Annotated in this window: 51 protein-coding genes and 1 pseudogene (1 of these 52 running past the window's edge); 27 read left to right on the forward strand and 25 right to left on the reverse strand. The window is 54.8% G+C overall.

All coding sequences use genetic code 11. The annotated features are described in order from the left end of the window. Positions 1–185: 185 nt before the first annotated feature. Positions 186–749, reverse strand: coding sequence for a hypothetical protein (locus BT114_RS07900; RefSeq protein WP_072325831.1), 564 nt, complete (start codon positions 747–749; stop codon positions 186–188). 90 nt (positions 750–839) lie between these two features. After that, entirely contained in the window at positions 840–1,049 is a 210-nt protein-coding gene (locus tag BT114_RS07905) for a hypothetical protein (RefSeq protein WP_072325832.1), read from the reverse strand. Positions 1,050–1,718: 669 nt separating this feature from the next. Here BT114_RS07905 and BT114_RS07910 point away from each other — a divergent pair. Then, positions 1,719–2,687: an integron integrase gene (locus BT114_RS07910; RefSeq protein ID WP_072326006.1), complete on the forward strand. Its 969-nt coding sequence runs from the start codon at positions 1,719–1,721 to the stop codon at positions 2,685–2,687. Positions 2,688–2,849: 162 nt separating this feature from the next. Here BT114_RS07910 and BT114_RS07915 read toward each other — a convergent pair whose 3' ends face one another. Next, positions 2,850–4,367: a fumarate hydratase gene (locus BT114_RS07915; protein WP_072326008.1), complete on the reverse strand. Its 1,518-nt coding sequence runs from the start codon at positions 4,365–4,367 to the stop codon at positions 2,850–2,852. Between BT114_RS07915 and BT114_RS14875 the strand changes: the two genes are divergently transcribed. The 8 genes from BT114_RS14875 to BT114_RS07950 all read left to right on the forward strand — a co-directional run bounded on the left by BT114_RS14875 (position 4,366) and on the right by BT114_RS07950 (position 12,104). Further along, positions 4,366–4,578 carry a hypothetical protein gene (locus BT114_RS14875; protein ID WP_143142794.1) on the forward strand — a complete coding sequence of 71 codons (213 nt, stop codon included), beginning with the start codon at positions 4,366–4,368 and terminating at the stop codon, positions 4,576–4,578. The genes BT114_RS07915 and BT114_RS14875 overlap by 2 nt on opposite strands. 20 nt (positions 4,579–4,598) lie before the next feature. Then, complete coding sequence (locus BT114_RS07920) at positions 4,599–5,918, forward strand: DEAD/DEAH box helicase (RefSeq protein WP_072325833.1); 1,320 nt, start codon at positions 4,599–4,601, stop codon at positions 5,916–5,918. 54 nt (positions 5,919–5,972) lie between these two features. After that, entirely contained in the window at positions 5,973–7,067 is a 1,095-nt protein-coding gene (locus BT114_RS07925; RefSeq protein ID WP_072325834.1) for an MlaE family ABC transporter permease, read from the forward strand. Positions 7,068–7,070: 3 nt separating this feature from the next. Then, positions 7,071–7,865 carry an ABC transporter ATP-binding protein gene (locus BT114_RS07930; protein WP_072325835.1) on the forward strand — a complete coding sequence of 265 codons (795 nt, stop codon included), beginning with the start codon at positions 7,071–7,073 and terminating at the stop codon, positions 7,863–7,865. After that, complete coding sequence (locus BT114_RS07935; RefSeq protein WP_072325836.1) at positions 7,862–8,713, forward strand: MlaD family protein; 852 nt, start codon at positions 7,862–7,864, stop codon at positions 8,711–8,713. Before BT114_RS07930 ends, BT114_RS07935 begins: the two co-directional genes overlap by 4 nt. Positions 8,714–8,719: 6 nt before the next feature. After that, positions 8,720–9,331, forward strand: coding sequence for an ABC-type transport auxiliary lipoprotein family protein (locus BT114_RS07940; protein ID WP_072325837.1), 612 nt, complete (start codon positions 8,720–8,722; stop codon positions 9,329–9,331). A 95-nt stretch (positions 9,332–9,426) separates the two neighbouring features. Beyond that, positions 9,427–11,019, forward strand: a complete 1,593-nt coding sequence (locus tag BT114_RS07945) for an ABC transporter permease (protein ID WP_072325838.1) — start codon at positions 9,427–9,429, stop codon at positions 11,017–11,019. Next, a complete protein-coding gene (locus tag BT114_RS07950) occupies positions 11,016–12,104 on the forward strand; it encodes an ABC transporter ATP-binding protein (protein ID WP_143142795.1) in 1,089 nt (362 codons plus the stop codon). The genes BT114_RS07945 and BT114_RS07950 overlap by 4 nt, the downstream gene beginning before the upstream one ends. Here the strand turns inward: BT114_RS07950 and BT114_RS07955 are convergent. Then, positions 12,071–12,661, reverse strand: a complete 591-nt coding sequence (locus BT114_RS07955) for an elongation factor P hydroxylase (RefSeq protein WP_084662068.1) — start codon at positions 12,659–12,661, stop codon at positions 12,071–12,073. The genes BT114_RS07950 and BT114_RS07955 overlap by 34 nt on opposite strands. Positions 12,662–12,781: 120 nt before the next feature. On the opposite strand from BT114_RS07955, the gene BT114_RS07960 reads away from it, so the two are divergent. From BT114_RS07960 to lexA, 3 genes are all read left to right on the forward strand, one after another. Beyond that, a complete protein-coding gene (locus BT114_RS07960; RefSeq protein WP_072325840.1) occupies positions 12,782–14,128 on the forward strand; it encodes an MATE family efflux transporter in 1,347 nt (448 codons plus the stop codon). A gap of 18 nt (positions 14,129–14,146) precedes the next feature. Beyond that, positions 14,147–14,869, forward strand: a complete 723-nt coding sequence (locus BT114_RS07965; RefSeq protein WP_072325841.1) for an SIMPL domain-containing protein — start codon at positions 14,147–14,149, stop codon at positions 14,867–14,869. A 119-nt stretch (positions 14,870–14,988) separates the two neighbouring features. Next, positions 14,989–15,648, forward strand: a complete 660-nt coding sequence (gene lexA, locus BT114_RS07970; protein WP_072325842.1) for a transcriptional repressor LexA — start codon at positions 14,989–14,991, stop codon at positions 15,646–15,648. Positions 15,649–15,653: 5 nt separating this feature from the next. Here the strand turns inward: lexA and BT114_RS07975 are convergent, their stop codons facing one another. From BT114_RS07975 to BT114_RS07985, 3 genes are all read right to left on the reverse strand, one after another. Continuing rightward, a complete protein-coding gene (locus tag BT114_RS07975; RefSeq protein WP_072325843.1) occupies positions 15,654–16,244 on the reverse strand; it encodes a DUF6586 family protein in 591 nt (196 codons plus the stop codon). Further along, positions 16,241–18,856: a type I DNA topoisomerase gene (gene topA / locus BT114_RS07980; RefSeq protein WP_072325844.1), complete on the reverse strand. Its 2,616-nt coding sequence runs from the start codon at positions 18,854–18,856 to the stop codon at positions 16,241–16,243. Before topA ends, BT114_RS07975 begins: the two co-directional genes overlap by 4 nt. 146 nt (positions 18,857–19,002) lie before the next feature. Then, positions 19,003–19,623: a hypothetical protein gene (locus BT114_RS07985; RefSeq protein ID WP_072325845.1), complete on the reverse strand. Its 621-nt coding sequence runs from the start codon at positions 19,621–19,623 to the stop codon at positions 19,003–19,005. A 136-nt stretch (positions 19,624–19,759) separates the two neighbouring features. Here BT114_RS07985 and BT114_RS07990 point away from each other — a divergent pair, with 136 nt between their 5' ends. Continuing rightward, positions 19,760–20,242, forward strand: coding sequence for a hypothetical protein (locus BT114_RS07990; RefSeq protein ID WP_072325846.1), 483 nt, complete (start codon positions 19,760–19,762; stop codon positions 20,240–20,242). Here the strand turns inward: BT114_RS07990 and nudC are convergent. The 4 genes from nudC to BT114_RS08010 are packed head-to-tail and all read right to left on the reverse strand — an operon-like array spanning position 20,232 to position 23,128. Next, positions 20,232–21,092: an NAD(+) diphosphatase gene (gene nudC / locus BT114_RS07995; protein ID WP_072325847.1), complete on the reverse strand. Its 861-nt coding sequence runs from the start codon at positions 21,090–21,092 to the stop codon at positions 20,232–20,234. The genes BT114_RS07990 and nudC overlap by 11 nt on opposite strands. Next, on the reverse strand, positions 21,070–21,855 hold the full coding sequence (dnaQ, locus tag BT114_RS08000; protein ID WP_072325848.1) for a DNA polymerase III subunit epsilon: 786 nt from the start codon (positions 21,853–21,855) through the stop codon (positions 21,070–21,072). The genes nudC and dnaQ overlap by 23 nt, the downstream gene beginning before the upstream one ends. A gap of 5 nt (positions 21,856–21,860) precedes the next feature. Then, positions 21,861–22,334 (reverse strand): ribonuclease HI, encoded by a 474-nt coding sequence (gene rnhA / locus BT114_RS08005; protein WP_072326012.1) that lies wholly within the window; start codon positions 22,332–22,334, stop codon positions 21,861–21,863. A gap of 2 nt (positions 22,335–22,336) precedes the next feature. Continuing rightward, positions 22,337–23,128 (reverse strand): class I SAM-dependent methyltransferase, encoded by a 792-nt coding sequence (locus BT114_RS08010; protein WP_072325849.1) that lies wholly within the window; start codon positions 23,126–23,128, stop codon positions 22,337–22,339. Between the two features lie 74 nt (positions 23,129–23,202). Between BT114_RS08010 and gloB the strand changes: the two genes are divergently transcribed. The 7 genes and pseudogenes from gloB (at position 23,203) to BT114_RS08045 (ending at position 32,459) form a co-directional block, all read left to right on the forward strand. Further along, positions 23,203–23,985: a hydroxyacylglutathione hydrolase gene (gene gloB / locus BT114_RS08015; protein WP_072325850.1), complete on the forward strand. Its 783-nt coding sequence runs from the start codon at positions 23,203–23,205 to the stop codon at positions 23,983–23,985. A gap of 228 nt (positions 23,986–24,213) precedes the next feature. Continuing rightward, the gene (locus BT114_RS08020; protein WP_245770411.1) at positions 24,214–25,830 is read left to right on the forward strand and encodes a lytic transglycosylase; all 1,617 of its coding nucleotides are present in this window, start codon (positions 24,214–24,216) and stop codon (positions 25,828–25,830) included. Between the two features lie 91 nt (positions 25,831–25,921). Continuing rightward, positions 25,922–27,739 (forward strand): extracellular solute-binding protein, encoded by a 1,818-nt coding sequence (locus tag BT114_RS08025; protein ID WP_084662019.1) that lies wholly within the window; start codon positions 25,922–25,924, stop codon positions 27,737–27,739. Positions 27,740–27,758: 19 nt separating this feature from the next. Beyond that, a pseudogene (locus tag BT114_RS08030) lies at positions 27,759–28,855 on the forward strand (microcin C ABC transporter permease YejB). Beyond that, the gene (locus BT114_RS08035; protein WP_072325851.1) at positions 28,855–29,907 is read left to right on the forward strand and encodes an ABC transporter permease; all 1,053 of its coding nucleotides are present in this window, start codon (positions 28,855–28,857) and stop codon (positions 29,905–29,907) included. Before BT114_RS08030 ends, BT114_RS08035 begins: the two are co-directional and overlap by 1 nt. Next, positions 29,904–31,508 (forward strand): ABC transporter ATP-binding protein, encoded by a 1,605-nt coding sequence (locus tag BT114_RS08040; protein ID WP_072325852.1) that lies wholly within the window; start codon positions 29,904–29,906, stop codon positions 31,506–31,508. The genes BT114_RS08035 and BT114_RS08040 overlap by 4 nt, the downstream gene beginning before the upstream one ends. Positions 31,509–31,526: 18 nt before the next feature. Beyond that, the gene (locus BT114_RS08045; RefSeq protein WP_072325853.1) at positions 31,527–32,459 is read left to right on the forward strand and encodes a sodium-dependent bicarbonate transport family permease; all 933 of its coding nucleotides are present in this window, start codon (positions 31,527–31,529) and stop codon (positions 32,457–32,459) included. Here the strand turns inward: BT114_RS08045 and BT114_RS08050 are convergent. From BT114_RS08050 to BT114_RS08100, 11 genes are all read right to left on the reverse strand, one after another. Continuing rightward, positions 32,456–35,551 carry an EAL domain-containing protein gene (locus BT114_RS08050; protein WP_072325854.1) on the reverse strand — a complete coding sequence of 1,032 codons (3,096 nt, stop codon included), beginning with the start codon at positions 35,549–35,551 and terminating at the stop codon, positions 32,456–32,458. The genes BT114_RS08045 and BT114_RS08050 overlap by 4 nt on opposite strands. A 93-nt stretch (positions 35,552–35,644) precedes the next feature. Next, complete coding sequence (locus BT114_RS08055) at positions 35,645–36,676, reverse strand: DUF2157 domain-containing protein (protein ID WP_072325855.1); 1,032 nt, start codon at positions 36,674–36,676, stop codon at positions 35,645–35,647. Positions 36,677–36,695: 19 nt separating this feature from the next. Further along, entirely contained in the window at positions 36,696–37,241 is a 546-nt protein-coding gene (locus BT114_RS08060; RefSeq protein ID WP_072325856.1) for a DUF924 family protein, read from the reverse strand. Between the two features lie 40 nt (positions 37,242–37,281). After that, positions 37,282–37,959 (reverse strand): DUF2238 domain-containing protein, encoded by a 678-nt coding sequence (locus BT114_RS08065; RefSeq protein ID WP_072325857.1) that lies wholly within the window; start codon positions 37,957–37,959, stop codon positions 37,282–37,284. A 41-nt stretch (positions 37,960–38,000) separates the two neighbouring features. After that, positions 38,001–38,573, reverse strand: coding sequence for a YqiA/YcfP family alpha/beta fold hydrolase (locus BT114_RS08070; protein WP_072325858.1), 573 nt, complete (start codon positions 38,571–38,573; stop codon positions 38,001–38,003). A 14-nt stretch (positions 38,574–38,587) separates the two neighbouring features. Beyond that, a complete protein-coding gene (locus BT114_RS08075; protein WP_072325859.1) occupies positions 38,588–39,343 on the reverse strand; it encodes an SDR family oxidoreductase in 756 nt (251 codons plus the stop codon). Continuing rightward, positions 39,343–39,960, reverse strand: coding sequence for a bifunctional phosphoserine phosphatase/homoserine phosphotransferase ThrH (gene thrH / locus BT114_RS08080; protein ID WP_072325860.1), 618 nt, complete (start codon positions 39,958–39,960; stop codon positions 39,343–39,345). Before thrH ends, BT114_RS08075 begins: the two co-directional genes overlap by 1 nt. Before the next feature lie 50 nt (positions 39,961–40,010). Next, positions 40,011–40,982, reverse strand: coding sequence for an HTH-type transcriptional regulator CysB (cysB, locus tag BT114_RS08085; RefSeq protein ID WP_072325861.1), 972 nt, complete (start codon positions 40,980–40,982; stop codon positions 40,011–40,013). An 84-nt stretch (positions 40,983–41,066) separates the two neighbouring features. Next, positions 41,067–43,055 carry an adenylate/guanylate cyclase domain-containing protein gene (locus BT114_RS08090; RefSeq protein WP_072325862.1) on the reverse strand — a complete coding sequence of 663 codons (1,989 nt, stop codon included), beginning with the start codon at positions 43,053–43,055 and terminating at the stop codon, positions 41,067–41,069. Next, a complete protein-coding gene (locus BT114_RS08095) occupies positions 43,055–43,822 on the reverse strand; it encodes a FecR family protein (protein ID WP_072325863.1) in 768 nt (255 codons plus the stop codon). The genes BT114_RS08090 and BT114_RS08095 overlap by 1 nt, the downstream gene beginning before the upstream one ends. 45 nt (positions 43,823–43,867) lie before the next feature. Continuing rightward, positions 43,868–46,447: a bifunctional diguanylate cyclase/phosphodiesterase gene (locus BT114_RS08100; RefSeq protein WP_072325864.1), complete on the reverse strand. Its 2,580-nt coding sequence runs from the start codon at positions 46,445–46,447 to the stop codon at positions 43,868–43,870. Positions 46,448–46,669: 222 nt separating this feature from the next. On the opposite strand from BT114_RS08100, the gene BT114_RS08105 reads away from it, so the two are divergent. Genes BT114_RS08105 through BT114_RS08115 form a run of 3 tightly spaced genes read left to right on the forward strand, consistent with a single transcriptional unit; the run spans position 46,670 to position 52,356 of the window. Beyond that, positions 46,670–49,567: a chemotaxis protein CheB gene (locus BT114_RS08105; RefSeq protein ID WP_072325865.1), complete on the forward strand. Its 2,898-nt coding sequence runs from the start codon at positions 46,670–46,672 to the stop codon at positions 49,565–49,567. Next, a complete protein-coding gene (locus BT114_RS08110) occupies positions 49,554–51,788 on the forward strand; it encodes a putative bifunctional diguanylate cyclase/phosphodiesterase (protein ID WP_072325866.1) in 2,235 nt (744 codons plus the stop codon). Before BT114_RS08105 ends, BT114_RS08110 begins: the two co-directional genes overlap by 14 nt. Beyond that, the gene (locus tag BT114_RS08115; RefSeq protein WP_072325867.1) at positions 51,769–52,356 is read left to right on the forward strand and encodes a hypothetical protein; all 588 of its coding nucleotides are present in this window, start codon (positions 51,769–51,771) and stop codon (positions 52,354–52,356) included. Before BT114_RS08110 ends, BT114_RS08115 begins: the two co-directional genes overlap by 20 nt. Positions 52,357–52,375: 19 nt before the next feature. Here the strand turns inward: BT114_RS08115 and BT114_RS14880 are convergent, their stop codons facing one another. After that, on the reverse strand, positions 52,376–53,080 hold the full coding sequence (locus BT114_RS14880) for a methyl-accepting chemotaxis protein (RefSeq protein WP_177247059.1): 705 nt from the start codon (positions 53,078–53,080) through the stop codon (positions 52,376–52,378). After that, a complete protein-coding gene (locus BT114_RS14885) occupies positions 53,043–53,606 on the reverse strand; it encodes a cache domain-containing protein (RefSeq protein WP_072325869.1) in 564 nt (187 codons plus the stop codon). The genes BT114_RS14880 and BT114_RS14885 overlap by 38 nt, the downstream gene beginning before the upstream one ends. A 179-nt stretch (positions 53,607–53,785) precedes the next feature. Here BT114_RS14885 and BT114_RS08130 point away from each other — a divergent pair, with 179 nt between their 5' ends. Then, positions 53,786–54,160, forward strand: a complete 375-nt coding sequence (locus tag BT114_RS08130; RefSeq protein ID WP_072325870.1) for a thiol-disulfide oxidoreductase DCC family protein — start codon at positions 53,786–53,788, stop codon at positions 54,158–54,160. 3 nt (positions 54,161–54,163) lie between these two features. Here BT114_RS08130 and BT114_RS08135 read toward each other — a convergent pair whose 3' ends face one another. After that, positions 54,164–55,813 (reverse strand): sensor domain-containing diguanylate cyclase, encoded by a 1,650-nt coding sequence (locus BT114_RS08135; RefSeq protein WP_084662027.1) that lies wholly within the window; start codon positions 55,811–55,813, stop codon positions 54,164–54,166. A 263-nt stretch (positions 55,814–56,076) separates the two neighbouring features. On the opposite strand from BT114_RS08135, the gene BT114_RS08140 reads away from it, so the two are divergent. The 3 genes from BT114_RS08140 to BT114_RS08150 form a co-directional block, all read left to right on the forward strand. Next, positions 56,077–56,976 (forward strand): LysR substrate-binding domain-containing protein, encoded by a 900-nt coding sequence (locus BT114_RS08140; RefSeq protein WP_218163479.1) that lies wholly within the window; start codon positions 56,077–56,079, stop codon positions 56,974–56,976. Between the two features lie 81 nt (positions 56,977–57,057). Continuing rightward, positions 57,058–57,363 (forward strand): DUF7352 domain-containing protein, encoded by a 306-nt coding sequence (locus BT114_RS08145; RefSeq protein WP_072325872.1) that lies wholly within the window; start codon positions 57,058–57,060, stop codon positions 57,361–57,363. A gap of 99 nt (positions 57,364–57,462) precedes the next feature. Beyond that, positions 57,463–57,671, forward strand: the beginning of a protein-coding gene (locus BT114_RS08150) for an L-threonylcarbamoyladenylate synthase (RefSeq protein WP_218163480.1). Its footprint extends 784 nt past the window's final position; the window shows 209 of its 993 coding nt (coding positions 1–209); it begins with the start codon at positions 57,463–57,465; its stop codon lies beyond the right edge, outside the window.

Raw genomic sequence — 57,671 nt, forward strand, 5'->3', positions numbered from 1 at the left:
CTGATCTTTTATCGTTTCCTCGAAATACATGGTGGTAGCCATATAGTTCTCTCCTTGTGTAACCCACAGTTACTGAACTGAAATTCTTCTAACGCTCCTGTTCTGGCGCGAAAGTATGTTGGCGTGGCTTTTGCGTTCTTTGCAAAAGGCATGACGACATACTTTTATCGCTCAGGAACGGTTTGTTAGGCGTTGTTTTTCTCATCATCGTCCGAAACCGCATAAAAGAGACTTAGAGCGACCGCATAGGTGACAAAAGGAATCGCCACATACCGATAAAACCAATGTAAATCAGAAGGAACGTAGTAACTCGCAAAACCGAAAAGAAAAGCAAGGAACAAACAGCCAACTAGTCCGTACGCCCAATCCGGATCGCCCTTGAACTTCTCGATAATTCCAACGAAGGACAGGATTATCCAAGGAACACTCATCAAAATTACTAACGCTATCCTATGCTGGTCGGAAGTGAGGCCAAAGCTCTCTCCAGGCTCGTTGAGCATAATGCTCTTCACGTTTGCCGCCATTTCTTGGGCGGAGGATCTTACGGTCTCATTTCTGGACTCGAGAAGTGGCTCCAATGAGGAAAGCAAATCTGCGGCTTTTTGATACTTATCCAGTCGGAATGTAGAAGTCGCCAATTCGTAGGAAACGATGCCAATAATTCCTACCGCAAGCGTGGCACAAATTACCGCCACTCGTTTTGCAGAGAGCTCGGAAATTGTCTTTTCTAGGAACTCAAGGATTTGCATGTGCTACGTGACCGCCTAACGCCGCGCTCTGCGGAAATTTAGGAGCGCCAGCGAGTAAATTTTCCGTAGCAGCGATTTGTTAGAAGAGCTTCACTCTACGAAGCCGTGGTAGAAACCGACAGAGTTGACCGCTTCAACAAATCTCTTAGCTGTTTTTCGATCCATTATTACTGTCTTTCCGTCAACAGTGATATAGATGCTGTCTTCTGGATAATAAGAGGAACGGCCAACTTCCAGCTCCATTTCCGTCCTTCCACCCTGATCTTTTATCGTTTCCTCGAAATACATGGTGGTAGCCATATAGTTCTCTCCTTGTGTAACCCACAGTTACTGAACTGAAATTCTTCTAACGCCGTGGACAGCGGTGGCCTTGGAGCGCAAGCGGAAAGGACATCCGGCCGCCAAAGGCGGCGAACTGCTGCACTTTGTTATTGCCAAAACCACCTAAAATAACCACTGCCGCCACACTGGCTGAACCACTGACCGATAGATGCACCAGCCTGGACAACAGCACCTGATTTTCTGACTGCGTTACCCGCAACAGCTCAACCGCTTGATGTTGGCAACGACCTAAAACAAAGCCCGATACTGCGGCGGCGACCTGAAAACTGTACCGAAGTCACCAGCCTCAACCGATGCAACCAAGCCCCGGCAATAACATTTTGTTAGTAGGCATGCTCAAAACGCTTCTGCTGCCTACTGTTTGCTTTTTGATCCAACTTACCGATTTTCCTGATTAAAGTCCATTGATCCACCCCAAGGGTTGGGATGTAAACCCGCATGCGTGTTTTGCACCTGGGTTCTGTCACTTTTTCTGCTGTTCATATTCGTAACCATCTGTTTTTGTTATGGCACAACATTGATCCTGGTGTGAAAACGAGCAAGCTCGATTTTCATTTGAGCATTTTCAGCTTCCAAGATAAAAGTAGACTGTATAAAAACACAGGCCGGATATTGCGAGGCATCAACATGACAGGAAGTCCTTTTCTTAACGCCATTCAGCAGGATCTGCGCCAGAAAGGTTATGCACTGAAAACTGAAAAAACCTATGTGCACTGGATCAAGCGGTTCATTTTGTTTCATCAGAAACGTCATCCTGAAACCATGGGCAGTGAGGAGGTCCGGCTGTTTCTTTCCAGTCTTGCCAATGACCGCCATGTAGCAGTGAATACGCAGAAGACTGCTTTGAATGCACTGGCTTTTCTATATAACCAGTTTCTGGATAAACCTTTGGGTGATCTGGATTTTAATCCAGCAAAAAAACCACGACGTTTGCCTGTAGTGCTGTCAATCACTGAGGTTCAGCGTATCTTGCAGCAGTTTGACACTCGTAATCGCACGCTGTTTTCATTGTTGTATGGCGGTGGACTGCGCATCAACGAGTGCCTGAGGTTACGAGTCAAGGATTTTGATTTTGATCACGGCTGTATTTCTGTTCATGATGGCAAGGGTGGTAAAAGCCGCAATACCTTGCTGCCCATGAGTTTAAAGCCCGCCATCCAGCAGTTGATTGAGGAAGCAGTGGCTCTGCAGGTATCAGATAATGCTCAGGGGATTGGTCCTTCATTGCCTTATGCGCTGGATCGCAAATACCCTTCGGCCTATCGGCAACCCGCCTGGATGTATGTTTTTCCTTCTGTGACCTGGTGCAACCACCCAATCACCGGCAAGGTGTGCCGTCATCATTTGCACGATTCGGTGCCACGCAAGGCATTAAAAGCTGCCGTGCAACGTGCTGGCATTTTCAACAAGCGGGTTTCCTGCCATACCTTTCGCCATTCGTTTGCCACGCATTTATTGCAGGCCGGCAGGGATATTCGTACGGTACAGGAGTTGTTGGGCCATTCAGATGTAAAAACGACGCAGATTTATACGCATGTGATCGGGCAGCATTTTGCGGGTACGGCCAGTCCACTGGATACGCTGGGGAGTTTCTGATTTTCAGGCACGCTACCGCCGAGGGATGGCGTTGGTGAGTGGCCGCATCCCTGAGGTGTTTGCAGCTTATTCCTTTAAGCCGTTCTGAAGCGGTTTCCATTGAATCAATCAGGGTAACCTCGTCCTTGAGGTTACCGGTTTTACATCGCTTTATTCAGCCATTCAAACAGCGGCAGCGTCTTTGGCGATGATGTCTTTCCACTGGGCCGGGCCGATGTTGTGGATGGAGTCACCACGAACGTCAACGGCGACGGTGACGGGCATGTCTTCCACGTCGAACTCGTAGATGGCTTCCATTCCCAGGTCTTCAAAGGCCAGCACTTTGGCGTGTTTGATGGCCTGGGCCACCAGGTAGGCAGCACCACCCACGGCCATCAGGTAGACGGCTTCGTTGTCACGAATGGCGTCGATGGCAATCGGGCCGCGTTCGGATTTACCGATCATGCCCAGCAGACCGGTTTTTTCCAGTACGGTGCGGGTGAATTTGTCCATGCGGGTGGCGGTGGTCGGGCCAGCCGGTCCCACCACTTCGTCACGCACCGGATCAACCGGGCCAACGTAGTAGATGAACTTGCCTTTCAGGTCCACCGGCAGTTCTTCACCCTTGTTGATCATGTCGACCATGCGCTTGTGGGCGGCATCACGACCGGTCAGCATTTTGCCAGACAGCAGCACCACATCACCGGGTTTGAGGTCTTTCACTTCTTCGCGGGTGACGCTGTTCAGGTTGATGCGTTTGACACCGGCACCCACTTCACGGGTGATTTCCGGCCAGTCTTCCAGTTTCGGGGCTTCCAGTGCGGCCGGGCCACTGCCATCCAGTACAAAGTGGGTGTGGCGGGTGGCGGCACAGTTGGGGATGATGGCAACCGGTTTGTTGGCGGCGTGGGTCGGGTAGTCTTTCACCTTCACGTCCAGCACGGTGGTCAGACCGCCCAGGCCCTGGGCACCAATGCCCAGTTTGTTGACCTTGTCGTACAGCTCCAGGCGCAGTTCTTCGGCACGGTTGCTGGCACCACGGGCTTGCAGCTCCTGAATGTCGATCGGCTCCAGCAGGGCTTCTTTGGCCAGCAGCATGGCTTTTTCAGCGGTGCCACCAATGCCGATGCCGAGCATGCCGGGCGGACACCAGCCAGCACCCATTTTCGGCAGTTGTTCCAGCACCCATTCCACCACGTCATCAGACGGGTTGAGCATGGCAAATTTGGATTTGGCTTCGGAGCCGCCACCCTTGGCTGCCACGTGAACATCAACGGTGTTGCCGGGCACCAGTTTGGTGTGGATGATGGCCGGGGTGTTGTCTTTGGTGTTGGCACGCTTGCCGTCCGGATCAGCCAGTACCGAGGCACGCAGTACGTTGTCCGGGTGCAGGTAGGCACGACGCACCCCTTCGTTGACCATGTCTTCCACGCTCATGGTGGCACCATCCCAGCGCACGTCCATACCGATGTCCAGGAACACGGTGACAATGCCAGTGTCCTGACAGATCGGACGATGCCCCTGGGCACACATGCGGGAGTTGATCAGGATCTGCGCCATGGCATCCTTGGCTGCCGGTGACTGCTCACGCTCGTAGGCCTTGTTCAGGGAGTCAATGAAGTCCTTGGGGTGGTAGTAGGAAATGAACTGCAGGGCATCAGCAACGCTCTGGATCAGGTCTTCCTGGCGGATGACGGTCATGAAGGAGGTCCTCTTTATCATCTGGATGTTATCGCGCGCCAGTATAGCATTGCCGCCCTGCCACACCAGCCGTGCAAAGGTCGAAGCCATAACGCCGGTTTATTCTGATATCGCTGCTGGCTGCTTTGCTGTAAGCTTGTGCATCCTGCCTGTTGTTACCGCACTTTTCAGCGGTTGCCTTGAGCGGTTTATCAGTTTTTTCTTTTTTTAATACCGAGATATTTTCGATCCATGAGTTTTTCCTCTTTGGGCCTGAGTGCCCCGATCCTTGCTGCACTGGATGCCCAGGGCTACACCAGCCCCACCCCGATTCAGGCCCAGGCCATTCCTGCCATCATGGCCGGCAAAGACATTATGGCCGCTGCCCAGACCGGCACCGGCAAAACTGCAGGTTTCACCCTGCCGATTCTGGAACGCCTGGCCAGGGGTGAACCGGCTAAAGCCAATCAGACCCGTGCACTGATTCTGACCCCGACCCGTGAGCTGGCCGCTCAGGTGGCAGAAAGTGTGGCCACCTATGGCAAGGGCATGCGCCTGTCTTCTGCCGTGGTGTTTGGTGGTGTCAGTATCAATCCGCAGATGATGAAGCTGCGCAAAGGCGTGGACATCCTGGTGGCCACACCGGGCCGCCTGCTGGATCTGTTCAACCAGAACGCCATCAACTTCAAGCAGCTGGAAGTGCTGGTGCTGGATGAAGCCGACCGCATGCTGGACATGGGTTTTATCCATGACATCAAGAAGATTCTGAAGCTGCTGCCGCCGAAACGTCAGAACCTGCTGTTTTCCGCCACTTTTTCCGATGAAATCCGCCATCTGGCGCGTGGTCTGGTGAACAATCCGGTGGAAGTGTCCGTCACGCCACCCAACTCCACCGCTGAACGGGTGGAGCAACAGGTGTTCAGTGTCGACAAGAAACAGAAGGCTGCCCTGCTGGTGCACCTGCTGAAAAAGCACCAGTGGTATCAGGTGCTGGTGTTCACCAAAACCAAGCATGGTGCCAATAAGCTGACTCAGTATCTGGAGAACGCCGGTTTTCAGGCCGCGGCCATTCACGGCAACAAGAGCCAGGGTGCCCGCACCAAGGCACTGGCGGGTTTTAAAGATGGCAGTGTGCAGATTCTGGTGGCAACAGACATCGCTGCACGCGGACTGGACATTGATCAGTTGCCGCAGGTGGTGAACTATGAGCTGCCGAATGTGGCCGAGGACTATGTACACCGCATCGGTCGTACCGGTCGTGCCGGTGCTTCCGGCCACGCGGTATCACTGGTCTGTGATGAGGAAGTCAAACTGCTGAAGGCCATTGAGCGCCTGACCAGGGTACGTCTGCCCATGGAGCAGGCGCAGGACTTCAAACCGGTGGCGCAGGGTGCTGATGTGACCAATGCACCGCGTGCACCGGGTGATGGTGGTCGTGCCAATCGTCCACCGGCCCGCCGCCCGCAACAGGCTGCTGCCGGTGATAACGAGGGTGCAGCTAAAAAGCGCTCACGCCCGAGACGTCGCCGTCCGTCCAATGCCAGCCAGAAACCGCAGATGGCACATAGCTGACACCAGACGACTGATCATGGATAATCCATCAGATCAAGGATCTTTGGAGTGTCCATGCAGAATCAGGGATCAGCACCGGAAATCATCCCGGCAGGTGAACAGCAGCAGGTGCGTGGCAACTGGACCACGGCCTGGCTGAAGCACTGGTTGCAACTGCAACCGGTGCTTGTTACTCAAGACCCTGCACAGCTGATCATTCAGGCTGATGCCATGGACAGCAACGGTGCGCTGACCTTTCTGCACCTGTTTGGCAACAACCCCGCTTACTGGCCCGCCGGGCTGACACCTTCCCAGCAGCAACTCCTGCAACTGGTCTTAAAACACCGCGAATCCCATATCCCTGAACCGGTGATGCTGAACTGGGTGGCGGATATCGGTTATCGCGTCAGTCGCCTGGGCCTTTATACCCGTCAGTTTCTGGAATTTCTGGGTCAGTTGGTAATGGCTTTGTTGTCACTGCTGCGCCACCCCCACCGTTTTCGCCTGCGCCTGTTTCTGGATGTGATTCAGAAGGATGGCCTGCATGCCGTGCCGATTGTGGCTCTGCTGTCTTTTCTGCTGGGGGCCGTGGTGGCCTGGCAGGGAGCCCTGCAGTTAAAAGCCTATGGCGCCAATATTTTCATTGTTGAGCTGGTGGCGTTAACCCACCTGCGTGAACTCGGCCCACTGATCACCGCGATTCTGGTGGCCGGTCGTTCCGGCTCGGCCTATGCCGCACAGCTGGCCACCATGAACATGAACCAGGAAATTCAGGCACTGCGCAGCCTGGGTCAGAACCCCTTTGACTGGCTGATTCTGCCGAAACTGCTGGGGTTACTGGTGGTGTTGCCGCTGCTGACGCTGCTGGCAGATCTCAGCGGCCTGGTGGGTGGCATGCTGGTGGCTCAGGCTCAGCTGGATATTTCCCCTTCACTCTTCTGGCAGCGCCTGGGTGATGAAATCAGCATCATTCATTTTGTGGTGGGCATGATCAAAGCCCCGGTGTTTGCACTGATCATTGTGAATGTCGGCTGCATGCAGGGCATGCTGGCCCGTGGTGGCGCGGAAGCCGTGGGGCTGCGCACCACCCGCAGTGTGGTGCAGGCCATTTTTCTGGTGATCATCACTGATGCCCTGTTTTCCATCCTTTTCAGCAATGCAGGCTGGTGACGCATGACAGAACTGCGACCACGCCCCCTGGTGCGCCTGCGCAATATCACAACCCGCTTTGCGGGTCAGTCGGTGCACGAATCCCTGAACCTGAGTGTCTACAAGGGTGAGCGTCTGGCACTGGTGGGCGCCAGTGGTTGCGGCAAGTCGGTGCTTTTGAATGAAATTGCCCTGCTGACTCAGCCTCAGCAAGGCCAGATACTGCTGTTCGGGCAGAACACCGCCCGCATGGATGGCAGGGGTTTGCTGCAACTCAGGCACCGCATGGGCATGATGTTTCAGCAGGGAGCACTGTTCAGCAGCCTGACCCTGCTGGAAAACGTGATGCTGCCATTGCGGGAGTATCAGCCGCTGCCCTTGCCGCTGTTAAAGGAACTGGCGATGCTGAAGTTGAAACTGGTGGGATTACCCACCAGTGCTGCGGCCAGACTGCCACAGGAAATCAGTGGCGGCATGTTAAAGCGGGCTGCAGTGGCTCGCGCTCTGGCGCTGGACCCATCCTTGTTATTGCTGGATGAACCCACCGCCGGACTTGATCCTGCCAGTGCCAGTGCCTTTGATGACATGCTGCTGGAACTTCATGCCACCATGGATCTGACGCTGATACTGGTGACCCATGACCTGGATTCACTCTGGCGAGTGACGGATCAGGTGGCATTTCTGGGGCAGAAACAGGTACTCTGTAAGGCACCGATTGAGGAGCTGGTCATGCAGGATCACCCGGACATACGCCACTATTTTGCCAACACCCGAGCCGCTGGTGCTCAGGGTCGTCGACAAGGAGGTCTGCCGGTATGAATCCGCGCATCAACTACACCCTGGTGGGTGCCTTTGTGCTGTTGCTGCTGGCTGCCGGGCTGATGTTCATCAGTTGGATGACGCAGGACTCCCGTAACTCCAACCGCCTGCCTTATGTCACCTATTTTTATGATTCGGTATCCGGCCTGAATGAACGTGCTCCGGTGAAATACCGTGGGGTACCGGTAGGTTATGTTGAGCGCATCAGTCTGGTGACGGAACCGGAAGAAAGGGTGCGGCTGGATTTAAGGCTCGACGCCGACACCCCGGTGCGGACTGATACCTACGCCACCCTGCAATATCAGGGCATCACCGGGCTGTTATTTGTTGAGCTGCAAAGCCTGGGTAATAGCGGTGCGCGCCTGTTGTCCACTGAAAGTGAACCGGTGATCATTCCCAGCCAGACCTCTCGCCTGGTTGAGCTGACTGAAAACCTGGATCAGGCGATTCTGGAATTTAATCAGTTGGCCCAGTCGGTGAATCAGCTCAGCCGTCAGCTGAACAATCTGGTGGATGATGACATGAAACATCAGCTGATCAACACCCTGTCGGCCATTGAACAGTTAAGTAATACCGCTGAACGCCGCTTGCAGGGCATTGATCCGGACTACTACCGCCAGCTGGCCGGGCGCTTCCCGGAGATTCTGGAGCGGGCTGAAACCAGTTTAAGCCGCCAGCTCGAACTGCTTGGTGAACAGCTCAACAGTCTCAGTGATGACACCCGCAGCAGTGCTCGCCAGTTGACACCACTGATGCGTCAGACCGAACAACTGCTGGAACAACTGCGACTGGAAAGCAACAGCTGGCTGCGTGGTAACCGCAGCCAACCCCCCGGCCCTGGAGAATGATCACCCATGAAGTACCTGCTTGTACCCTTGATGCTGCTACTCCTCACTGCCTGTGCTGCGCCACCCAAACCCAGCCCAGCCCCTGAGCAGTTACTGCTGAACAGCCTTGAGGGACGTAATGGCCTGAATACCCTGCCGGGAGATTACCGCCTGCATCTGGCCATTGAGCGCCCCATCGCCTCATCACCACTGCGCAGCCGGGAAATCTGGTATCGCGATGCGGATCATCGTCTGGCACCCTTCAGCCGACATATCTGGGCTGATAGCCTGGACAACCAGTTACAACAACTGCTGACCGAGTACCTGGGCCAGGAGTTATGGATTCAGGCAGCACTGCCTGACCAACCGGGTTACCGGGCCGATTATCGGCTGCGCTTGTTGATCAACCAATGGTATCTGGACACTCGCAGCCGCAAGCTGCAGATCAGCCTGCAACTGAATCTGCTGGATGCAGCAGGCAATAACCTGTTGCAGCAGCAATGGTCTGCTGAGCAGTCGGTCCGTGACATGTCTGCCGAAGGCATGGCACGTGCCAGTCACCGCTGGTTACAGGGCTGGGCAGCAGAAGTCAGTGAGCTGCTTTATGAACACCTGAAAAATCTTGATTTAGATCAATAATAGTCAACGCTCCTGAGTCTGATTTTCATTTACTGATGGCAATTGAATATGCTAGGTTAAAGGTGTTTTCTATTTGACTCGGTTGGCTGTTGCCCATGACTGCAAGTGCTGTTTCATACCTCTATCGTGTCTGGGGCCAGAGGCCACCTTTTTATATCCTCATTCCCTCGGTGATTGCAGCACTGGCCATGGTGCTGCCACTGTTTTATCTGGGACTGCGCGCCTTTCAGGCTGATCCGGCCATGCTGGTGGAACTGGTGTTCCGTCAGCGCAATCTGGACTTGCTGCTCAACACGCTGAAACTGACCCTCGGCGTACTGGTTTTAACCACTCTGATGGCCTTGCCCACCGCCTGGCTGGTGACACGCACCGATATCCGTTTTAAAAAAGCCATCACCCTGCTGGCGGTGGTGCCTCTGGCTGTTCCCGGTTATGTCATGGCTTATGCCCTGATGGGTCTGGGGGGGCACTTCGGCATCTTTGCACAGCTGTTTGGTTGGCAACTGCCGCGCATTCAGGGTTACACCGGTGCCGTGCTGGCACTGTCCTTCTACACCTTTTCTTACCTGTTTCTGAATTTGCGGGCAGCGCTGCTGGGGCTGGATCGCAGTCTGGAAGAAAGTGCCCAGTCACTGGGTTATTCGCCACGCGAGATTTTTTTCCGCATCCTGCTGCCACACCTGGCGCCTTCACTGATGGCGGGCTGGCTGGTGATCGGCCTGTACGTGATGGGAGACTTTGGTGCCGTGGCGCTGATGCGTTATGAAGCTTTCAGTTATGCCATTTACACCCAGTATTCCGGTGCCTTTGACCGGGTCTATGCTGCCTGGTTGTCATTGATGTTGCTGGCACTTGCGGCCAGCTTTGTGCTGATGGAAACCCTGGTGTTGAAGCGCAAGCGCCTAGCCAGTGTGGGCAGTGGTATTGCTCGTCCCCGTGCACCGGCGCGACTGGGTTGGTTGGCCGCACCAGCCTGGCTGTTCCTGGGAGTGGTGTTTCTGGTTTCAATCGGCCTGCCGGTGATGATTCTGGCCTACTGGTTATTACTGGCACCGCCAGACATCAGTTTCTTCCTGCAGGTACCGGCAACCTTCCTGCGCTCTGCCGCAGCCGCCTTCCCGGCAGCACTGGTGGCCGCAGCCTTTGCCCTGCCCATCTGTTACCTGCTGGTGCGTTATCCGTCACGCATTTCCACTGCAATTGAACGCTCCACCTACATCGGTTATGCCTTGCCACCACTGACGCTGGCACTGGCGATGGTGTTTTTCTCCCTGCACACCGCCTTTTTCCTTTATCAGACACTAGCGCTGCTGATTTTCACCTGGGCAATTGCCACCCTGGCACTGGCCATGGGCCCCATTCGCAGTGCACTGCTGCAAACACGCGCCAACCAGGAAGAAGCAGCCTTTTCACTGGGCCATGGTCCGATCAGCACCTTCTGGTATGTGGTTTTTCCGCGCCTGAAACGCGGTATTCTGGCCTCTCTGGCGCTGGTGTTTCTGTTCTGCATGAAGGAGCTCCCGATCACCTTCCTGCTGGCTCCCACCGGTTACACCACACTGGCCGTTACCGTATTCAGCCGCACATCCGAAGGTTTTATGGCTGAAGCTGCACCCTTTGCAGCCGCCATTGTCATTTTCTCGAGCCTTTCCGTCGGGATGGTTCTCAACCGTGAGGGCAAGCAATGAACTCCATGCCGCATCTAGCCAGCGCCTCCGATCTCAGCCACAAATCAACATCCGGCATCAATCCCCTGATGCGAGTGGAAGGCCTGTGTAAACGTTATCAACAAGGGGAAGCCCTGGCGGTGAATCAGGTTAGTTTCACACTCCAGCCCGGCGAAATTCTGGCCTTACTCGGCCCCAGCGGCTGCGGTAAAACCACCACCCTGCGCATGCTGGCTGGTTTTGAGCATCCTGAGTCAGGGCGTATTTTTCTGCATGGTCAGGATGTTACTGAGCTGCCGCCACAAAAGCGCCACATCGGTATTGTGTTTCAGGACTACGCCCTGTTCCCGCACATGAGCCTGCTGCGCAACGTTACTTTTGCCATGCGCCATGTTCCCACACATCAGCAGGAACAAAAGGCCATGGAGTGGCTGGAGCTGGTTGGTTTGGCTGCTTATGCCAAGCGCCATCCGCATGAATTGTCCGGTGGGCAACAGCAGCGGGTGGCATTGGCCCGTACCCTGGCTGCTGAACCGGAACTGGTACTACTGGATGAACCCTTTTCGAACCTGGATGCAGCCCTGCGTGAAAGCACCCGCAAAGAGATGCGTGCGCTGTTCAAAAAAGCCGGCACTTCAGTGATTCTGGTCACCCATGACCAGGCGGAAGCCATGACTTTTGCCGACAAGGTGGGAGTGATGCAGCAGGGCAAACTGATTCAACTGGATACACCGCAACAGGTTTACCAGCATCCGGCTACAGCCTTTGTGGCCAAGTTTCTGGGGCACACCAACCTGCTGCAAGGTCTGGCCCAGGGCAATCAAGCCCAAACCCCGCTGGGAGCCATTAATCTCAGCTCCAGCGTGGAAGGTGAAGTACACCTGTCATTGCGCCCGGAAGACCTGACCCTGAGCGCCAGTGATGATCCTGCGGCTGCCCGGGTGGTGGATCGTGAGTTCCGTGGCCACGATTACCTCTATGTGCTGGAACAGGATGGCCTGCAATACTGCGCCATCACCCCCAGCCACAACTATTTTGAAATCGGCAGCCACGTGGCCATTCAAAGCCTGCGTCAGGCTTCGGTATTACCTTCCAGCAACCACTGAATGCGTTGTTCCAGTGTCTGACGGGCTTCGGCCTGCCAGCACTCAAACGGGTTGTTCCATGCCTGGCAGATGGCATCAAACAACTGACGCGCCCGCCCTTGCAACGCCCCTTCATAAAGCATGGTTAGCGTCAGGCGATGCACACTGAGTTCAAAATCCGAGGTATCACCCGGATCACCCGACAGGTTGTCAGCACTGATATTAAAGCGGCGACCACTGGCCAGCGTGAAACACTGCTCATAAGCTTGCGGGCGCACCTCAACCTTTTCAAAACTGCGCTGCACTTCAGCGCTGCGACCATCCGGTTCATACCAGTAGCCGAAGTCTTCCAGCAGGCGTCGTTCCGGCCCGGCCACACACCAGTGAGCAATTTCATGCAGTGCACTGGTGAAAAAACCCCGTGCAAAAATGATCTGATGGTCATGACCGGTGATGGATGCCGGCAAGTACAGGGGTTCATCACCACCACGCACCAGTCGGGTCTGATAATCCGGGTAAAAAACCTGCTCGAACAGTTGGATGAGTTGTTCACACTGCTGGTATTCGTGGTCGCTCATGAGGCTCTGACATAAGGCTTGAAAAGATGGCATGGCATTTTACGCGTTTCTTTTCGACCAACCAGTCTATTTTTCTTAAAAAGCGGTAAGATAGGCTGTTTAATTGATCTGAGGCAGTTCATGTTTTTTGCGCGTTTTCGGCAGTACAACTACCCCCTGCTGATGCTGGCCTTACCCCTGCTGGGCGCTCATCTGGCACAGACTGGCATGAGCGTGGTCGACACCCTGATGGCCGGACGCCTCAGTGCCACCGATCTGGCTGCAGTCGCTGTCGGCTCCAGTGTATTCATGCCACTGATGCTGCTGATTTTTGGCACCCTGCTGGCCACCACACCGCTGGTTGCCCAGGCTGCCGGTGCCGGTCGTACCGACAACCTGTCCGGTACGGTGCATCAGGCCAGCTGGGTGGCACTGGTGATGCTGGTGCCCGGTGCCTTGATCCTGTTTTACAGCCGCCTGGTTTTTGATTTCATGGGGGTCAGTGATGAAGTTGCCAGCCTGGCTGCCGGTTACCTGCATGCGCTGATCTGGGGCTTGCCTGCACTGGCCTTTTTTCAGGTGCTGCGTTGCATGTGTGAAGGCCTGAATCATGCCCGTCCGGTATTGCTGATCAGTCTGGCTGGGCTGCTGCTGAACATTCCTGCCAACTATGTATTGATATACGGCAAGCTGGGCTTCCCGCAACTGGGTGCCATCGGCTGTGGTTACGCCACTGCACTGAGTTTCTGGTTCATGGCGCTGCTGCTGAGTGTGTATGTTCACTGGCATCATCGCTACCGCGCTTTTGGCATTTTTGCCCGACTGCAAACCCCGAAATGGCCGGATATTGCGCATATTCTCTGGGTTGGCTTGCCGATCGGCCTGTCGATTTTTGTTGAAGCCTCACTGTTCACCACCATTACGCTGTTTATTGGTGGTCTGGGTGAAATCACCGTGGCCGGGCATCAGGTGGCCATCAACTTCACCACCCTGCTGTTCATGGTGCCACTGAGCCTGGGCATGGCGCTGACGGTGAAGGTTGGCCATGCGGTGGGCGCCGGACAAGCGGAAGAAGCCCGTCGCATTGCCTTTTATGGCGTTGGTTTTTCTTTGCTGGTATCAATGCTGGCTGCGGCTTTCATGTGGTTTTCAGCGCCGGGTGTGGTGCGTCTGTATTCGGAAAACACCGAAGTGCAACTGCTGGCCGCTGCACTGATCCAGTTGGCAGTGCTGTATCAGATCTCGGATGCACTGCAGGTGAATGCTGCCGGAGCCCTGCGTGGCTACAAGGATACCCGCATCATCATGCTGATCACCCTTTTCTCCTACTGGTTGATTGGTCTGGGTGGCGGCTGGTGGTTAGCGATGGGATCGAACCCCTGGGGGCCTTTGGGTGTCCATGGTTTCTGGTACGGCCTGATCATGGGACTTACTTTTGCAGCTGTACTGCTGCTGTGGCGACTGCATCACACCAGTCGTCGTTTTTAAAAACACAAGGAGCTGTTGATGATGCACATCACTTTTCGCCGTTTATTCGTCCTGTTTGCCATGACCGGACTGTTGCTGGTCACGGGCCTGGCATCTGCCAACGGCTGGGCACCCACCCCGCATCTGGAAGTACACGGTGAATCACGCCTGACACTGGAAGCCGACCGGGTGGATATTCACGCCACTTTTTCAGTGGAACACCGGGATTCACGACTGGCCATGCAGGAGCTGGAGCAAAACTTCGGCAACCTGTTGCGTACCCTGCGCCGCCAGGTGCCTGAAGGTGCCCGCCTGGAAGCTGGCCAGATTCGCATTCATCCGCGTCAGACCCGTCGTAATGACACCTGGCAGATCACCGGTTATACCGCCAGCCGTGAGCTGAAACTGGTCAATCTGCCGGTGACAGAGGCAGGACAGTGGGTGGAGCGCATCACTGATGGCAAACCAACGCAGTTTGGCCCTCTGCATTATCACAGCAGCCAGGCAGCCGATAATCGCAACCCGGCGCTGGAAGCAGCCCTGCAGGATGCCCGTGACAAGGCTGAACTGATGGCCAGCAGTCTGGGCCAGAATCTGGGACGCGCCCTGCAAGTTCAGGAAATCAGCAGCCCTGGTGTACAACCACGCATGGCCATGATGGCCGCAGACAGCGTGCGGATGGAGTCGGTCACACCAGAACTGGAACCCGGTCTGGTGGAAACCTCTGCCCGTGTCAGGGTGATTTTTGAACTGCTGAACTGAGCGCTGCAAGTACCGGAAATTCAGGGGTTTACGTTTGGGGTTGTCGCAGCTAGAATACTGTACAGAAAACTAGTGCTGGTCAGTTAGCCAGCTGTACAGATCAACAAGGCGGACATGTCATGCAGAAACTCACCAAACGTCAGCAGCAGGTGCTGGAGATCGTGAAGGAATCCATGCGCGACAAGGGCATGCCACCCACCCGCGCTGAAATTGCCGATCGACTGGGCTTCAAATCCGCCAATGCGGCTGAAGAACACCTGAAGGCTCTGGCCAAAAAGGGTGTGCTGGAAATCATGCCCGGCACTTCCCGTGGCCTGCGCCTGCTGCAGTCAGCCGCCAATGAAGATGAAATCAGTAGCGCTGTTGAAAGTGAAGAAGAAGGCCTGCCGGTACTGGGCCAGGTGGCTGCCGGTAGCCCGGTGCTGGCCACCGAAAACATCGACTTCCACCTGAAAATCGACCCCAATGCGTTCCGCAGAAAAGCCGACTACCTGCTGCGGGTTAAAGGCCTGAGCATGAAAAACATCGGCATCATGGAAGGTGATCTGCTGGTGGTTCACCGCAGCAAGGATACCCCGAAGGATGGTGATCTGGTGGTGGCACGCATTCAGGATGAAGTCACGGTTAAACGCTTCCGCAAGGAAGGCCATCTGGTGTGGTTACTGCCGGAAAATGAAGACTTCGCCCCCATTAAAGTCGACCTGCGCGAAGAAAACCTGGAGATTGAGGGCTTTGCTGTGGGCCTGATCCGGGATGACTTCAGCGGTAAACTTCACTGATAACCTTAATCTTCGTAAAGCTGTTCTCTAAGCTGCCTGATTAATGCCTGCATGGCATTCAGGCAGTTTTTTATGCTTTCCAGCTGCTGCATTTCACGGCTCGGACCAGAGGCCTTGCTTGCATCAGTCTCTTCCAGCTGTGCCAGTGGAATCAAGGATTTGACGGGGGTCGCAGGAGAAGCTGCAGGGGTGGCTGGTGCTTCCGGCATCCACTCCCCGGCAGCTGGTGCTGCAGTGGGTGCAGGAATGCGGTTGACCTCAGCCAGCAGGGCTTTGAGTTGCCACAGGGGGTGTTGCGGGTTATTAAAGGCCGCTTCTAACTGATCCAGCTCCGGCAGCGCCTGCTCACGGGCAGCAGCCAAGGTGCGTAAATCAGCCGCCTGCTGTACCGCTCGTACGTCCAGGCGGTGAATGGCCGCCAGCTCTCGCAGAAAAGCCAGCCGGGCAGCTTCCAGCGCCAGTACCGCCGCTTCGATGCAGGCTTGTTGCCAGGCCAGTTGATTCAGTTCATCCGTTACCGGTTGTGCAGCAGCCTGCTGCATCAGGCGCGCCTGATGCAGCTTCTGATTCACACGTAAACGTTGAGCCTGGATCATTTTTTCTTGCTGGCTGCCTTGGTTTTATCTTCCACCACCCAGGCGGAACCATTCCAGAAAGCCCGGAAGCCGGTGGGTTTGCCGTCCTGTTCGGCCTGCACATACTGCTCTTTAGTTTTGCGCGAATAACGCACCACGGTGGGATTGCCATCACCATCGGCCAGCGGAGCATCCAGCAGGTAGTGGTATTTGGGATCTATTTCATCACGATGCGGTTGCAACTCGGCCACCATCGGCGGACGGGTTTCACGATTTTTCGGGAACTGGCTGGCAGCCAGGAACAGGCCACTGGCCCCATCCCGCAGCACATAGTGATCATCCACCTTCAGGCATTTGAGCTCCGGCATCTGCACCGGGTCCATTTTCGGTGGCGCGGCCTCACCGCTTCGCAGCAGTTTACGGGTGTTTTTGCACTCAGTATTGGTGCAGCCAAAATACTTGCCGAAACGTCCGGTTTTCAGCTGCATCTCACTGCCGCACTTGTCACACTCAATGGTCGGGCCTTCATAACCCTTCAGGCGGAAACTGCCCTCTTCCAGCTGATAACCATCACAATCCGGGCTGTTACCACAAACGTGCAGTTTGCGCTTTTCATCAACGATAAAACTTTCCATCGCGGTGCCGCATTTGTGGCAACGGCGCTTGGCACGCAGGGCATCCACTTCAGCTTCTTCATCAGCATCGTCAGCCACAAACTCATCACCTGGCACCAGGTTGATGGTGGTTTTGCAACGCTCTTTAGGTGGCAGCGCATAACCGGAACAGCCTAAAAAGGTTCCGGTGGAAGCAATGCGGATCTGCATGTGACGCCCACAGGTTGGACAGGGAATATCCGTGTCCACCGGCTGATTGGGGCGCATACCATCCTTGTCCTGAGCCTGATCCAGCTGGCCACGGAACTCACCGTAAAAACGGTCCAGCAGGGTCTGCCACTGCTCCTTGCCTTCCGCAACATTATCCAGCGAGTCTTCCATGCGTGCGGTGAAGCTGTAATCCAGCAGATCACGGAAAGACTCCACCAGCCGGTCAGTGACGATGTCACCCATCTTCTCGGCATAAAAACGGCGGTTTTCCAGTTTGACGTAACCCCGTTCCTGAATGGTGGAAATGATCGCTGCATAGGTCGATGGACGACCGATACCACGCTTTTCCAGCTCTTTAACCAGGGCCGCTTCAGTGAAACGCGCCGGTGGTTTGGTGAAGTGCTGGCGTGGGTCCAGCTGTTTCAGATCCAGTACTTCACCGACTTTCAGATCCGGCAACACCTGGTCCTCACCCTGTTTGCCAGCCACCGGCTGAATGCGGGTGAAACCATCAAACTGCAACACCCGGCCTTTTGCTTTTAATTCGTAATCACCGGCCTGCACCGTCAGCGTGGTGGACAGGTAACGTGCCGGCGGCATCTGACAGGCGACAAACTGACGCCAGATCAGCTCATACAGCCGCTGGGCATCACGCTCAACACTGCCCAGATCCTTGCCCTGCACCTGCACGTTGGAAGGACGGATCGCTTCGTGCGCTTCCTGAGCACCTTCCTTGCTGCTATAGACATTCGGGCTGTCAGGCAGGTATTGCGGGCCCAGCTCACTGCCGATCCAGTCACGGCAGGCCGCCACGGCATCCTGAGACAGGTTGGTGGAGTCGGTACGCATGTAGGTGATGTGACCGGCTTCATACAGGCGCTGTGCCAGGGTCATGGTTTTCTTGACTGAAAAACCCAGGCGGGTGCTGGCAGCCTGCTGCAAGGTGGATGTAATAAAAGGCGCAGAAGGGCGACTGCTGGTGGGTTTGTCTTCCCGATCAGCCACCCGGTAACTGGCCGGTTGCAGCTCAGCAAGAGCCTCATCGGTTTCTGCCTTGCTGCCGGGACGGAAGTTTTCACCGGCTTTTTTAGCCACCATACACGCCAGTTCAATGGCATTCTGATTCAGCAGATGGGCAGTGACATCCCAGTATTCTTCCGGCACAAAAGCACGAATTTCACGTTCGCGCTCAACGATCAGGCGCACTGCCACGGATTGGACACGACCGGCAGAAAGGCCACGTGCCACCTTGGACCAGAGCAGGGGTGAAACCATGTATCCCACCACCCGATCCAGAAAACGTCTGGCCTGCTGTGCATTCACCCGGTTCATGTCCAGCATGCCGGGGGATTTAAAGGCTTCAGTGATGGCTTTTTTGGTGATTTCGTTAAACACCACGCGACGGTAGCGGGAATCGTCACCGCCCAGGGTTTCGCGCAGGTGCCAGGCAATGGCTTCCCCTTCGCGATCCAAGTCCGTTGCGAGGTAGATCATGTCAGCTTCGCGGGCCAGCTTTTTCAGCTCGGCCACCACTTTTTCCTTACCCGGCAGTATCTCGTAACGGGCTGACCAGCCGTGTTCCGGATCCACACCCATGCGGGTGATCAGTGCATCTTCAGCCTTCTTCTTTTTATCGCTGGCGGCCGTTTTTCGTGCCCCCTTGGCAGCGGTGGTGGTTTTGCCACTGCCACTGACGGGCAAGTCCCGGATATGACCAACACTGGATTTGACGATAAAGTCACTACCCAGATATTTATTAATGGTCTTGGCTTTGGCCGGTGACTCGACAATGACCAGTGATTTTCCCATGCCGCTGTATATCCTGTTGACTTATATGGAAAAGCTAAAAGTGCCCGTTTCAAGGCTCCATACAGTAACTCACAGTCGATCAGGATTCCAGCCTGCAAGACCAAATGCCCCGCAAACAAGCTTCAACAGGGCTTCAGTGGTGGTGATCAGCGCTTCAACCAACCATGTGTGACCAGGTCTTCTTCCAGACTACGAACCAGTTGTTTCAGTGGGCTGCTACCGGACCGATCCGGCTGTTCCTGACTACGTGAACGTGCTGTGGCCAGCCACAAGGGTGTATCACCAGGCTGTTCCAGCAGGCGCAGGTGATAGGTGAAATAAAGCATGGGTGGGCCTGAACTGCCAACCTGAGTACCAAAACCTATGGCGCCACCGGAACGGTAACCACCACCGATCACAAAGCTTCCACCACCACTGCCACGCTCTGCACTCTGGGTACGATCCCGGTCCAGCTGCACCAGCAACACTGGATAAAGGGATGGATCAATTTTTGCCATCAACTCAGCCTGGCTCAGGTCAGCCATGCGACTGGGTGGCAGGTGTGCTGTGGCAAAACTGCTGCAGGAATCCAGGCGTGCACTCAGTGCCTTGCAGATATCCTGCTCAACACCCGGTCGATGCACCGGGTCAAAACCTTCGCTCGCCACCACTGTCAGTTGTTGTAGCGGTGCAGGTGTAACACCAGGATCTGTGGTACTGTCCAGTTGCGCCTTGCTGGCACAACCCGTCAGCAGTCCAGCCAGCAACAAGAATAGAATCAGACGCATGGAAACTCCTTCAATAACACAGGGCTTGCCGGTTTGATAACATCAGACAATGAAAGTTTCAGACATGGGGGCTGGCCAAGTCCTGCCATCAATGTTAAAACCCGGGTATTCAAGGATACAGCTTAAGGAATAAACCATGAAAAAGACCCTGTCCCTGATCTGCGTCATCAGCCTTCTGGCCTGCTCTCTTTCCCTGCAAGCCAGTGATGCGCGACTGGCCAATCAACTGATTGGTGAATGGCAGTGCAGCCAGCAGATCCAGCCCGATCCCAGCATGACGATAAAAATAGATTACATTCAACTATTTACCGGGCAGCGACACTTCACTCTGGATGGCAACATGGAAATGAGTTTTGCAGGGCAGCAGCTCAGTTACAAGTTTGAAGGCAGTGGTGACTGGTCCACCGGCCCTGGTCGCCTGACCATCAAAACGCGTAACAGCAACGCCCAGCCAACCAATGCACTGGCACAGCAGTTACACGATGCCGGCATACTTGATGTCAACCAGCTGCGTGATCTGGAAAGTGATGATACTTTTGAAATGGTCAGCATCACCCAGCAGGCGATGGAGTTGCGACACCTGGAAGAAGACTTCAGTACTCGCTGCGTCAGACGTTAAAACCACGCCATTGCAGGAAGCTGTCTATCAGATAACGGGAAATGGAGGTCGGTGGTGGCAAGGGTGGCAGGTCATCAAGTGCATACCAGCGCGCATCTTCGATCTCCACCCCATCAAAGTGGATGTCTCCCCCCTGATACTCCGCCCAGTAACCCAGCATCAGTGAATGGGGAAACGGCCAGGACTGGCTGCCCAGGTAACGAAAGTTGCCTACCGCCACCCCCACTTCTTCCATCACTTCCCGGTGCAATGCCTGTTCAGCCGATTCACCGGTTTCAATAAACCCTGCCAGTGTGCTGTACACCCCCGGTGCAAAACGGGGGCTGCGCGCCAGCAACAAGGCATCTTCTTTCCAGACCAGGGTGATGATGCAGGGTGATACTCGCGGATACTGGCGCAGATGGCACCGCGGGCATTCCCGGGCGTATTCATCCTGGCGCGGCTGGGTTCGCGTGCCACAGCGACCACAAAAACGATGCTGCTCTTCCCAGTTGGCCAGCCCGGCAGCAGTGGCCAGCAGATCAAAACCAGCAGCATCACTTTGCAGCAACCAACTGCGCAAATCCGGCCAGCCTTCTTTTCTGGCCTGCCCCCGGTGCGCCAGCTGCAGCAGCAGTGGCAAACCCTGCCAACGCCCAATCACCACCAGACGCTGATGTCGCTGCGGATCAAACACGTCCGGCTCCAGCCAGCCGGGCCAATCAGAACGCGGATTTAAAGCCGGGCGCACACAGCCTGAGCCACAGCAGACCAGCCCGATGAGTTCACCGGCCTGCACTGACAGCGGGCCACGCTCAAAATCATTCAGCGGTGATTGCTGAGGAAAATCAGCCTGCAGTGGGTGCCACATCAACGCCTTCCTGTGGATTGGCCGCAGCGGCTTCCAGTTCCAACCAGAAGCAACGTCCGGCCTTGCCCTGAATCAGCTCCAGCTTGGCCCGATGTGCATCCAGCTCAGCGGCAGAGGCCTGCAGCACTTTTAAAGCCGGTCGATTACTGTCCACACGACGGATGCTGGACAGTAAATCCCGCCCGCTCTGGTTCAGCTCATCATCTTCATCACCCAGCAGCAGGTTGGTCTGCCCACCGGTCATGGTCAGATAAACGTCAGCAAGGATTTCCGAGTCCAGCAAAGCGCCGTGCAGGGTACGACCGGAGTTGTCCACCTCGTAGCGTTTGCACAGGGCATCCAGACTGTTGCGCTGCCCCGGATGGCGGCGGCGGGCAAACGCCAGGGTGTCAAAAACCTTGCAATAGTCTTCAATGCGGCCATAACGCTGCTGGCCAAGCTGTTCATTCAGCCATTGCAGCTCGGCATTCAGGAAGCCGACGTCGAAGGGTGCGTTGTGGATCAGCAGTTCACTGCCTTCGATATAGCGCAGAAAGTCATCAGCGACCTGAATAAACAAGGGTTTGTCTTTCAGGTCGTCCCAGGTGAAACCATGCACCTGGGTAGCCTCCACATCCACTTCCCGTTCCGGGTTCAGGTAGACGTGAAAGTTGTTGCCGGTAAAACGACGGCTGATCAATTCCACACAACCGATTTCAATCAGCCGATGCCCCTCTTTGGGGTCCATGCCGGTGGTTTCAGTATCCAGTACAATCTGTCGCATCTTTTTCAGCCATTTAATTCTGGTTCAGGATCGGTTACACCACGATTGGCCAAAGCATCCGCTGCTTCGTTGCCCGGATCACCGGCATGCCCTTTCACCCAATGCCAGACAACACGATGGCGTCTGGCTTGTTCATCCAGGCGCTGCCACAGGTCCTGATTCTTGACCGGTGAGCCTGACGCGGTTTTCCAGCCCTTTTTTTTCCAGTTCACCAGCCATTGGGTAATGCCCTGACGCACATACTGGGAATCCGTGTGCAGGTCCACTTCACAGGAACGTTTCAGGGTTTCCAGCGCACGAATGGCTGCCAGCAACTCCATGCGATTATTGGTGGTTTCTGCTTCACCACCCCACAGCTCCCTTTCGCGGGAACCGTAACGCAGCAGTGCGCCCCAACCGCCGGGACCCGGATTGCCCTTGCAGGCACCATCCGTGTAAATCACCACTCGTGCCGGGTTATTCTGTTTTGTATCTGTCAAAATCACTTCTCTGTTTTCAGGCTGCTTCGGGTCGGAGAGCTTACCGGCTGCACCGGCAACCAGCCAGTGTTTTTCTGACCGACAACACGCCGCAGCGGACTGCCAATGCGTTTACGAACCCTGAGCAGATAAATGCCGGCAAAAGGCCAGTCACGCCGATCCAGCTTCTGATCCAGCTGTTTCAGCTTTTGCTGTAACTTCTCACGATTACAAGGCGGACGATGAAAAATATGTCGTGCTTCATCAGGGTACATGTCGAGGAATTCCAGCCAGTCGGTTAAACGCGTCTGGCTGAGCAGTTGCATGCCTTGCAACTCACGCACCGGTTCAGCCTGTAAACCGGCCGGTAACAGGCGTGACAAACCCCATAAGCTGTTTGGATTAAAACTCAGGATCATCATTTCACCCTTGGGCAGGGTGATGCGTGCCGCTTCTTTTAACAGCGCATGAGGACTGGTGAAAAGCTCCAGAGAGTGATGCAGCAACACCAGATCCATGGAGTCATCAGGCAGAGGCAACAGACAAGGATCGGCAATCAAACAGGAGGGAGTATCAGCCAGCTCAACGGACGGCCGCCATTCAATCTGATGACGAATGCCACAATCCTTGACCAGATCATGCACCGGGCAGCTGCCAAGCGTCAGCAGATGATAACCATGCAGTTCTTGCAGCAAGGGTTTCAGCAAAGCGGTTTCAGCTTCAAGCACAGCCTGGCCGAGGGTACTCTGCCAGAACTTTTGCCAGCTCTGCCAGCAACCTGGTGTCATTTCTGTTTCAGCTTTTTGCACATGCATGACTTCTGCCGTAAAGTGATATCAGAACCAGACACAGACTAACACACCTGCAGATGACCAGCGGAACCTAAACCATGCTTGATGTGATTACCCTGCCAGCTTTTAATGACAATTATATATGGCTGTTGAAATCCCGTGGCGACAAACGCTGCTGGGTGGTAGACCCCGGCGAAGCCGAACCAGTTCAACATTACCTTAAAACCCATGAACTGACTCTGGAAGGCATCCTGCTGACCCATCATCATGCCGATCATATTGGTGGTGTTGCTGCACTGATGAAAGCAGGTGTCACCGTGGTGGGTTCAGTTCAGGATGTTTACCGCCTCCCCCCCTTAAATCTACAGGTCACCCAGGGAGATCGTTTTCAACTGCTGGGCCATACCGTTCAGGTTCTGGAAGTACCTGGCCATACCCTGGGACACATCGCCTATTTCATAGAAGATCAGCATCCCCCTTTATTGTTTTGTGGTGACACCCTGTTTGCCGGTGGTTGTGGACGCCTGTTTGAAGGCACCCCGGAACAGATGCATGCCTCACTGCAAGCCCTGGCACGCCTGCCGGACACCACCCGGGTTTATCCGGCGCATGAATACACCCTCAGCAACCTCAAGTTTGCCTTGCAGGTTGAGCCAGACAATCTGCAGCTTCAGCAACGCATGACAGAGTGTCAGCAACTGCGGGACAAGGGCCAGCCCACACTGCCCTCCACACTGGCTGACGAAAAGGCAACCAATCCCTTTTTACGCATCAGTCAACCCACGGTAGTGCGCTGCCTGGCCAGGCGTTTTCCGGACCAACCAGCCACTGCACCAGCAGAAGGCTTTGCACTACTGCGCGGATGGAAAGACAAGGCCTGATACAGGTCAGTTACCAGTGTTTACTTGTTACATTCCGGCCGGATGCATAGAATGGGGCGCACCGGCCAACCTATTTATCTGGTTACTTTTTTTATGTTTAGACAAGACCGAAAGGTATTTCGACCGCTGCTGCCCTTACTATCGACACTGGCACAGCCCTTTTTTACCGGAAACATCAAGCTCACTCGCAGATTCAGGGCCCTGACCCTGATTACCCTGGGAAGCCTGATGCTGCAAGGCTGCCAAAGCCTGCCCTCCGCTTCACTGTTTGGTAAAAGAGCCCACCCTGATACACCGGCACTGGAAACCTGGAACCGTTTAGAGTCTGGTCAGAAATTAGCCAGTGCCCGTCACCATGATGACACCAGTGGTTTATCCAGCCTACTCCACTCAAGCACAGTAGCCGACTGGCGCCACTGGCAAGACCCGGTGCTCCCTGAATACGACCTCTGGGATCGACTGCGGGCCAACTTTGCCATGGACATCAGCAGCAACGACCCTCGTGTACTGGCTGAAATGGCCTGGTATCGCCGTCACCCGGGTTACATGGATCGGGTTGCCCAGCGTGCCAGCCGTTATATGTTTCACGTCATAGAAGAGATTGAACGACGTGGTTTACCGGGCGAACTGGCCTTGCTGCCGATCGTGGAAAGTGCCTATGATCCCTTTGCCTACTCCCATGGTCGTGCTTCCGGCATGTGGCAGTTCATTCCCGGTACCGCCCGCCACTTCGGGCTGGAAAACAACTGGTGGTATGACGGTCGCCGAGACATCCTTGCTTCCACCGATGCTGCCTTGACTTATCTGACCCAGCTGAATCGTCGTTTTGATGACTGGCATCTGGCTCTTGCTTCCTACAATGCCGGTGGCGGTAATGTAAACCGCGCCCTGCGCCATAATCGTAATGCCGGTGGCAACGGCACCTTCTGGGAATTAAACACCCTGCCAGCTGAAACCCGCGCCTATGTTCCCAAAATGGTGGCGCTGGCTCGACTGATAGCCGACCCTGAAGCCAATGGCATCAACCTGACTTCGATACCCAACCGCCCCTATTTTGTTGCCGTAGACACCAACGGGCAGATTGACCTGGCGCTGGCAGCAGAGCTGGCTGACATCAGCATGAATGAGCTGTACTTGCTGAACCCCGGTTTCAGTCAGTGGGCAACCAGCCCGGAAGGCCCGCATCGCTTGCTGGTTCCGGTGGAGAGTGCCGAACTGCTGGCTGCAAATCTGGCAGATCTGCCGCCGCGTCAGCGCATGAGCTGGCAGCGTTACCGCGTACAACAAGGCGACAGCCTGCTGACGGTTTCACGACGTTTTAACACCACCCCCAGCATGATCCGTGATGCCAACCAGTTACGCGGAGACATCATCCGTGCCGGTCACGAATTACTGATCCCCATTCCCAGCCAGGATGCCCGCAGTTATGCGCTGAGCGAAGACCAGCGTCTGCAACGCCGTCAGAATGTGGCACGTAACGGCCAGCGGGTTGAACATGTGGTGCGCTCCGGTGACAGCTTCTGGCTGCTGGCACGTCGCCACGGGGTTTCCGTGCGTGAACTGGCCAGTTGGAATAACATGGCACCCGGCGACCCCCTGATGCCAGGCCAGCGCCTGGTGATCTGGTCGCGGGCTGACAATGCACGTACTGTCGCCAGTGCCAATAACCGCAGTGTGATACGTCGAGTCAATTACACCGTGCGTAACGGTGATAATCTGGCTAGCATTGCCAGTCGTTTCCGGGTTAGTGTCAGTGATATCGCACGCTGGAACAACATCAACCCCAACCGTTATTTGCAGCCGGGACAGAACTTGACGCTACATGTTGATGTCACACGCAACTGAAAAAAGCCTCTACTCCGGGAAGCTCTGAAACAGCCAGGGAAACTCATGGTTGATCAGAGGCTTCCTAACCGACTTTTAGGAGCAGCAATCAATGCCGGGACCAGTCACCTTGTTTAAAACCTTCAGCAAGTTGATGTTTTTACCCCTTTTAACCGGCCTGTTGCTTCTGCCCCTCACCGCCAAGGCGGATGCCACACCCGCCTGCAAACATGCGCTGACGCTGCATGGCGAACCGAAATACCCGGCTGATTTCAGCCATCTGGAATACGTCAATCCCAATGCCCCCAAAGGCGGCAGCCTGAGACAGGCCGCACTGGGCACGTTTGACAGCCTGAATCCTTTTATCATTCAGGGTACCCCGGCCACTGGCCTGGGCAATATTTACGACACCCTGACCTACCATTCATCAGACGAACCCTTCACCGAATATGTCCTGCTGGCTCGCTGCATGCGCCTGGACCCACAAGGTCGCTGGATCGAGTTTGAACTGCGCCCGGAAGCCCGTTTCCATGATGGCCAGCCGGTCACTGCTGCTGATGTTGCCTACACCTTTGAACTGCTGCGCGAAAAAGGCCGCCCCTTCTATCGGGCCTACTATGCTGACATCAGTGATATTCAGGTGCTCAGCCCTCATCGGATTCGCTTTGAGCTGGCCAGCAATGAAAACCGTGAGCTGCCACTCATCATTGGCCAGGTACCCATTCTTCCCAGACACTTCTGGCAAGGTCGTGATTTCACCCGCCCGACCCTCGAACACTCGATTGGCAGTGGCCCCTACCGAGTGGCAGAAGTGGATTCCGGGCGGCGCATTGTTTATCAGCGGGTAACGGACTACTGGGGTGCTGACCTGCCAGTGAACCGGGGTCGCAACAACATCGACCGACTGGTGTTTGATTATTACCGGGATGCCACCGTGGCACTGGAAGCCTTCAAGGCCGGACGCCTGGATTTCCGGCTGGAAAATATTGCCCGCAACTGGGCCACAGGTTATACCGGCCCGGCACTGTCAGCGGGCGATATCCTGCTGGAAAGCATCCCACACCAGAACTCTTCCGGCATGCAGGGCTTTTTCTTCAACACCCGCCGCGAAGTGTTCAGTGATCCTCGGGTGCGCCTGGCACTGACCCAGATGTTTGATTATGAATGGTCCAACCAGCAGTTATTTCACAATGCCTACACCCGCACCCTGAGTTATTTCAGCAACTCGGAACTGGCCAGCTCCGGGCTGCCGCAAGGGCGTGAACTGGCCAAGCTTGAGCCCTTCCGCGATCAGCTACCCGCAGAAGTTTTTGAACAGGAATACAGCTTGCCGGTCACTGATGGCAGCGGCAACCTGCGCCCCCAGACCCGTGAAGCCTTGCGCCTGCTGCGCGAAGCCGGCTGGCAGATGGATGGTCGTCGACTGGTGAATGTCCAGGGTCAGCAATTGCGTTTTGAAATCCTGCTGCATGACTCCTCCTTTGAGCGCGTGGTGCTGCCCTGGCGACAAAACCTGGAACGCATCGGCATTCGCATGGATGTACGGGTGGTGGATGTCACCCAGTACCTGAACCGCCTGCGCCAGTTTGACTATGACATGGTGGTTTCGACACTCGGACAAAGCCTGTCACCGGGCAATGAGCAACGTGAATACTTCCATTCCGAGTTTGCCCAGTCTGCTGATGGCCGCAACCTTTCCGGCATCAGTGACCCGGTGGTGGATGCTTTAGTTGAGCAGTTGATTGCTGCCCGTGACCGCGAAACCCTGGTGCTGACCACCCGCGCACTGGATCGTGTGCTCTTGTGGGGCCACTATGTGATTCCCCACTGGCACCTGAATGAATACCGCATTGCCCGTCGCAGCAATGTTCAGATCCCGGAAGTAAGGCCGCCTTACGGCCTGCCGGTGGATGCCTGGTGGATCGAGTGAAGCTGAGCAGAGACTGAACATGGGTCCTTACCTGCTGCGCCGCCTGCTGCTGATTCCGCCCACCCTGCTGGGCATCCTGTTACTCAACTTTGTCATCATCCAGGCCGCACCCGGCGGCCCGGTGGAACAGATCATGGCTCAGATGGGCGGTCTGGACAGCATGGGCAGCACCCGTCTGGATACTTCCGGTGGTGGTGAACGTGTCAGTGGTGCCGACGAAGGCGGCTCTGCCTATCGCGGTTCACGCGGAGTTGATGCCCGTTTTATTGCCGAGCTGGAGCAGCAGTTCGGTTTTGACAAACCGGCCCATGAACGCTTTTTCCTGATGGTCGGCAATTACCTGCGTTTTGATCTGGGTGAAAGCTTTTTCCGAGGCCGCAGTGTCACCGAGCTGATTCTGGAAAAGATGCCGGTATCCATCTCACTGGGCCTCTGGTCCACCCTGCTGATTTACCTGATTTCCATTCCGCTGGGCATCCACAAGGCCATTCGACACGGCAGCCGCTTTGATGTGTGGACCTCTTCGGTGGTGATCATCGGATCGGTTATGCCATCCCCGGTTTTCTGTTTGCCATCCTGCTGATCGTGCTGTTTGCCGGTGGCAGTTATCTGGACTGGTTTCCACTGCGTGGGCTGACTTCGGAAAACTTCCATGAACTCAGCAGCTTCGGCAAGATTCTGGATTACTTCTGGCACCTGACCCTGCCGGTGCTGGCAATGACCATTTCCGGTTTTGCCACCCTGACGCTGTTGACCAAAAACTCCTTTCTGGATGAGATTCACAAACAATATGTGCTGACAGCACGCGCCAAGGGCGTCAGTGAACAACAGGTGTTGTACGGCCATGTATTCCGCAATGCCATGCTGATCATCATTGCCGGTATGCCGGCGGCACTGGTCAGCATCTTTTTCACCGGCTCACTGCTGATTGAGGTGATCTTCTCGCTGGATGGCCTGGGCCTGCTGGGGTTTGAGGCGGTGGTGCAGCGCGATTACCCGGTGGTGTTCGGCACCCTTTACCTCTTTACCCTGATCGGGTTGCTGCTGAAACTCATCAGTGACATCACCTACATGCTGGTGGACCCACGCATTGATTTTTCCTCGAGGGAACACTGATGCCGTTGCTGTCGCTTTCACCGCTGAATCAGCGTCGCTGGCAGGTGTTCAAGTCCAATCGCCGAGCCTGGTGGTCCTTGTGGCTGTTCCTGGGGGTGTTTGGTATCAGCCTGATGGCCGAGCTGGTGGCCAATGACAAACCCCTGCTGATTCAGTATGACGGCCGTTTTTTTGTGCCGCTGTTAAAGGATTATGAAGAAACAGAATTCGGTGGTGACCTGCCGATTCCTGCCGATTACCGTGATGCCTTTCTGCTGGAGCAGATTCAGGAGCAGGGTTGGCTGGTGTGGCCATTGATTCCTTTCAGCCATGCCACCATCAATTTCAACCTGACCCAACCGGCACCCACACCACCCAGCCGGGAAAACTGGCTGGGCACCGATGATCAGGGACGGGATGTGCTGGCACGGGTGATTTACAGCCTGCGTCTGTCAATCCTGTTTGCACTGGTGCTGACGCTGGGCAGCAGCCTGGTCGGCATTGCTGTGGGTGCCTTGCAGGGGTATTTCGGTGGTCGCCTGGACCTGTGGGGGCAGCGTTTCATCGAAATCTGGTCAGGACTGCCCACGCTGTTTGTGTTGATCATTCTGGCCAGCATGATCACGCCGGGCTTCTGGTGGCTGCTGCTGATTCTACTGCTGTTCAGTTGGACCGCACTGGTCGATCTGGTACGCGCGGAGTGCCTGCGCGCCCGTAATCTGGAATACGTACGGGCCGCCCGTGCCCTGGGCTTACCGAACCACCAGATACTGCTGCGGCATGTGCTGCCCAATGCCATGGTGGCTACCCTGACTTTTCTGCCCTTTCTGTTCACCGGTGCCGTCACCACCCTGACCGCACTGGATTTTCTGGGTTTTGGCATGCCACCGGGCACTCCGTCACTGGGTGAGCTGGTGGCCCAGGGCAAGGCCAATCTCCGGGCACCCTGGCTGGGTCTGACGGCATTCATGACCCTGGCCATCCTGCTGACCCTGCTGGTGTTCATTGGTGAAGGCATCCGTGATGCTTTTGATCCGCGCAAAACCCTGGCTCCCAAAGGACAGGTGTCATGACTGACTCACCTTTACTGCAGATCAGTGATCTGAATGTCCGTTTTGACCAGAATGAAGCGGCCCTGAAGGGCATCAACCTGACCCTGCAGCGCGGAGAAACCCTGGCACTGGTGGGTGAAAGTGGTTCCGGTAAATCCGTCACCGCACTGGCCACACTGGGATTACTGCCCGCCAACGCCAGTATTTCCGGCAGCATCCGGCTGGCAGAAGGTGAGACGACTCAGGAGCTGGTCGGACTGGATGAAAAAGGTTTACGTCGCTTGCGCGGCCAGCGCCTGGCGATGATTTTCCAGGAACCGATGACTTCCCTGAATCCGCTGCATCGGGTGGAAAAACAGATCAGTGAAAGCCTGCGGCTGCATCAGGGTCTGACTGGTGAAGCGGCCCGCAAACGCTGCCTGGAGCTGCTGACAGCAGTGAAGCTGCCGGAACCGGAGCGCCTGGCCAGTGCCTGGCCCCATCAGTTGTCCGGCGGACAGCGCCAGCGGGTGATGATTGCCATGGCATTAGCCAACAATCCGGACATTCTGCTGGCTGATGAACCCACCACCGCGCTGGATGTGACGGTACAGAAACAGATTCTGGATCTGCTGCGAGAGCTGCAGCAACAACTGGGCATGGCCATTCTGCTGATCACCCACGATCTGAATCTGGTGCGCCAGTACAGTGACCGAGTAGCGGTGATGCATCGCGGCCAGCTGGTGGAAACCCGCAGCACCCCCGATTTGTTTGCCGACCCTCAGGCTGACTACACCCGCCAACTACTGAACAGTGAACCCTCCGGGCAGGCTCCGGCACTGCCCATCAATGCACCGCAGTTACTGGCAGTCAAAGACCTGCGGGTGGCGTTTGCACGCCCCCGCCAGAGTCTGTTGCCCTGGAAAAAACCCCTGCCCTTTGTGGCCGTGGCAAACCAGTCACTGACCCTGCAGGAAGGTGAAACCCTGGGCATAGTCGGTGAAAGTGGCTCCGGCAAAACCACCCTGGCACTGGCTCTGTTACGCCTGCAAGGCATTCAGGCGGGGCACATCCATTTTGATGGCAATGAACTGCAATCCCTGAACCAGAAACAATTGTTACCCTGGCGGCGGCGCATGCAGATGGTGTTTCAGGACCCCTACGGCAGCCTCAGTCCACGCATGAGTGTGGCGGATATTGTTGCAGAGGGACTAAAACTACATCAGCCTGACCTGTCTGCTGAGGCAGTGGATGCAGCGGTCTGCCAGGCATTACAGGAAGTGGGCCTGGAAACCGACTCACGCTTCCGCTACCCCCATGAATTTTCCGGTGGTCAGCGTCAGCGCATTGCCATTGCCCGCGCGCTGATCCTGAAACCCCGGTTACTGGTGCTGGATGAACCCACCTCAGCGCTGGATCGCAGTGTGCAGGCTCAGGTGATTGAACTGCTGCGTAACCTGCAACAGAAATACCGCCTCAGCTACCTGTTCATCAGCCACGACTTGCGGGTGGTCCGCGCACTCAGCCACCGCATTCTGGTGATGAAAGACGGTGCTGAAGTGGAAACGGCCAGCACTGAAACCCTTTTTTCCAACCCGGCAAGCAGTTACACTCGTCGCCTGCTTGAAGCTGCCGGTTTCTGATTTTTTACAGAGGTTTTCATGCCTGACATCGTGGTGATGTTTTTCCTGCTCGGTTTGCTGTCCGGGCTGGTGAAATCCGACCTGACCATTCCCAAGGCCGCCTATGACGTGCTCAGCCTGCTGCTGATGCTCACCATCGGTCTGAAGGGTGGCATGGCCCTGCATGGCAACGTCGGCTGGCATCTGCTGCTGGAGATGGGTGCTGTCACCCTGCTGGGTATCGCCATCCCGCTGATTCTTTTCCCGCTGCTGCTGAAAGTCGTGCGTCTGAGCCTGGCTGACAGTGCCAGTTTCACCGCTCACTACGGCTCGGTCAGTGCCGGTACTTTTGCGGTAGCCTTTGCCTACGCTGAATCCCAGCAAATGACCATTGGTGGCCAGGTCACACTTTATCTGGTGCTGCTGGAACTGCCGGCGATTCTGATCGGCCTGTTGCTGTTCCGTCATTTCAGCCGTGAAAGCGGCGGCAGCGGCACCACTACCGCACTGATCCATGAAGCCCTGACCAACCGTGGTGTGATCCTGCTGGTGGGTGGGGTGGTGATTGGCTGGATGTATGGCCCGTTGGAAGGGGCTGTAGTCACCGACCTTTACATGACTGCATTTAAAGGTGTGCTGGCACTCTTCCTGCTGGAAATGGGACTGGTTGCTGCCGATGCGCTGTCGAAGGTACGGCTGGACAAGATCCGGGTGGTGATTTTTGCCATGGTGGCCCCATCCCTGCTGGGATTAGCGGGTCTGTTCACCGGCAAAATGCTGGGGCTGCCGGATGGCTCGGTACTGATACTGGCCAGCCTGACCGCCAGCGCCTCTTACATTGCAGCACCAGTGGCGGTGCGAACTGCCATTCCCAAAGCCGATATCGGGCTGGCGATGCTGGCCTCACTGGGCATCACCTTCCCCTTCAACGTACTGATCGGCATTCCGCTTTATCACAGCTGGCTGATTTAATGCTGTTGCAATAACTCCAGTTGCTCCAGCAACCGATCACGCAATTGCAACAGCTCTTCCACCAACGAGGGCACATCAGAAAAGTGGCCGGCATCCTGTAACCGATAAATGGCATGTGCCAGTTGATGGATTTGCTGATGCAGTTCATTCACCGACTGCAGATCACTGCGCTGCCCCCAGCCTGACTCCTGCAACCAGCGTCCGAAGCGGCACTCATTTTCATCCAGCGGCGGTCGATCCTGCAAACGCCCTGTCTCCAAGCTATCCAGCAGATTCTGCACCCAGGCACGATGTTCCAGTGCAGCATAAACCAGTGGCAAGTCTGGCTGGCTGACCCGCTTCAGACTGCGCCAATGCGGGCTGGGCTGCCAATTACTGACCCAAGCGGGTATTAGATCCGCCGCCATCGGCCGGGCAATGCCATAACCCTGAGCTAGTTCACAACCAATCCGCAACAGCATGTCGCCATGGGCTTCTGTCTCTACACCCTCGGCAATCACCTGACGCCCAAAGGCAGCAGCCAGACTCATCACACCATTCAGAATCGCCAGGTCCTCGGGGTTGTCCAGTACGTCACGAATGAAACTCTGATCCACCTTCACCATTCCTGCCGGCAAGCGTTTAAGATAGGTCAGTGAAGAGTAACCGGTACCGAAATCGTCCAGTGAAATCCCAACCCCCAGCTTACGACAAGCTTCCAGTATTTCTGCTACCTGGGCCAAATCACCCAGTGCACTGGTTTCCAATATCTCCAGCTCCAACTGGGATGGATTAATGGCCGGATACCGGGCCAGCATACCCTGTAAACGCAGCGGCAGCTCCCCTTGGCGCAACTGGCGTGCACCAACATTGATGCTGACCGGCAGTGTCAGTCCATGACTCTGCCATTCAGTCATTTGGAACAGTGCGGCACCAATTACCCACTCACCCAGTTGCAAAGCCAGGGGGTGTTCTTCAATCACCGGCAGAAAAGCCGAAGGAGGCAACAAGCCTCGCTGCGGATGCTGCCAGCGCACCAGAGCCTCCACACCAATTACTGCGCCGGTACGCATGTTGACCTTAGGCTGGTAATGCAGCACAAATTCCTGACACCTCAGTGCCACCTGAATCCGCTCAAGGCTTTCATGGTGGCTGCGGACACTGCGATCCTCTTCCGCATCAAACAAATGGTAACGCCCCTTGCCCGCCAGTTTGGCCTGATACATGGCCTGATCGGCCTGACGTAATAACTGTTCGGCTTCCAGCGTTTCACTCTGAGGGTAAAAGGTCACACCAAGGCTTGCAGTCACCGCCAGCGCTTCTGAACCCAGCATCACCGGCCGTGATGCCGCTGCCAGCAGACGCTGCAGCAAGGGCGTGGCCGTCTCGGTATCAGGCAGATCCAGTAACACCGCCACAAACTCGTCACCACCCAAGCGTGACAGGGTATCACCTTCACGCAAAGCATCTTTCATGCGGCCAGCCAACGTCATCAGGATCTCATCGCCCACCGCATGGCCATGGCAGTCATTGATGGCTTTAAAACCATCCAAATCCAGATACACCACTGCCACTCGCTGTCCTCTACGTTGTGCCTGCACCATGGCTTGACTGAGTCGATCCGCCAGCAGCACCCGGTTAGGCAGGTTGGTCAGTGCATCATAGTGGGCCACATGCTCAAGCTGCCGCTCATGCTCTTTCATTTCAGTGATATCGGTGGAAATTCCCAGCAGTCCGATCACCTTATCCGGATCTGAATCATCATGAATGGGAGTCTTAATTTCCAGGTAATGACGAACCCGACCATCAGCAAAAGGGATTTCAACTTCTTCACTGCTTTGTTCGCCCTGCAGCACCCGCCGATCAATCTGTTGCAGATGGCGCACTGTGGCCGGTGGGAAATAATCAGTATCAGCGGTACCCTTCAGGCTTTCCTGAGTGACACCGAATAAATCCAGCGTGATCTGATTGGCATAGGTGTAACCGCCTTTGGTGTCTTTCATATAGATATAAGAAGACACATAGTCCAACGCCTTGCGAAAACGTCTGGACTCCTCGTAATGCTGGCGAATTTCACGCGTCAGCTGATCAGCAAGCTTGCGGGCATTCACCTGAATGTTCTGCAGCAGTCGCAATAACCAGAAAACCAACCCTGTCAGAATCAATCCGCCAGTCAGTGTCACCCAGGCAGAAAGGTAACTCACACCGGATGCTGGATTGAAATGATCAAACACCAGTAACCACTGTCGGCCGTTGAATTCTAGCAACCGCTGCTGATAAAACAGGCTGCCATTGGCCTGATGACTGCTGAACAGGCGTTGATGCTCCAGTGGCTGGTCACCATCATACAGGTGCAGTCCAAGCGCCTGCACATCAAGGCGCTCCCAGCCGCTGAGAATCCCCTGCATCAACTCATCCATGCGATAAGGGCTGAAAGTCCAACCGATCAGGGCCTGCTGACGCTGTTCCGGGGTGGCAACAGGGACTTCCTGCTGATAAACAGGAACAAACATCAGGGTTGCCGTTTGCACTTGATCACCCTCTTCCGCTACTAATTGCACCTTGCCACTCAGGGCTGCCATGCCAGTATCCCTGGCTCGGATCATGGCTTCACGACGGACCGAGTCTGTCCACATGTCATACCCCATGGAACGGCGATTACGCCTTTCAAAAGGCTCAATGAACAGGGTGGTGGTGTAAAAGGGACGTTCACCGGCTGGCCAGATGTGGTAATCGGCAAACCCCTCCTCCCGGATGCGCTGCAGGTGCTCATCCAGTGCCACAGCGGGGATCCTTTCCGCAAAACCGATGCCATGGATGTTGGCCACGGTTTTCGAGACACGCATCTTGTCGGCATAAATCTGCCACTCATCGCGCGTGACCTCCATGGAGGCGTCAAACAACCCGGCACCACCACGTAACACCAAGGCATAGGCATCCAGCCGCTCTTCCAGCCGTTGTGTCACCTGATCAGCAGCAAAGGAAAAGCGCTCCACCGCATCCTTTTCCTGCTTATTGCGAACCTCTGATGCCAGCCATAAAGATAACAGTCCACCCACCAGAAGAATCAGCCAGGGCAGATGATTTGCACGAAATTGAGCCGCGATTGACATGGTGCCATCCGTTCAGGATAGGTTGTTCTTATTGCCTGCCTTCAGGCGGCTGTCCTGAGTATATCGCAACAAAACAACTTTTCCCGGAAAGCTTTAATGCCTCAGCCGCTGTAGCCATGGCTGCATGGCGGCGGGCAGGCGTGAGCGCATGGCTGCAGTGATACTGGCTTCATGTTTCTGCCAGAGAATGCCCAACCCGATCACCGCCAGACCTATGGCGGTGAGCACAAAGGGAAACAGCAGGCTGTCGGCAAACACCTGCCAGGCCAGACGCCCCAGATACATGGCCACCCCCATACCACCAAACACCACAAACACCCGACGGCGCAACAGCACACCCACCAGAATCAGCAGCAGATTGATGCAGCAGTATAAAAAGCGCCCCAGCTCACTGTCGGTGTTCATCAGGGTCAAGCCCCCCCAGAAGGCCACCACACCAAACAGATAAAGCCACCCGGCAAAATCCTGCTGACTGCGATTACGCAGATCCACCATCACCGCCAACAGCAGCATCAACAATCCAAACCAGAGGGAAACCCAACGCCGCAAGGCAAAGGTCAGTTCTTCACCAAACAACATGGGTGCCAGATCCATGCTCAGGTACCAGAGGGTCACTGCCAGTGGCATCACCAGAAATGCCAGGCGGTAGTGCCACAAGAGTATGGCTGCAACCATCAGGGTTGCCAGCTCCATGAACAGCCAGCGCCAATCCACCAGTTGATGATACTGGCGATAAACTGCACCTTCCGGCCAGAAACCCAGCATCTGCTGCAAGCCATAAACCGCCAGGGGTGTCAGTACCACCACAAAGGTTGCCGTGACACCGGCAGGAACCGGCAGGTTACGGCGCCGGAACACTTGTGTCAGCCACAGTCCGCCAAGGGCATACAACAGTGCTATCAGTAATAAACCGGCACCACCAAAACGCTCCCAGCCCAGTGTCATAAACAGGCTCATGGCACCAATGGCCAGCAGTCCACCAAGATAATAAAGGGTGTGGGCCAGTTGAAAGGAAGACTGCCCCTGAGTCTGCGTCTGAAGAAACTGCCACAGCGCATCAACCTGTGATTCATTGATGATCCCTGCCTCACGGGCCTGGTCCAGTTGCCTGCGATTGACTTGCATTCCTTTTTTCTCCATCACATCAAAAAGATGAACCCGGCTGCTGCAGGAACTCAAGCTCTTCGGTAGTTGAGGTACGTCCCAGTATGACATTGCGGTGTGGATAGCGCCCGAAGCGATCAATGATGTGCTTGTGTCGGATTTCAAAATCCAGATTGTTTTCCAGCCCCGGCTGGCTGAACAGTTTGACCGCCTGCCGGTGAATCAATCTGGATTCACTGTGCATGTAAGGCATATAAAGGAATGCCCGCTCGGTGACTGAAAGCTCCTGATCCATGCCTTGTTGAACCGCTTGCTGTGCCAGTGCCAGAGCCAGGGCGTCACTGGCAAAAGCTGCCGGTGTGTCTCTGAACATATTGCGGGAAAACTGATCCAGCACCAGGATTTCAGCCAGACACCCCCGAGGGGTGGTTCGCCAGTCAAAGAGTTCACAGGCTGCCGCCGCCTGGTGCAGTTCTGAAAAACGATCACGCAGGGCTTGATCCATCGCTTCACTTTTAACAAACCAGTCTGCCGGTTGCAGCTCCTCAAACCAGAAGTTCAGTACCGTTTCCGCTTGCCAGCTCATGACACCACCTCATTCTGTTTGCCCGGATCATCAGGCTGATTCAGCGCGTGAACATACCGGGGTTGCGTTCAATGAATGCACGTATCCAGCGTTTCACAAAAAAGTTTCTGCCACGCTTCAGGTAAGCATAGCCTGCCATGCTGATCAGCAAAGCACCCAGGGCATTCACAATCATGTCCCACATGGTATCGGTCAGGCCAGAGGGATCACCCAGCATGGGTTTTTGCATCCGGGTGCCAACCAGCTGATCCATGGCAAATTCAAAGATCTCCCACAGGGAGCCGATGGCCACCGCAAAAATAAAGGCAAAAAAAGCCAGAAATCCAGGTGTCATGTGCAGCTCTACACGACGACTTTCATTCAGCAGATAAACCAGCAGAAAACCCAGAATACCCATCAGAAAACCGGCACTGGCGTGCAGGGCAATATCCCACCACCAGAAGCGCGCATAAAAGTCGTGGATTTCACCCAGATAAAAGGATGCAAAAATGAACACCACCGCCAGCAGATGAAATTCTGCTGGCAGATCCACCTGCAAGCGACGCCAGAAAATGATCGGAGCCAGCAGTGTAAGAATGATCAAAGTGACCAGAAACAGCGGCAACCAACTGCGCTCCAGTGCCAGCAGCAGCCATTCCGCCAGCATCAGCAACAACATCAGGCGCACAAAATAACGGTGCAGACGCCTGTCTGCAGGTTCGCGTCTGATCCTCGACATGACAACCTCCTGGTTTCAGGTAGCCGCTGATCAGAGGGGGATCAACCGGGCTGGTGTTGCTGATGCCACTGCTGGATATAAGTCAGATGGCGTTCAAAACCTTCAAATCCGTGGTTGCCACCTTCCTCCAGAATCAGCTCTGCTCCGGGGTAAGCTGCCAGTGCCTGACGGTAATCCAGCAGTTCATCACCGGTTTGCAGCATCAGCAGGCAGCGTTCGGTTACAGGCTGCTCCACACAATAAGCACGCAGGCTTTCGGTGTGTGCTGCAGTCCACTCATAGGCAGTCTGATCATGAAAATGCACCGCACGCCCGACCGCACGATGCAGGGTGATATAAGGCTCCACCGCCGGATTGATCAGCACATAAGGCAGCTTGAAACGATGGGCCAGCCAGGTGGCGTAATAACCACCCAGTGAAGAACCGATCAGTGTCACCGGTTCATGGCGCAACAGCACCACCAACAGTTCTTCGAGGGTATCCAGTGCCAGCACCGGAATATCCGGCAAGGAGGGCGCAGCAAAGGCGATGTCCTGTTCAGCACAGAAACTTCGCAGCTGCTCAGCCTTACTGCCATGACCACTGGAACCGAATCCATGGATGAACAACAGCATGTGAATCCTCCAGCTTATTCTTCCTGAATCAATGGGCGGATCAGCAGTTCACTGACATCCACATGGGCAGGCTGGGTCACCGCATAGAATATCGCTGCAGCAATGTCTTCCGGTTGCAGAATCGGACTGCCCTCTGCATACATGTTGTCCTTGACCGCCTTGCGGATTTTTTCATGGCCGATGGAATCCGGTAACTCAGTGGCTACCGAGCCGGGCTGCACATCGGTGACCCGCACACCAAAGCGGATGGCTTCCTTGCGCAGGGTATCGGAAATGGCCCGCACTGCGTGTTTGGTTCCGGCATACACCCCGGCGCTCTGGAAGGTCACCCGTGAGGCAACTGAGCTGATGTTCACAATATGGCCGGACTTGCGTTCGGCCATACCGGGATAAACGGCATGAATGGCGTAGAGCACACCCTTGATGTTGACATCAATCATGCGTTCCCATTCATCCACCCGGCCGGAGATGATCGGGCTGATCGGCATGGTTCCGGCATTGTTGATCAGGATATCCACACCACCGGGCAGTGCCGCCAGACGCTCACCCACTGCTGCCATGGCGTTTCGGTCTGATACATCCACCGGTTCCAGCTGAATATCTGCCCCCTGGGCTTGCAGCTCTGCGGCCAGTGCCTCCAGGCGCTCCACCCGCCGGGCAGAAAGCACCAGTGAAGCACCGGCAGCGGCCAGGGTGCGCGCCGTAGCGGCACCGATGCCGGAACTGGCACCGGTGATCCAGACACGCTTACCCTGCAACAGCGGCGTCATCAGAGTGACAGCTCGCGGTTGCTGGCGTTGATGAAGGCTTTTTTCAGGTCATCGTAGGTGTGTACAGCAGGGAACTGCGGGAACTCTTCAATGACATTCTGCGGCGCATGGAACAGGATGCCCTGCTCAGCCTGGGCCAGCATGGTGGTGTCGTTGTAGGAGTCACCGGCAGCAATCACGCGATAATTCAGCAGTTGGAAAGCGCGTACACTCTGGCGCTTGGGATCACGCTGACGCAGTTTGTAATCCACCACCCGGCCATCCGCGTCCACTTCCAGCTTGTGGCACAGCAGGGTTGGATAACCCAGCTGTTTCATCAGTGGCATGGCAAATTCATAGAAGGTGTCCGACAGAATCACCAACTGGAAACGCTCACGCAGCCAGTTGGTGAATTCGATGGCGCCCGGCAGGGGTTCCAGGGTGGCAATCACCGCCTGGATATCCGGCAGTTTCAGGCCATGCTCATCCAGAATGCGCAGACGCTGACGCATCAATACGTCATAGTCCGGCACATCACGGGTGGTGGCGCGCAGTTCTTTAATACCGGTTTTTTCGGCAAAGGCAATCCAGATTTCGGGGATCAGTACCCCTTCAAGATCCAGGCAGGCAAGTTCCATGACTATCCTTCAACAGTGGCTTGGGTGAAAGCTCACATTATAAAGGTTTATCAGCGGTTCGGCAGCTCCAGCCCTTCAAACATCTGCTCCACTTCCTGTCGGGTGGCCGCAGCCAGAGCCTGATCAACGGTATCCCGATCCAGATGGGCCGCCAGTTTTTCAATGAAGTGGTAGAGATAACCACGCATGAAGGTGCCCCGACGAATGCCCAGGCGGGTGATACTGGGTTCAAACAAGTGGCTGGCATCCAGTACCACCAGATCATCGTCACGCAAATCGGCCGCCATGTGCGCCACAATGCCCACACCCACACCCAGACGAACATAGGTCTTGATCACGTCCGAGTCAGCTGCAGTAAACACAATTTTTGGCTCCAGACCAGCCGCAGCAAAGGCTTCATCCACCTTGGCCCGACCGGTGAAGCCACTGATGTAGGTCACCAGCGGGTATTCGGCCAGCACTTCCAGCGTCAGTTTTTTCTGCTGAGCCAGCGGATGATCCTTCGGCACCAGCACACAACGGTTCCATTGATAACAGGGGAAGGTCACCAAGTCATTGGTGCTGGCAATGGATTCAGTGGCAATCGCCAGATCAGCCTCACCATCGGCCACCATCTGGGCAATCTGCGGGGGTGTGCCCTGCTTCAGGCTGAGGGTGACATCCGGGTATTTTGCCATGAATTGACTGATCACCGCCGGCAGGATGTAGCGCGCCTGAGTGTGCGTGGTGGCCAGTACCAGACTGCCGCGCCGTTCATTGCTGAATTCCTGTGCCACCCGTTTGATGTTTTCAGCCGTGCGCAGCATTTCACCCGCCAGATTGATCACCACCTGCCCGGCCGGCGTGATGCGTGTCAGGTGTTTACCACTGCGTGCAAACACCTCAATGCCCAGCTCGTCTTCCAGCAGGCGAATCTGTTTGCTGATGCCCGGCTGAGAGGTGTAAAGGCTCTGCGCGGTGGCCGACACATTCAGGTCATGGTGGGCCACTTCCCAGATATAACGCAGCTGCTGCAATTTCATGGGGCTTCTCCTGCCGCCAACAATGGCAAAAAGGTAATAACGAAAAGATTTCAAATTACCCAAGAGAATATACAGAATCCGAGATCATGACAAGAGCCCCATTTTCTGCATGGCTCGCCAGTCCAGCACCCAGGCCTGCAAGGCCATTGACTTGCCCTTCAGTTGCAAGGCACCCGCCGGATAACAGGGCAACTGATCACGAACCGCCAGCCAGGTGGCTTCACCCATCAGGATATCCACCGTTTCGCAGGGTTTAGGCTCTCCGGCAGCACGGGCCTGCTGCCAGGCTTCATTCACGGCCTTGGTGGCACTTTCCAGCCGGGCAGCCACATTCACCACATCCCCGATGGCGGTGTAATTGAAACGTCCGGCAGCACCGATATTACCCACCACCCCTTCGCCGGTATTGATACCAATGCCCATACGCAGCTGACGCACCGGGTCATCAGGGAAGTTGGCATTAAATCGTTCCAGTGCCTGCAGCATTGCCGCTGCTGAAAGACAGGCATGCAAGGCATGATTTTCATCAGGCAGGGGGGCATTAAAAAGCGCCATGATGGCGTCACCAATCAGCTTGTCGAGGGTGCCCTGATAACGGTGCAGGGGTTCAATCATCTGGCCGAAATAAGCATTCAGGTGACGCACCAGCTCTTCCGTTTCCAGCGCCTCCGTGGTGGGTGTGAAATCTCGCAGATCAGTGAACACCACCGTCAGTTGCTGACGCTGGCCACCCAGACTGATCAGTTGCGGCTGATTCACCAGTCGCTCCACCAGGGCAGGAGCCACATAACTGCTGAAGGCACTTCGCAGCCAGGCGGTTTCCGCTCGATTCTGTACAAACAGCCAGACTTCACCCAGCAACACCAATAGCAACAGCAATAACAATGGATAAAAAGCTTCCAGCCAGAGGTGCAACCACAGATACAAGCCTGCCCCGGCAGCCACCAGCAACAGCGCAATGGCGCCATAACACAGCAGGCGCAGCCAGGGAGAAGCCAGCTGCCAGATCAGAAACACCGCCAACAAGGTCAACAGCAGCACCCCTGCCAGGTGGGTACCCTGAACTTCCTGCAACAGGCTGGCATCCAGCAGATTTGCGACAAAGGTGAGATGCACCAGTGGGCCTGGCTGATAACCCAAGGGGGTGGCACGCAGATCGGTGACCCCTGCCTCACTGACTCCCACCATAACCCATCGACCGGCAAGCCGTTCTGGGTCCCAGTCATCCTGCATCAGCTCGGCAAAACGGATGCGTTGCCAGGTGTCTGGTGGATAAAAATTCAGCCGGGTGCGTTGCTGTGCATCCACCGGAACAGACTGCCCCGCAGTCATTGCACTGCTCCCCTGCAGGGTGAAGTCCTGCTGTCGGCCCAGACGCAATAACTGAACACCCAGGTTCGGCAAGGCCATATCCTGCAGGGCAAACGCCAGTGGATAATGACGCAATTGCTGATCAGCATCCGGCTGAATGTTCAGCGCGGCCAGCAATGGCAAGGCATCACGAAGTTGTGGAGTAGGTAATTCAAGGCGGTCACTGGTCAGTAGTGTCACATCCGTGACATCCAGCAGTGCCGAATCCAGCAGCAACTCCCATTCATGGGGCTGCAGTGTTGCTGCCAGTGGACCATTCAGGAACACGCCTCCCACAACCGGCAGGTCGGCCAGGGCTTCTGCCAGTTGCCGGTCTTCTTCCGGCCGGGTGGCTTCGGAGAACACCATGTCCAGTGCCACCACCTCGGCAAGATGCAGGCGGGCCAGCCCTTCTGCCAGCACACTGCGAGGCCAGGGCCAACGACCAAAAGCCTGCACACTGGTGTTTTCAATTTCCAGAAACACCAGTTGCTGTGGTGGTACACGGGGGTTCAATCGATACTGGCCGTCTGAAATGGCGCTGGCCAGCGACTGAATCAATGGAGGTGGGTACAGAGACAGCAACAGCACCGGCAACACCAGCAGCAGTGCCACCGGATAGAGGCTGATGGGCCCTTTCCATTTTCCAGAACCCTGCTTCAACTTCCCAAAGTACCGCATCAGGTTCACAAAGCGCCGCAACTGGTCCACAAAGCTCCGCATCAGCGCAACCAGCGCTCAAGATCACGCTGCAACCGCTCCAGTGCAGGATTGACCGGTGCATCAATCACCTCGGGGGCATCTTCACTGCCACCCAGTGTCAGCTGACGACCTGGCTGCAGGTCCACACCACTGACAAAGGCCTGAAACTGGGCCATCTGCTCCTTCTTGTAGTCTTCAAACGCCTGTTGCAAGGCATTCCGGTACTCCTGAAATGCCCGCTGCTGGTAAGCCCGATACTCGCTGAAGGTCATTTCGGACACGGGTTTGGCACGATAATAGGCCATTTCACGACCATCCTGCCGTTCTACACCCACCAAACCTCGAAACAGCGCCACGTCATCACGTTGATCACTGCTGCTGACCAGGAACCGGGTACCCTTGACCCCGATCACCACCAGCGGTGTATGCACCACAAATGGGGTTGCTCCTCGCTGACTGACTTCAAACAGACCGGCACCCTCTTCCAGCCGAATGCCGGAAGCATCCAGCACCAGCAGTCGGCTGCCGCCATCCAGCACCAACTCGCCACCGGAATGGCGAATCAGGGCACGAGCATTGGTCTGGGTGATGACCCGATCATCAGTGCAGAGCGCATGAGGAAGCTGAAGATCACGCAGTGGAAAAGCAGACCCGGCAGGCTGAACCCGCACCAGCCCTTCCAGTTGCACCAGCGCGGCATGAGACTCACAGGAAACTGAAGCGGCCTGCAACTGCAGGGAAGCAAGGAACAACAAGCCCGACACCAGCACAGCCACTGTTTTTTTCATGATGTTTCCTTCCCTTGCATCGAAAAAATGAAGCATAGCAGATCATCATTCCCGGCAATGCAACCTTTCCTCCAGGCTGGCCACCGGCATCGGTCGCCCCAACAGGTATCCCTGAAACAGCTGGCAGCCTTGCTGCTGTAAAAAGGCAAGTTGTTCTGGTGTTTCTATGCCTTCAGCAATCACCTCCAGCTCCAGGCTTAATCCCAGCGCAATGATACTGGCAGCAAGGGCACGCTGCGGCTCTTGCGGATTGATGTCCCGCACAAAGGATTGATCAACCTTGAGCTGGTCCAGTGGCAATTGTTGCAGGTAGCTCAGGGATGAATACCCTGTACCAAAATCATCCAGAGAGATCAACAGCCCCAGGGCTTTGAGTTGCTGCATCTTGGCAATAATATCGCGGGTGTCATCCGCCAGCATGCTTTCTGTCAACTCCAGTTGCAGACGACGCGGATTGGCCCCTGTCTGACGCAACACCTGCTCCATCCTGGCCACAAAATCTGCCTGAGCAAATTGCCTGGCACTGACGTTGACAGAAATCACCAGATGACTGGTGCTGGCGGAATGGGACCAGCGTTCTGCCTGACTGAAAGCCTGCCACAACACCCAATCACCAATTTTGAGAATCAGCTCGGTTTCTTCTGCCAACGGAATGAACTCAGCAGGTGAAACCGCACCACGCTGTGGATGATTCCAGCGTATCAACGCCTCCACACCACAGATGTATCCGCTGGCATTCACCTGAGGCTGGTAATGCAGCTCAAAGTCCTGCTGCTGCAAGGCTTCATACATGGCCGCCTGCAGTGCCAGGCGGTCGATGGCCTGTTGCTGCATGGCCTGTTCATAAAAATGAATGGCATTGCGGCCCCGCGCCTTGGCACGAAACATGGCCAGCTCCGCTTGTTTCAACAGCTCTTCCGGCTGATCATCGGCATGAATCAAGGTGACACCAATGGATGCCGTGATGTGGTGCGCCTGCCCTCCCAGTACAAAAGGTTGTTTGATGACTGCAATCAGCTTTTCTGCCAGCTTCTCAGCGGCTGTGGCTGTCTGAGCCTGGTCCTGATCAGATTGCTGCAACAACACCACAAACTCATCACTGCCCAGGCGGGATAACGATGCTTCTGGCGGCAACACTGCACCCAGTCGCTCTGACAACAACTGCAGCAGCTCATCGCCGGCAGCATGCCCCAGTGCATCGTTAAACTGTTTAAAATGATCCAGATCCAGAAACAACAGACTGCCACTCATGTGTTCGTGACCAACAACCGCCTCCGCTATCGCTTCACGCAAGGTTTCCAGCAGTAGTGCCCGATTTGGTAAACAAGTCAGCGTATCAAAGTATTTCAGCCGATAAATTCGATCCTGGCTGGCCTTTTGTTCGGTTTGATCCACCAGGCTGGCAACATAATGAGTGACCTGCCCGGCCGGGTTATGAATGGCGGTGATGGTGAGGTGTTCCGGATAGATTTCACCATTCTTGCGGCGATTCCATATTTCTCCCTGCCAGCGCCCTTCCCGCAATAGGCTGGCATACATCTGCTGATAAAAAACCGGTCCATGACGCCCTGAGTTCAGCAGTGCCGGTGTTTGCCCCAGCACATCTGCCTCACTGTAACCAGTAATTGCCTGAAAAGCCTGATTCACCTTAAGAATACGCTGCTCAGCATCAGTGACCAGAATGCCGTTTTGTGACTGAAACGCCATGGCGGCTATCTGCAGCTCTGATGTCCGTTGTGCCACTTTCCTTTCCAGGTGCCGGTTCATCTGCTCAATATGCTGCATCTGGGCCGCCAGCAAGCCCATTAACAGGCTGACCAGCACCACCGGTAACAACTCCAGCAAATGATGCAGTGAGTCCTGCCAGGACTCCAGCGCAGATGCCTCCAGTAACCAATAGCCATTGGGCAGCTGAACTTCATGCACGACTCTGGCAGGCAGCAACGCCTGAGATGAGGCATACACCAGCTGACGTGCCTGATCTGCAGGGTGATGATAAAAACGATACACCAAACCCTGTTCTGTCAGTGCATCAAATCCAGCCGCAGCCAGCAACGCCTCCATTCGTAACACGATGCTGGTAAAACCCCAGAACTCAGCAGCGCCAGCAGCGTTATCAAGAAAAACCGGCAGGCGTAAAATAAAAGCCTGACCACCCTGCACCAAATCCAGCGGACCACTGACCAGTTGACGCTGCTGTTGCATGGCCAACCTTGCATCAGGCCCCTGCAGCGGATCAGCCAATAAATCAAAACCGATGGAAGTCTCATTGCCAGCCAGGGGAAACGCCTGCTGTATCACCCCGCCCGGAGCCAGACTGAGATGCGACAAGCTGGAAGAAACCGCCAGCAACCCTGATGCCTTGGCTTCAAAAGCATCCAGCACACCACCTTCACTCTTCAATAACACCGCCAGCAACTCATTCACTGCCATGGCCTGATTCAACTGATATTCCAGCTGCAAGGCATGGCGCGCCAGCAAAGACTGCAACTCATGCTGCTCGGCCTGGTCATGATGCAGATGCAACTGCCTGACAAACAAACCGCCCAGCAATAAAGCCAATACTCCCACCAGCAATCCCACACCCAACGGAGAACGCATCATTTTATAAAGTTGAATCAGCATGCCTGACTCCAGGAAACGTTTCTGTCATGAGTGTAGTCAAAAGCACCTGATGCGTTTTTGAAAACCAACGGAGGTGGAACGACTGGAAAACGAAAATCACTATACCAAAAAAATGCAATTGAAATACACTTACACAATACCTCAACACAGAATAAATCAAGACATTTCTTTACCCAATGCTTACCTATTGATACATTAGAAAAAAACTAGGGAATTATGTACATGCCCGAACGCAAAAGTCAGCGCCGCAATACCCAGCAGCCCTATTGGATAGCTGTTGGCGCTTCTGCCGGCGGACTCGAAGCTTTAAAGGAATTCCTTGGTGCTCTGGATAAAGCCGATGACACCATTATCATCATTGCCCAGCATCTGGACCCCAGGCACCCAACCATCCTCAAGGATTTGCTGGCTCGCGCAACTCCCTTGCCAGTGGAACTGGTTGATCAGGAACTGACCCCACGGCCAGGCCATGTTTACATCGTTGCTCCGGGGCATAATGCCCTGATCGAAAAAGGCCGCATTCTTTTACAACCAGCGGCAGCAACAGGCCCCAAACCCTCCATCAACCTGTTGCTTTCCAGCCTTGCCGAAGACATCGGTGAGCAAGCCATTGCAGTGATTTTATCCGGCACGGGCACCGATGGCTCACAAGGCATCATGGCCATCAAGTCAGCCAATGGCCTGGTGCTGGCACAGGATGAAACCACCGCCAAATACTCTGGCATGCCCAAGGCAGCCATTGATACAGGATTTGTCGATCTGACTCTGCCGCCCGCTGCAATTGCCGCAGAAATCACCAACTTTATTGCGTCAGCGGGCAAAACCCTCAGCAAAGTCTCCGCCCCACGCATTCGCTCCAGCCTGGAAAAAATCTACCAACGCATCCTGGATCAAACCGGTTACGACTTCAGTGGTTACAAGTTAAAAACCATTCAGCGCCGCATTGCCCGTCGCATGGCAGTGCACCGCCTGGTCACCCTGGATGATTATGTAACCCTGATTGCATCATCCCACCAGGAAGTGGAAAGCCTGTTTAAAGATCTGCTGATTTCGGTCACTTCCTTTTTCCGTGACACTGAAGCCTTTGCTGATCTCGCTGGACTGATCAATCAACTGATTGAGCAGAATGCGGACAACCACCAGATCCGTGTGTGGGTTCCAGGCTGCGCCAATGGTGAGGAGGCCTTTTCCATTGCCATCCTGTTCCATCAGGCTTCTTTACTGCTGCGCAAGGAAGTCAGCTACCAGATTTTTGCCACCGACATTGACGAGCATGCCATGTCACTGGCCCGCAAGGGTATTTACACCACCGCACAAGTCCGTGATGTGCCTGCTGACTTGCTGGAACTCTATTTCATCAACAAGGATGGCCAGTACCATGTTCGCAAGGTGATTCGTGATCAGGTGGTGTTTGCTCGTCAGAATGTGATCATGGACCCACCCTTCTCAAGACTGGATCTGATCAGTTGTCGCAACCTGCTGATCTACTTTTCGCTGGAATTGCAAAAACAAGTCCTGCAAACCTTCCACTTTGCCCTGAAACCGGGACATTACCTGTTCCTTGGCAAATCAGAGTCTGCCAGCAGTGCCGTGCCGGAGCTGTTTGATCCTCTGATCAGTAAAAGCCAGATTTTTGTGCGTAAAAAAACCAACCTCTCCACACGTCTGGATCACATCAGCAGTGCTGTTTCAATGGCCAGTAGCCGCCACAAACAAGAACAGCGTGAACGACCACTGCTGCAGGAAAAACACAACATTGCAGCACGCATTGACCAGATACTGGTGGAACAACTCTTGCCCACTGCCGTGGTGATTGACAGCTCCGGGCAGGTACTGCATCTGCGTGGTGATGTCAGCCTTTACCTGTCCTTTCCGCAAGGCCGCATCGACACCAACCTTTTAAACCTGATCCGCGATGATTTGAAGGTGGATGTTCGGGCACTGCTGCAAAAAGCACGCAGGGATGGCAAAGCCAGCTGCCAGTCACTTTTTTATGAAAACAGCCAGCCTGAAAAAGCCCTGTTCCTGAATCTGAAGCGCATGCAACTGGAGGAAGCGGAAGAACTCTACTGCCTGACCTTTCAGGAATTGGACCTGTCAGAAAGTTTCATCACCAGCCAGGGAGTGATGACCGATGGTGATCAACTGATCAATGACAAGCTGCGCAAGGAAATTGCCATCTTCAAGGAACGGCTGCAAAACTCGATTGAAGACCTGGAAACCACCAACGAGGAACTGCAATCCACCAATGAGGAGTTGCAGTCTGCCAACGAGGAACTCCAGTCTGCCAATGAAGAGCTGCAAACAGCCAATGAAGAACTGCAGTCCACCAATGAAGAGTTATCAACCGTCAACCAGGAACTGGAAGTTAAAACCTACGAGCTGGAACAGGTCAACAACGACCTGGAAAACATGCTGGCACAGATGAATGAGTTCATTCTGCTGGTGGATAACCGTTTGAGGGTACAGCGTTTCACCCAGATTGCCGGGCAACTCCTGGGGTTGGATAACGGCGATATCGGCCAGGTCATCACCACCCTGGCACTTCGCCTTGAGCTGCCCAATCTGCGCCAAGAGCTTCTTAATATCATCGAGTCCGGTCAGCCTGGTCAGCAGCGCGTAAGGCATCAGGATCAGGTATATCAGGTTCGCATGGTCCCCTATACCGCAGACTCCAACAAGGTGGTGGGCGTGATGCTGTTTTTTGAGCAGCACAGAGAACAACTTAACGCCAGTGAATGTGAATCACTGGCCCTGCTCAAGATGCTGAGTGCGCAGCCAGGCGAAACAGCAAAAATGCTGATTGATCAGACCGGTGTGATCATTTATGCCGATCACGCCCTGGAAAACCTCTTTGGTTACCCGGTTGACGCCATGCTGTACCGCAATATCAAAACCCTGATGCCTGAACCCTACAATCGCCACCACGACAGTTATATCCAGGCTTACCTGACTGAAAAAACCAAGGGTCTGGTCGGTAAATGGCGTGATATCACTGCCCTGACAGCAGAAGGAGAAAGGCGTCTGCTGAAAATCAAGGTGGAGGCCATTCAGCTGAAGGGTGAACCTCATTTTCTCGGTTTCATGAAACTGCTGGATGCTGACGATGAGTGCCAATAACCATCACCTGCCCCCAATGGATGCAGACCAGCTGCTGCAGGACGTGACGGCTTTTCGTGAAGAAAACGCCCGCCTGAAGGATCTGGTTGAAAAACTTCAAGGTCAGTTGAATGTACTTGAGCTACAGGTCTGTGAGCTGGAAGCAGATGCGCTGATTCAGGAACAATTGACAGGACAGGACCTCCAGCAATCTGCTGCACTTGAAGCCTTGTTTCAGCAAGCCCCTGTTGGCCTTGTGGTGCTGGATTCCCACCTGGATATTCTTGCTGTCAATGCGTTTGCAAGACAGCTCCTGAAAATCAATCATGACACGGGGGTTCGTCAGAACCTGCGCAAATATCTGAAAAAAGAAAGTGGTTTGGCTCTTCTTCAGCAACTCAGTCGTAACAGCAATCCTGAACAGCAAACCAGTATTCTGATGCTGAACAATGGCCAGCTGCTTGAACAACATCTTGCACCCCATGAGGCAGCAGGTTACTTCGGACCTCGAACCACTTATTTACTGGCAGTCAGAAACATCACCCCGGCAGAATTATCCAGCCAGTCCCTATTCCTCGCCAACACTGTCATTGAGCAGATGCGTGAAGCCGTTTGCATCACTGATGCTCGAGGCAAAATTGTTCGCGTCAATCAAGCCTTCTGCGAAATCACTGGCTACAGCTCTCAGGAAGTGATCGGTCAAAACCCGAGGATGCTTAATTCCGGACGGCATACACTGGATTTCTACCGTGACTTATGGGAGCAGATCCATCACCACGGCTGGTGGGCCGGTGAAATCTGGAATCGTCGCAAAAATGGTGAGGTTTATCCCGAGTGGCTGATGATCAGCCGCATCCATGATGAAATGTCCGGACAGACTTTTTATGCCGGCATTTTCTCAGATATCACTGACCGCAAAGAACATCAGGAGCAGCTTGACCGTCTGGCTTTTTATGACAGCCTGACCGGTTTGCCCAACCGGACCCTGATGCATCAGTTTCTGGATGTTCAAATCAGCCATGCACGTCACAGGCAAGGCAAGCTTGCAGTATTTTTCCTGGATCTGGATAAGTTCAAGGAAGTCAACGACCATTATGGACATGCTGAAGGGGACCATATCCTGCGTGAAGCCACACAGCGCATTGTTGCACTGGTGCGTGAGTCAGACATGGCCTGTCGCATTGGTGGTGATGAGTTTGTCGTGATCCTTTCCGGTTTACAGGATGAAGCGCTGGCCCATAACAAAGCCGAAGAGCTGGTTAAAGCCCTGTCTCGCTCTTATGAAACGCGCAAGGCCACCCACCGATTGAGTGCTTCCGTTGGTATAGCACTTTATCCCGTTCACGGTGACAACTCCGAAGACTTGCTGCGCCGGGCCGATGCAGCCATGTACCAGGCCAAACACAAGGGCCGTAATACCTGGGAACTATTCAACCCCGACCAGGAAGCCCAACTGGTCAGCAGTAATGAGATGGTCGCCTTGATGTGGCAAGCCTGCCAGAACCCTGCCGAACTGATTGAACTGCATTACCAGCCCATTCGAAATGCCCGACACCCTGACAAAACCCAGGAGTTTGAAGCACTTGTCCGTTTGCGTGGCGAACAGCAAGCACTGATTTATCCGGATCAATTCATCGAAATTGCCGAACAGAAGGGAGTGATCAGCGCCCTGGGCCTGGCACTGTTTGAAAAGTGCTGCATGGACCTGACCCACTACCGGATTGAAAAAGACCAGCGCATTTGCATCAACCTGTCACCGGTTCAGTTTCGTTCCGGTGAATTGCTGGAAAAACTCAGCCAGATTGCGGCCAGGTATCAGCTGCCGCTGAGTCGATTTAATTTTGAAGTGACTGAAACCGCAATGATGCAGGGGCTTTCACAAATCTCTGAAACACTGGATAGACTCAGAGACCTGGGTTGCCAGATTTTTCTGGATGATTTTGGAACCGGCTTTGCGTCACTTTCAATATTGAAAAGCCTGCCCGTTGATGCCCTCAAAGTGGACCGCAGTTTCATCCATGAGCTGGAGCACTCCGAAGAAACCCGTTCACTGGTCCGCGCCATGCTTGCCATGGCACAGGCTCTGGGTTTAAAAACGGTCATTGAAGGCATTGAAACCACCTGGCAGCTGAACTGGTTGCAAAATCACCAGGCCGATCTGCTGCAAGGTTATTTGTTCAGCAAGCCCCTGCCGCCACACCTGGCATTCAAGGAGCAAGCCGATGAGTCAGCCGGTCACTGAAAATCAGAGCCTTGAGCAAGCGCTGGAAACAGTCACGCTTACCGTTGATGCAGACAACTACATCCTCAGCCTGTCGAGCAACTGGGAAGCGGTTGCAGCAGCAGGCAATGCCGCAGACAGCCTGGCCTGTCAAAAGGTGATCGGCAAACCGCTGCATGAATTCATCAGCAGTGACACCACTCGCATGTATGTCGAAACCTGCCTGAAACTCTGCCGGTTGAAAAAAGCCACACTGTTTCGGCCCTATCGCTGTGACAGCACCACCCATAAACGCTTCATGGAATTACAGCTGACCCCACTGGACAACCAGGTGGTGGAAATGAAGCATTTTTTACTGAAACAAGAACCCTTTGAAACGCCCTTGCACTTTGAAGACATCAGCCATGATGCTCATGCCCTGCCTCAGCTACTGCGTTGCAGCATGTGCAACAAGGTGCGTCCGATACAGGGCGACCACTGGTCAGCCCCGGAACACTACCAGACCGGCAGTGGCTCCACCCCGGTGATCCACACCATTTGCCCTGACTGTAATGGCATGGTCTGGCAGAAACGCAGCCGCCCCAGATAGAGCGGCTGCGTGTTCCTGATTAAAAACGAAATCGCTGAACCAGGCTTTTCAACGCCTCAGAACGATCCGTTAACAGCTGATTGATCCCCTGCGCTTCCTGCATCGATTGGCTGTTCATTTCTGCCTGCGCATGAATGCGCTGCATGCTTTCACTGATTTCTTCCGCGACCAGACTTTGCTCGCGTGCTGCTTCGGCAATCTGCTGGCCGCGCTGATTCATTCGCTCAACACTTTGCTGAATGGCATCCAGAGCCTCGCCTGTTTGTGCAGCCCAGCTCACGCAAGTGGCAGCATCCCGGGTGCCCGCTGAAATGGCATCAGACACATCAGTGGCCGCATTCTGAACTTCCTGAATGATGCCGTTGATTTCGTGGGTAGCCTGCTGGGTGCGGCTGGCCAGCTGACGAACCTCATCAGCCACTACAGCAAACCCTCGACCATGCTCACCGGCACGGGCCGCCTCAATCGCCGCATTCAGTGCCAGCAAGTTGGTCTGGTCAGCAACATCTGCAATGGTTTCAATAACCTGCCCGATATTACGGCTACCCTGATCCAGTCGGGCAATCACTGCCAGCATGGCATCCATCTTTTCTGCCAGCCGGTTGATTGATTCAACGGTCGAGCCAACCACCTTCTGGCCATCATTCGTTTGCTGACGTGCCTCTTCTGCAGCAGCCAGAGTGGCTTCAGCATGCTCTGCCATCTGTGCTGAAGATGCTGCCAAGATAATCACCGGCATCCACGATGGGTGCTAGCCCCCTCACGGCAAAGCCTGCTCGACCGGCTTCATCAGCAACACCAAAAGGCCGTTTCTCAGACAACATGCGCTGGATACTCGGGCGAAAACGCACATCATCACCAAAATGCTCAGGATTCCAGCTGCGTAACCAGGAATACCCCTCCGCATTGTGAATCTGAACGCGCAACCCCCGGTAATTGGTTGTATCGCGAAAAGTGCGAATGACACGCTCCAGCTCAAGCAATGCAGGTTCACGCACACCGGAAAAGTAGGCATTGCGTAAACGTGGGCTATCGGCGAGCATCACAGCCAGACCAAGACCAAACTCTTCCTTGGCTTTAAGTCGCTCTGCCAGTATCAGCTGCAAAGCCTCGCTGCGGCTATCCATCACTTCCTCAGCCAGTACCGATTTGATGTACTGCACATAAGCAAGCCCGAACACCAGAAAAAAGAAACCTGACAACAAGGTGGTCAGCAGCAGCTTTTTCTTCAGACTCAGATTTCGGAACATTTTCACCTTCCATTCAGGTGCACCAAACAGGTGCTTCAATATCACATACTGCTAACATATGTAACAAAATGAAAATAAGATTACCTGATGGAAACAAAATGCTAATAAGAACCAGCAATGACACGTAAAAATACGATGCATATGTTATGCTTAAATGATACAAAAAAGGTTGATTACCCATGCCTGACATGCCACGCCTGTATTACGATGCTTCCTGCGGTCTTTGTCGTCGGGAAATAGAGCACCTGCGAGCAAGACTGGAACCCGGGGTTCAGCTGATCAATATCAGCGCTGCTGACTTTGAGCCTCCTGCGGGATACACCCTGGAACAGCTGATGGCACGCATTCATTTTTTTGATGGACAGCAAATGCTGCAGGGTTACCGGGCGACACTGAGTTACTGGAATGCAGCAAGCCTGAAAAGAACCTCGGCCATCCTGAGGCTGCCACTGCTCTTTCATTGCGGCGATTTCATTTACAATCGCTGGGCAAACTGGCGTATTCGCAGGGGGCAGCACTGTCAAATACCGGCACCCCAGAAGCCTGGTCTTTGACACCTAACGAGTCCGATGGAACACCAGCTGATTTCGTCCCTGTTGTTTGGCTCGATACAAGGCCTGATCAGCCAGAACCATCACGTGTTGCAGGTCTGGATCATCAGCAGGCCAGACGGCGCCACCCAGGCTGCAACCGATATGCACTGACTTGCCGTCAATGATAAATTCCTGATTCAGCTGATGAATGGCCTGCTCTGCAATCCGACTGAACACCGCTCGGGGATCAGCCAGTTCTGACTCCAGCAGGAATACAAACTCATCACCGCCCAGACGCACCAACAGCTGCCGCTCATTGTCGGCAAGCAACGGCAACAGGCGTCCCGCAACCTGCTGCAACAGCTTGTCACCCACTTCATGTCCATAGGTGTCGTTCACCTGCTTGAAACGGTCCAGATCCATGAACATCAGCGTCAGGTTTCCGGATGTACCGGGTGATTGCTGTCTGGCTCTGGCAAGAAACTCATTCATGGCATTACGGTTAGGCAGACCGGTCAGGGCATCATGATGAGCAATGCGATGCAGATGATCCCTGCTGCTTTCTGCCTTGATCAACTGCCCGACCAGCGTGCTGAGGGTATTGGATAACACCTCAACCTCTTCATAACCCTTTAATCTGGGCAATGTCCGCTGGCTGCCATCCAGCATGCTTCTGGCCGCCAGCGTGATCTGCTCCAGCGGCCTGGCCATCCGGCCCGCCAGCATCCAGGATAGAATCAGCACCAAACCACCAAACACTGACCCAATCAGCCAGATGATTCCCAGCATGTGCCGGGTCGGTTTGTAGGCTTTTTCCAGGTCCTGGCGCAGCAGGATCACCCACTCCAACCCCGGATAGTTCTGGTGGCCGGAAGACTGGACATAGCTGGTTAAATAAATTCGTCCATCGGGCCAGGTTTCGGTTCGAAAACCAATATCACCGCCCCGTGCCAGAACAATGCTTTGCAGATGCAGCGGCTGACCCACCTCAGTTTCAGGCCCGATCAGAACCCGGTTATCCGGCCCGCTGATGACATACATTTCGATGTTTTTGTGGGTGGCCAGCGGAATGGTCAGACCGTCAATGATTTCCCTGACCCAGTCCAGGCTCAGGTAAGCAGCCAGCACCCCGGAAAACTTCTGGTCATGATCCAGTACCGGGTAACTGATGCCTATCAAATGGGTCGGTGCAACACTAGAGAAGCTGCTATTTTCCGGTGAGCTGACCAGATCCTGCACACCACCAAAAAAACGCTGATGCCGTGCATTCAGGAAAATACGGTGGCGGGAAAGGTCTTCACCCACTCGCATTCCGGAGGTGGCTGCAACCACGCGGCCTTGCGGATCAATGAAACCAACCCATGAAAAAACCGGGATAAACTGATGCAACTGATTCAACACCTGTTGAATGCCTTCAACATCCTCGGGGTGACGCAGGGTTTCCAGGCCATTGATCAATGCCAGCTCAGCCGAACGCGACCAGACATAACGATCCAGCTTGTCAGCCATTAACCGGGTTGTTTCCACCAGCTCGTAACCGATTTCCTGTTTCAGGTATTCACTGGTTTTAAACCAGATCACCAGGCTTAAAACCAGCGTAAAACCGATCAGGGTTATCGACAAGGTGGCCAACAACTGCATTCTGAACTGCTTGATCCAGCTGAACATCAACATCCTGTACTCCTACCCCAGATCCAAAAGTCAGTGGTCCACTTACTTAACCCATCACTGGTGCTGATTGCTGCTGCAAACGCTGCAGATAATCTTCAACCTCCAGAGGGCGGCTGAACAGATAACCCTGTGCCAGTTAGCGCGAGCCGAACCTAGAGACCAGCAACAGCGCAAAAAGGTTGCATGATTTCAGTTTTTTCTTGCTTGATCGAATGAAAGCCGCTGTTTAGAGTCAACAACCAACACTTGCCTTCAAGGACATGGCCATGCTGCCCAAGGTGAATCTGAAACACCTGCATTACTTCTGGCTGATTGCACGGGAAGGCTCCATCGCCCGTGCCTCCGAGGTGCTGGATCTGGCACCGCAGACCCTGAGTGGGCAACTGGCTTCGCTGGAAGAGTCCCTGGGACATGCCTTGTTCCGGCGTGAAAACCGCAGCCTGAAACTGACGGAAAAAGGCCAGTGGGTGTATCAGTATGCCGAACAGATTTTTGCCCTGACTGAAGAAATGGAATCCGGGCTGAAGCACTTTGAAAAACAGGCGCCTCTGAAACTCAGGGTTGGCATTGCAGCCTCCATCCATAAACTGATTGCATGGCAACTGCTGGAGCCTGCCACACAGCTTGAACGATCACTGAATCTGCGCTGCCATACCGGGCAAACACCCGACCTGATTCGCAGTCTGAAAAAACAGGCTTTTGACCTGGTATTGACGGATCAGCTACCGGAAGATTTTTCCCAGTCCGGCCTGGTCGCCACTGAGTTGATGCGCACCCCCATCAGCCTGTTTGCCACCCCGGACACCACCCAACGCCTGCAGGCTGATTTTCCGAACAGCCTGCATGGTGAACGCTTGCTGGCGACTTCGTTCAGTACACCCTACTTCCAGCAGTTGCTGCTGTGGTTACAACAACGCCAGATCACGCCGGAGTTTGTGGCAGAAATTGATGACAGCGCCTTGATCAAGGTGTTTGGCAGTCGTGGCATGGGCATTTTTGCGGCCCCCCATGCCATCCGCGATGAAGTCTGCCGTCAGTATGGTGTCAGTGAACTGGCTCGCATAGATGGCGTCATGGATGCCATTTTTGCAGTCACCCGAACCGCATCACCCCAGCATCTGGCCATACGCAGTATCCTTGCCCACAAAAGCATCGAAAAAAACTGATCTTATTGTCTATAAAATCTGTTTATTCCATGGTTTTCTTGCGCTACTTTTCTCCCACGACTAGAGCAATCGGAGGTGGGTATGAAAACTGTTCACAAATTCCGTCTTGAATGTGGTGGTGCCCTTAACTCACTGAAGCTTCGCAAAGGCTTCCGTTTGGTTCACAGCGAATACCTGGTGACTGAAAAGGCCGTATTTGTCTGGATTGAAGTGCCTCTGGATCTGTCTCTACCCGAAGTCCAGTTGAAGCTGCGGGTGTTCCGCACCGGCGAAGCCATTCCCCGCAACTTCAGCTACCTGTCTTCTGCCGTGGATGGGTTTGGACCGGAGGCTTACCATATTTATTCGCTGGAGGCGCAGGACCTTGTGATGGGTCAGGTTGCCTGACCCTATCAACGAGGCTCTGACAGGCTCGCCTCACTCTTCGCCAGCACCTTGCTGGCGTTTTTTTTGCCTGAATTTCAACAAACCCACAATAAAATCAAAATGATCCAACTTGTTCGTGAAATGGAAGAAAAAAACCTGCCCAGCCAGGAAAAAATTGAACGTGCCGCTGAAATCCTGCATCAGGGGGGGCTGGTGGTCTTCCCCACCGAAACGGTTTACGGGCTGGGCGCTGACTGCCACAATCCTGCAGCAGTCCAACGCATCTTCAGTACCAAAGGGCGACCTGCCGACCATCCCCTGATCATTCA

Origin of the sequence: Marinospirillum alkaliphilum DSM 21637 (assembly GCF_900119735.1) — a bacterium.
Taxonomy (GTDB): Bacteria; Pseudomonadota; Gammaproteobacteria; order Pseudomonadales; family Halomonadaceae; genus Marinospirillum; species Marinospirillum alkaliphilum.

Coding starts and splice junctions, on each gene's coding strand:
- BT114_RS08145 (WP_072325872.1), top strand. CDS start 57,058: ATGAAAACTGTTCACAAATTCCGTCTTGAATGTGGTGGTGCCCTTAAC.
- BT114_RS07900 (WP_072325831.1), bottom strand. CDS start 749: ATGCAAATCCTTGAGTTCCTAGAAAAGACAATTTCCGAGCTCTCTGCA.
- BT114_RS14875 (WP_143142794.1), top strand. CDS start 4,366: ATGAAGGAGGTCCTCTTTATCATCTGGATGTTATCGCGCGCCAGTATA.
- thrH (WP_072325860.1), bottom strand. CDS start 39,960: ATGGAACTTGCCTGCCTGGATCTTGAAGGGGTACTGATCCCCGAAATC.
- BT114_RS07965 (WP_072325841.1), top strand. CDS start 14,147: ATGATGCACATCACTTTTCGCCGTTTATTCGTCCTGTTTGCCATGACC.
- BT114_RS07915 (WP_072326008.1), bottom strand. CDS start 4,367: ATGACCGTCATCCGCCAGGAAGACCTGATCCAGAGCGTTGCTGATGCC.
- BT114_RS08090 (WP_072325862.1), bottom strand. CDS start 43,055: ATGCGGAGCTTTGTGGACCAGTTGCGGCGCTTTGTGAACCTGATGCGG.
- BT114_RS07950 (WP_143142795.1), top strand. CDS start 11,016: ATGAACTCCATGCCGCATCTAGCCAGCGCCTCCGATCTCAGCCACAAA.
- topA (WP_072325844.1), bottom strand. CDS start 18,856: ATGGGAAAATCACTGGTCATTGTCGAGTCACCGGCCAAAGCCAAGACC.
- BT114_RS07975 (WP_072325843.1), bottom strand. CDS start 16,244: ATGATCCAGGCTCAACGTTTACGTGTGAATCAGAAGCTGCATCAGGCG.
- BT114_RS07990 (WP_072325846.1), top strand. CDS start 19,760: ATGAAAAAGACCCTGTCCCTGATCTGCGTCATCAGCCTTCTGGCCTGC.
- BT114_RS08065 (WP_072325857.1), bottom strand. CDS start 37,959: ATGTCGAGGATCAGACGCGAACCTGCAGACAGGCGTCTGCACCGTTAT.
- BT114_RS07940 (WP_072325837.1), top strand. CDS start 8,720: ATGAAGTACCTGCTTGTACCCTTGATGCTGCTACTCCTCACTGCCTGT.
- BT114_RS07930 (WP_072325835.1), top strand. CDS start 7,071: ATGACAGAACTGCGACCACGCCCCCTGGTGCGCCTGCGCAATATCACA.
- BT114_RS08025 (WP_084662019.1), top strand. CDS start 25,922: ATGCCGGGACCAGTCACCTTGTTTAAAACCTTCAGCAAGTTGATGTTT.
- BT114_RS08045 (WP_072325853.1), top strand. CDS start 31,527: ATGCCTGACATCGTGGTGATGTTTTTCCTGCTCGGTTTGCTGTCCGGG.
- BT114_RS08135 (WP_084662027.1), bottom strand. CDS start 55,813: ATGTTGATGTTCAGCTGGATCAAGCAGTTCAGAATGCAGTTGTTGGCC.
- BT114_RS07955 (WP_084662068.1), bottom strand. CDS start 12,661: ATGAGCGACCACGAATACCAGCAGTGTGAACAACTCATCCAACTGTTC.
- BT114_RS08075 (WP_072325859.1), bottom strand. CDS start 39,343: ATGACGCCGCTGTTGCAGGGTAAGCGTGTCTGGATCACCGGTGCCAGT.
- BT114_RS14885 (WP_072325869.1), bottom strand. CDS start 53,606: ATGTTCCGAAATCTGAGTCTGAAGAAAAAGCTGCTGCTGACCACCTTG.
- BT114_RS08105 (WP_072325865.1), top strand. CDS start 46,670: ATGCCCGAACGCAAAAGTCAGCGCCGCAATACCCAGCAGCCCTATTGG.
- BT114_RS08070 (WP_072325858.1), bottom strand. CDS start 38,573: ATGCTGTTGTTCATCCATGGATTCGGTTCCAGTGGTCATGGCAGTAAG.
- BT114_RS07910 (WP_072326006.1), top strand. CDS start 1,719: ATGACAGGAAGTCCTTTTCTTAACGCCATTCAGCAGGATCTGCGCCAG.
- BT114_RS07925 (WP_072325834.1), top strand. CDS start 5,973: ATGCAGAATCAGGGATCAGCACCGGAAATCATCCCGGCAGGTGAACAG.
- BT114_RS07905 (WP_072325832.1), bottom strand. CDS start 1,049: ATGGCTACCACCATGTATTTCGAGGAAACGATAAAAGATCAGGGTGGA.
- BT114_RS07960 (WP_072325840.1), top strand. CDS start 12,782: ATGTTTTTTGCGCGTTTTCGGCAGTACAACTACCCCCTGCTGATGCTG.
- lexA (WP_072325842.1), top strand. CDS start 14,989: ATGCAGAAACTCACCAAACGTCAGCAGCAGGTGCTGGAGATCGTGAAG.
- nudC (WP_072325847.1), bottom strand. CDS start 21,092: ATGTGGCACCCACTGCAGGCTGATTTTCCTCAGCAATCACCGCTGAAT.
- BT114_RS08115 (WP_072325867.1), top strand. CDS start 51,769: ATGAGTCAGCCGGTCACTGAAAATCAGAGCCTTGAGCAAGCGCTGGAA.
- BT114_RS08110 (WP_072325866.1), top strand. CDS start 49,554: ATGAGTGCCAATAACCATCACCTGCCCCCAATGGATGCAGACCAGCTG.
- BT114_RS08140 (WP_218163479.1), top strand. CDS start 56,077: ATGCTGCCCAAGGTGAATCTGAAACACCTGCATTACTTCTGGCTGATT.
- BT114_RS07985 (WP_072325845.1), bottom strand. CDS start 19,623: ATGCGTCTGATTCTATTCTTGTTGCTGGCTGGACTGCTGACGGGTTGT.
- BT114_RS07920 (WP_072325833.1), top strand. CDS start 4,599: ATGAGTTTTTCCTCTTTGGGCCTGAGTGCCCCGATCCTTGCTGCACTG.
- BT114_RS08055 (WP_072325855.1), bottom strand. CDS start 36,676: ATGCAAGTCAATCGCAGGCAACTGGACCAGGCCCGTGAGGCAGGGATC.
- cysB (WP_072325861.1), bottom strand. CDS start 40,982: ATGAAATTGCAGCAGCTGCGTTATATCTGGGAAGTGGCCCACCATGAC.
- BT114_RS08035 (WP_072325851.1), top strand. CDS start 28,855: ATGCCGTTGCTGTCGCTTTCACCGCTGAATCAGCGTCGCTGGCAGGTG.
- BT114_RS08020 (WP_245770411.1), top strand. CDS start 24,214: ATGCTGCAAGGCTGCCAAAGCCTGCCCTCCGCTTCACTGTTTGGTAAA.
- BT114_RS07945 (WP_072325838.1), top strand. CDS start 9,427: ATGACTGCAAGTGCTGTTTCATACCTCTATCGTGTCTGGGGCCAGAGG.
- BT114_RS08130 (WP_072325870.1), top strand. CDS start 53,786: ATGCCTGACATGCCACGCCTGTATTACGATGCTTCCTGCGGTCTTTGT.
- BT114_RS07935 (WP_072325836.1), top strand. CDS start 7,862: ATGAATCCGCGCATCAACTACACCCTGGTGGGTGCCTTTGTGCTGTTG.
- BT114_RS08010 (WP_072325849.1), bottom strand. CDS start 23,128: ATGCATGTGCAAAAAGCTGAAACAGAAATGACACCAGGTTGCTGGCAG.
- BT114_RS08060 (WP_072325856.1), bottom strand. CDS start 37,241: ATGAGCTGGCAAGCGGAAACGGTACTGAACTTCTGGTTTGAGGAGCTG.
- gloB (WP_072325850.1), top strand. CDS start 23,203: ATGCTTGATGTGATTACCCTGCCAGCTTTTAATGACAATTATATATGG.
- BT114_RS08100 (WP_072325864.1), bottom strand. CDS start 46,447: ATGCTGATTCAACTTTATAAAATGATGCGTTCTCCGTTGGGTGTGGGA.
- BT114_RS08095 (WP_072325863.1), bottom strand. CDS start 43,822: ATGAAAAAAACAGTGGCTGTGCTGGTGTCGGGCTTGTTGTTCCTTGCT.
- BT114_RS08050 (WP_072325854.1), bottom strand. CDS start 35,551: ATGTCAATCGCGGCTCAATTTCGTGCAAATCATCTGCCCTGGCTGATT.
- dnaQ (WP_072325848.1), bottom strand. CDS start 21,855: ATGCGACAGATTGTACTGGATACTGAAACCACCGGCATGGACCCCAAA.
- BT114_RS08040 (WP_072325852.1), top strand. CDS start 29,904: ATGACTGACTCACCTTTACTGCAGATCAGTGATCTGAATGTCCGTTTT.